General features: G+C 63.1%; 54 protein-coding genes, 1 pseudogene and 1 riboswitch (1 of these 56 cut by a window edge). Of the genes and pseudogenes, 23 read left to right on the forward strand and 32 right to left on the reverse strand.

All coding sequences use genetic code 11. The features are described 5' to 3' along the window. Positions 1-224 precede the first annotated feature (224 nt). Positions 225-3,089: an aminomethyl-transferring glycine dehydrogenase gene (gene gcvP, locus ACVOMB_RS12960; RefSeq protein WP_481531553.1), complete on the reverse strand. Its 2,865-nt coding sequence runs from the start codon at positions 3,087-3,089 to the stop codon at positions 225-227. A 112-nt stretch (positions 3,090-3,201) separates the two neighbouring features. Further along, positions 3,202-3,310, reverse strand: a riboswitch (glycine riboswitch). A gap of 337 nt (positions 3,311-3,647) precedes the next feature. Between gcvP and ACVOMB_RS12965 the strand changes: the two genes are divergently transcribed. Further along, a complete protein-coding gene (locus ACVOMB_RS12965; RefSeq protein WP_481531554.1) occupies positions 3,648-4,868 on the forward strand; it encodes a multidrug effflux MFS transporter in 1,221 nt (406 codons plus the stop codon). 74 nt (positions 4,869-4,942) lie between these two features. Next, positions 4,943-5,359 (forward strand): hypothetical protein, encoded by a 417-nt coding sequence (locus ACVOMB_RS12970; RefSeq protein WP_481531555.1) that lies wholly within the window; start codon positions 4,943-4,945, stop codon positions 5,357-5,359. Positions 5,360-5,639: 280 nt separating this feature from the next. Here ACVOMB_RS12970 and ACVOMB_RS12975 read toward each other — a convergent pair whose 3' ends face one another. Continuing rightward, complete coding sequence (locus tag ACVOMB_RS12975; RefSeq protein WP_481531556.1) at positions 5,640-5,843, reverse strand: hypothetical protein; 204 nt, start codon at positions 5,841-5,843, stop codon at positions 5,640-5,642. A gap of 182 nt (positions 5,844-6,025) precedes the next feature. Between ACVOMB_RS12975 and ACVOMB_RS12980 the strand changes: the two are divergent. Further along, positions 6,026-7,167 (forward strand): annotated as a pseudogene (locus ACVOMB_RS12980) (IS3 family transposase). 244 nt (positions 7,168-7,411) lie between these two features. Here the strand turns inward: ACVOMB_RS12980 and ACVOMB_RS12985 are convergent. The 6 genes from ACVOMB_RS12985 to ACVOMB_RS13010 all read right to left on the reverse strand — a co-directional run bounded on the left by ACVOMB_RS12985 (position 7,412) and on the right by ACVOMB_RS13010 (position 15,471). After that, positions 7,412-7,858 (reverse strand): hypothetical protein, encoded by a 447-nt coding sequence (locus ACVOMB_RS12985; protein ID WP_481531557.1) that lies wholly within the window; start codon positions 7,856-7,858, stop codon positions 7,412-7,414. Between the two features lie 329 nt (positions 7,859-8,187). Beyond that, positions 8,188-10,194, reverse strand: coding sequence for a M2 family metallopeptidase (locus ACVOMB_RS12990; protein WP_481531558.1), 2,007 nt, complete (start codon positions 10,192-10,194; stop codon positions 8,188-8,190). 70 nt (positions 10,195-10,264) lie between these two features. Next, on the reverse strand, positions 10,265-10,699 hold the full coding sequence (locus ACVOMB_RS12995) for an EamA family transporter (RefSeq protein WP_481511088.1): 435 nt from the start codon (positions 10,697-10,699) through the stop codon (positions 10,265-10,267). Between the two features lie 403 nt (positions 10,700-11,102). Then, entirely contained in the window at positions 11,103-12,761 is a 1,659-nt protein-coding gene (locus ACVOMB_RS13000) for a phosphoethanolamine transferase (protein WP_481531559.1), read from the reverse strand. Next, the gene (locus ACVOMB_RS13005; protein ID WP_481531560.1) at positions 12,758-13,534 is read right to left on the reverse strand and encodes a phosphatase PAP2 family protein; all 777 of its coding nucleotides are present in this window, start codon (positions 13,532-13,534) and stop codon (positions 12,758-12,760) included. Before ACVOMB_RS13005 ends, ACVOMB_RS13000 begins: the two co-directional genes overlap by 4 nt. A 206-nt stretch (positions 13,535-13,740) precedes the next feature. Beyond that, complete coding sequence (locus ACVOMB_RS13010; protein WP_481531561.1) at positions 13,741-15,471, reverse strand: ArnT family glycosyltransferase; 1,731 nt, start codon at positions 15,469-15,471, stop codon at positions 13,741-13,743. Positions 15,472-15,651: 180 nt separating this feature from the next. On the opposite strand from ACVOMB_RS13010, the gene ACVOMB_RS13015 reads away from it, so the two are divergent. Together ACVOMB_RS13015 and ACVOMB_RS13020 are read left to right on the forward strand one after the other, a co-directional pair. Continuing rightward, positions 15,652-16,344, forward strand: a complete 693-nt coding sequence (locus ACVOMB_RS13015; RefSeq protein ID WP_481531562.1) for a response regulator transcription factor — start codon at positions 15,652-15,654, stop codon at positions 16,342-16,344. Next, positions 16,341-17,621 carry a sensor histidine kinase gene (locus ACVOMB_RS13020; RefSeq protein ID WP_481531563.1) on the forward strand — a complete coding sequence of 427 codons (1,281 nt, stop codon included), beginning with the start codon at positions 16,341-16,343 and terminating at the stop codon, positions 17,619-17,621. The genes ACVOMB_RS13015 and ACVOMB_RS13020 overlap by 4 nt, the downstream gene beginning before the upstream one ends. Before the next feature lie 121 nt (positions 17,622-17,742). Here the strand turns inward: ACVOMB_RS13020 and ACVOMB_RS13025 are convergent, their stop codons facing one another. Genes ACVOMB_RS13025 through ACVOMB_RS13045 form a run of 5 tightly spaced genes read right to left on the reverse strand, consistent with a single transcriptional unit; the run spans position 17,743 to position 20,739 of the window. Further along, positions 17,743-18,234 carry a hypothetical protein gene (locus tag ACVOMB_RS13025; RefSeq protein ID WP_481531564.1) on the reverse strand — a complete coding sequence of 164 codons (492 nt, stop codon included), beginning with the start codon at positions 18,232-18,234 and terminating at the stop codon, positions 17,743-17,745. Positions 18,235-18,274: 40 nt separating this feature from the next. After that, positions 18,275-18,526 carry a cell division topological specificity factor MinE gene (gene minE, locus ACVOMB_RS13030; protein WP_057630107.1) on the reverse strand — a complete coding sequence of 84 codons (252 nt, stop codon included), beginning with the start codon at positions 18,524-18,526 and terminating at the stop codon, positions 18,275-18,277. Positions 18,527-18,528: 2 nt separating this feature from the next. After that, the gene (minD, locus tag ACVOMB_RS13035; protein WP_481517372.1) at positions 18,529-19,338 is read right to left on the reverse strand and encodes a septum site-determining protein MinD; all 810 of its coding nucleotides are present in this window, start codon (positions 19,336-19,338) and stop codon (positions 18,529-18,531) included. A gap of 32 nt (positions 19,339-19,370) precedes the next feature. After that, positions 19,371-20,147, reverse strand: coding sequence for a septum site-determining protein MinC (gene minC, locus ACVOMB_RS13040; RefSeq protein WP_481531565.1), 777 nt, complete (start codon positions 20,145-20,147; stop codon positions 19,371-19,373). Between the two features lies 1 nt (position 20,148). Further along, the gene (locus tag ACVOMB_RS13045) at positions 20,149-20,739 is read right to left on the reverse strand and encodes a GNAT family N-acetyltransferase (RefSeq protein WP_057630113.1); all 591 of its coding nucleotides are present in this window, start codon (positions 20,737-20,739) and stop codon (positions 20,149-20,151) included. A 149-nt stretch (positions 20,740-20,888) separates the two neighbouring features. Here ACVOMB_RS13045 and ACVOMB_RS13050 point away from each other — a divergent pair, with 149 nt between their 5' ends. The 5 genes from ACVOMB_RS13050 to ACVOMB_RS13070 all read left to right on the forward strand — a co-directional run bounded on the left by ACVOMB_RS13050 (position 20,889) and on the right by ACVOMB_RS13070 (position 25,353). Next, positions 20,889-22,088: a sensor histidine kinase gene (locus ACVOMB_RS13050; protein ID WP_481531566.1), complete on the forward strand. Its 1,200-nt coding sequence runs from the start codon at positions 20,889-20,891 to the stop codon at positions 22,086-22,088. Further along, a complete protein-coding gene (locus tag ACVOMB_RS13055; protein ID WP_057630117.1) occupies positions 22,088-22,729 on the forward strand; it encodes a response regulator in 642 nt (213 codons plus the stop codon). Before ACVOMB_RS13050 ends, ACVOMB_RS13055 begins: the two co-directional genes overlap by 1 nt. A 336-nt stretch (positions 22,730-23,065) precedes the next feature. Next, positions 23,066-24,205 (forward strand): polyketide cyclase, encoded by a 1,140-nt coding sequence (locus tag ACVOMB_RS13060; protein ID WP_481531567.1) that lies wholly within the window; start codon positions 23,066-23,068, stop codon positions 24,203-24,205. A 98-nt stretch (positions 24,206-24,303) separates the two neighbouring features. Next, positions 24,304-24,675, forward strand: a complete 372-nt coding sequence (locus ACVOMB_RS13065; protein ID WP_481531568.1) for a DUF423 domain-containing protein — start codon at positions 24,304-24,306, stop codon at positions 24,673-24,675. A gap of 3 nt (positions 24,676-24,678) precedes the next feature. Then, entirely contained in the window at positions 24,679-25,353 is a 675-nt protein-coding gene (locus tag ACVOMB_RS13070) for a DNA-3-methyladenine glycosylase family protein (RefSeq protein WP_481531569.1), read from the forward strand. 198 nt (positions 25,354-25,551) lie between these two features. Here ACVOMB_RS13070 and ACVOMB_RS13075 read toward each other — a convergent pair whose 3' ends face one another. Genes ACVOMB_RS13075 through ACVOMB_RS13105 form a run of 7 tightly spaced genes read right to left on the reverse strand, consistent with a single transcriptional unit; the run spans position 25,552 to position 29,778 of the window. Next, on the reverse strand, positions 25,552-26,364 hold the full coding sequence (locus ACVOMB_RS13075) for a M15 family metallopeptidase (protein WP_481531570.1): 813 nt from the start codon (positions 26,362-26,364) through the stop codon (positions 25,552-25,554). A 9-nt stretch (positions 26,365-26,373) separates the two neighbouring features. Continuing rightward, a complete protein-coding gene (locus ACVOMB_RS13080; protein ID WP_481531571.1) occupies positions 26,374-26,943 on the reverse strand; it encodes a PH domain-containing protein in 570 nt (189 codons plus the stop codon). Beyond that, a complete protein-coding gene (locus ACVOMB_RS13085; RefSeq protein WP_481531572.1) occupies positions 26,940-28,235 on the reverse strand; it encodes an alpha/beta hydrolase in 1,296 nt (431 codons plus the stop codon). Before ACVOMB_RS13085 ends, ACVOMB_RS13080 begins: the two co-directional genes overlap by 4 nt. After that, the gene (locus ACVOMB_RS13090; protein ID WP_481508888.1) at positions 28,235-28,417 is read right to left on the reverse strand and encodes a DUF4177 domain-containing protein; all 183 of its coding nucleotides are present in this window, start codon (positions 28,415-28,417) and stop codon (positions 28,235-28,237) included. The genes ACVOMB_RS13085 and ACVOMB_RS13090 overlap by 1 nt, the downstream gene beginning before the upstream one ends. Continuing rightward, positions 28,414-28,593 carry a type II toxin-antitoxin system antitoxin gene (locus ACVOMB_RS13095; RefSeq protein WP_481531573.1) on the reverse strand — a complete coding sequence of 60 codons (180 nt, stop codon included), beginning with the start codon at positions 28,591-28,593 and terminating at the stop codon, positions 28,414-28,416. The genes ACVOMB_RS13090 and ACVOMB_RS13095 overlap by 4 nt, the downstream gene beginning before the upstream one ends. Further along, the gene (locus tag ACVOMB_RS13100; RefSeq protein WP_481511105.1) at positions 28,590-28,874 is read right to left on the reverse strand and encodes a hypothetical protein; all 285 of its coding nucleotides are present in this window, start codon (positions 28,872-28,874) and stop codon (positions 28,590-28,592) included. The genes ACVOMB_RS13095 and ACVOMB_RS13100 overlap by 4 nt, the downstream gene beginning before the upstream one ends. 22 nt (positions 28,875-28,896) lie before the next feature. Then, the gene (locus ACVOMB_RS13105) at positions 28,897-29,778 is read right to left on the reverse strand and encodes an SPFH domain-containing protein (protein ID WP_481531574.1); all 882 of its coding nucleotides are present in this window, start codon (positions 29,776-29,778) and stop codon (positions 28,897-28,899) included. A gap of 261 nt (positions 29,779-30,039) precedes the next feature. Between ACVOMB_RS13105 and purT the strand changes: the two genes are divergently transcribed. Continuing rightward, positions 30,040-31,224, forward strand: coding sequence for a formate-dependent phosphoribosylglycinamide formyltransferase (gene purT, locus ACVOMB_RS13110; protein WP_481531575.1), 1,185 nt, complete (start codon positions 30,040-30,042; stop codon positions 31,222-31,224). A gap of 243 nt (positions 31,225-31,467) precedes the next feature. On the opposite strand, the gene ACVOMB_RS13115 is transcribed toward purT, so the two are convergent. The 3 genes from ACVOMB_RS13115 to ACVOMB_RS13125 form a co-directional block, all read right to left on the reverse strand. Further along, positions 31,468-32,661: an endonuclease/exonuclease/phosphatase family protein gene (locus ACVOMB_RS13115; RefSeq protein ID WP_481531576.1), complete on the reverse strand. Its 1,194-nt coding sequence runs from the start codon at positions 32,659-32,661 to the stop codon at positions 31,468-31,470. An 89-nt stretch (positions 32,662-32,750) separates the two neighbouring features. Continuing rightward, positions 32,751-33,137, reverse strand: a complete 387-nt coding sequence (locus tag ACVOMB_RS13120) for a hypothetical protein (protein ID WP_481531577.1) — start codon at positions 33,135-33,137, stop codon at positions 32,751-32,753. A 120-nt stretch (positions 33,138-33,257) separates the two neighbouring features. Further along, the gene (locus tag ACVOMB_RS13125; protein WP_481531578.1) at positions 33,258-34,019 is read right to left on the reverse strand and encodes an arginyltransferase; all 762 of its coding nucleotides are present in this window, start codon (positions 34,017-34,019) and stop codon (positions 33,258-33,260) included. Between the two features lie 150 nt (positions 34,020-34,169). Between ACVOMB_RS13125 and ACVOMB_RS13130 the strand changes: the two genes are divergently transcribed. Next, on the forward strand, positions 34,170-34,754 hold the full coding sequence (locus ACVOMB_RS13130; RefSeq protein ID WP_481531579.1) for an EF-hand domain-containing protein: 585 nt from the start codon (positions 34,170-34,172) through the stop codon (positions 34,752-34,754). A 68-nt stretch (positions 34,755-34,822) separates the two neighbouring features. Here the strand turns inward: ACVOMB_RS13130 and ACVOMB_RS13135 are convergent, their stop codons facing one another. The 4 genes from ACVOMB_RS13135 to ACVOMB_RS13150 form a co-directional block, all read right to left on the reverse strand. Beyond that, complete coding sequence (locus ACVOMB_RS13135; RefSeq protein WP_481531580.1) at positions 34,823-36,046, reverse strand: RNA polymerase sigma factor; 1,224 nt, start codon at positions 36,044-36,046, stop codon at positions 34,823-34,825. A gap of 61 nt (positions 36,047-36,107) precedes the next feature. Further along, a complete protein-coding gene (locus ACVOMB_RS13140; RefSeq protein ID WP_481531581.1) occupies positions 36,108-36,656 on the reverse strand; it encodes a pathogenicity-like protein in 549 nt (182 codons plus the stop codon). 3 nt (positions 36,657-36,659) lie between these two features. Then, complete coding sequence (gene tesB / locus ACVOMB_RS13145; RefSeq protein WP_481531582.1) at positions 36,660-37,571, reverse strand: acyl-CoA thioesterase II; 912 nt, start codon at positions 37,569-37,571, stop codon at positions 36,660-36,662. A gap of 92 nt (positions 37,572-37,663) precedes the next feature. Further along, entirely contained in the window at positions 37,664-38,446 is a 783-nt protein-coding gene (locus tag ACVOMB_RS13150; RefSeq protein WP_481531583.1) for an enoyl-CoA hydratase/isomerase family protein, read from the reverse strand. A 36-nt stretch (positions 38,447-38,482) separates the two neighbouring features. On the opposite strand from ACVOMB_RS13150, the gene ACVOMB_RS13155 reads away from it, so the two are divergent. Then, the gene (locus ACVOMB_RS13155) at positions 38,483-38,926 is read left to right on the forward strand and encodes a copper chaperone PCu(A)C (protein WP_481531584.1); all 444 of its coding nucleotides are present in this window, start codon (positions 38,483-38,485) and stop codon (positions 38,924-38,926) included. Here the strand turns inward: ACVOMB_RS13155 and ACVOMB_RS13160 are convergent, their stop codons facing one another. Then, complete coding sequence (locus tag ACVOMB_RS13160) at positions 38,927-39,790, reverse strand: AraC family transcriptional regulator (protein WP_481531585.1); 864 nt, start codon at positions 39,788-39,790, stop codon at positions 38,927-38,929. A 116-nt stretch (positions 39,791-39,906) separates the two neighbouring features. Between ACVOMB_RS13160 and ACVOMB_RS13165 the strand changes: the two genes are divergently transcribed. After that, positions 39,907-40,440 (forward strand): carboxymuconolactone decarboxylase family protein, encoded by a 534-nt coding sequence (locus ACVOMB_RS13165; RefSeq protein ID WP_481531586.1) that lies wholly within the window; start codon positions 39,907-39,909, stop codon positions 40,438-40,440. Between the two features lie 284 nt (positions 40,441-40,724). Here ACVOMB_RS13165 and ACVOMB_RS13170 read toward each other — a convergent pair whose 3' ends face one another. Further along, a complete protein-coding gene (locus ACVOMB_RS13170) occupies positions 40,725-41,132 on the reverse strand; it encodes an acyl-CoA thioesterase (RefSeq protein WP_296248213.1) in 408 nt (135 codons plus the stop codon). Continuing rightward, positions 41,129-44,092: an excinuclease ABC subunit UvrA gene (gene uvrA / locus ACVOMB_RS13175; protein WP_481531587.1), complete on the reverse strand. Its 2,964-nt coding sequence runs from the start codon at positions 44,090-44,092 to the stop codon at positions 41,129-41,131. The genes ACVOMB_RS13170 and uvrA overlap by 4 nt, the downstream gene beginning before the upstream one ends. Before the next feature lie 296 nt (positions 44,093-44,388). Between uvrA and rplU the strand changes: the two genes are divergently transcribed. The 3 genes from rplU to obgE all read left to right on the forward strand — a co-directional run bounded on the left by rplU (position 44,389) and on the right by obgE (position 46,204). Continuing rightward, on the forward strand, positions 44,389-44,697 hold the full coding sequence (gene rplU, locus ACVOMB_RS13180) for a 50S ribosomal protein L21 (RefSeq protein WP_481511122.1): 309 nt from the start codon (positions 44,389-44,391) through the stop codon (positions 44,695-44,697). A gap of 19 nt (positions 44,698-44,716) precedes the next feature. Beyond that, entirely contained in the window at positions 44,717-44,977 is a 261-nt protein-coding gene (rpmA, locus tag ACVOMB_RS13185; RefSeq protein WP_282269141.1) for a 50S ribosomal protein L27, read from the forward strand. A gap of 168 nt (positions 44,978-45,145) precedes the next feature. Next, a complete protein-coding gene (gene obgE / locus ACVOMB_RS13190) occupies positions 45,146-46,204 on the forward strand; it encodes a GTPase ObgE (RefSeq protein ID WP_481531588.1) in 1,059 nt (352 codons plus the stop codon). Positions 46,205-46,776: 572 nt separating this feature from the next. Here the strand turns inward: obgE and rpsT are convergent. Further along, on the reverse strand, positions 46,777-47,046 hold the full coding sequence (gene rpsT / locus ACVOMB_RS13195) for a 30S ribosomal protein S20 (protein WP_057629708.1): 270 nt from the start codon (positions 47,044-47,046) through the stop codon (positions 46,777-46,779). Between the two features lie 115 nt (positions 47,047-47,161). Here rpsT and murJ point away from each other — a divergent pair, with 115 nt between their 5' ends. From murJ to ispH, 5 genes are all read left to right on the forward strand, one after another. Next, positions 47,162-48,763 (forward strand): murein biosynthesis integral membrane protein MurJ, encoded by a 1,602-nt coding sequence (murJ, locus tag ACVOMB_RS13200; RefSeq protein WP_481531605.1) that lies wholly within the window; start codon positions 47,162-47,164, stop codon positions 48,761-48,763. A 65-nt stretch (positions 48,764-48,828) separates the two neighbouring features. After that, complete coding sequence (locus ACVOMB_RS13205) at positions 48,829-49,776, forward strand: bifunctional riboflavin kinase/FAD synthetase (RefSeq protein WP_303747036.1); 948 nt, start codon at positions 48,829-48,831, stop codon at positions 49,774-49,776. Continuing rightward, the gene (gene ileS / locus ACVOMB_RS13210) at positions 49,773-52,604 is read left to right on the forward strand and encodes an isoleucine--tRNA ligase (RefSeq protein WP_481531589.1); all 2,832 of its coding nucleotides are present in this window, start codon (positions 49,773-49,775) and stop codon (positions 52,602-52,604) included. Before ACVOMB_RS13205 ends, ileS begins: the two co-directional genes overlap by 4 nt. Before the next feature lie 78 nt (positions 52,605-52,682). Next, on the forward strand, positions 52,683-53,189 hold the full coding sequence (lspA, locus tag ACVOMB_RS13215) for a signal peptidase II (RefSeq protein WP_481531590.1): 507 nt from the start codon (positions 52,683-52,685) through the stop codon (positions 53,187-53,189). A 52-nt stretch (positions 53,190-53,241) separates the two neighbouring features. Further along, entirely contained in the window at positions 53,242-54,192 is a 951-nt protein-coding gene (gene ispH, locus ACVOMB_RS13220) for a 4-hydroxy-3-methylbut-2-enyl diphosphate reductase (protein WP_481531591.1), read from the forward strand. Positions 54,193-54,248: 56 nt separating this feature from the next. Here ispH and ACVOMB_RS13225 read toward each other — a convergent pair whose 3' ends face one another. Beyond that, positions 54,249-55,193 (reverse strand): LysR family transcriptional regulator, encoded by a 945-nt coding sequence (locus ACVOMB_RS13225; protein ID WP_481531592.1) that lies wholly within the window; start codon positions 55,191-55,193, stop codon positions 54,249-54,251. Positions 55,194-55,340: 147 nt separating this feature from the next. Here ACVOMB_RS13225 and ACVOMB_RS13230 point away from each other — a divergent pair, with 147 nt between their 5' ends. Further along, positions 55,341-55,384: the 5' portion of a GMC family oxidoreductase gene (locus ACVOMB_RS13230; RefSeq protein ID WP_481531593.1), read on the forward strand. 1,549 nt of this gene lie beyond the right edge of the window; 44 of the gene's 1,593 nt are visible here — the first part of the coding sequence; its start codon is at positions 55,341-55,343; its stop codon lies off the right edge, out of view.

Genomic DNA, 55,384 nt, shown 5'->3' on the forward strand with positions numbered 1-55,384 from the left:
CCCGATGCTAAGAAAAAGCCCAAGCCCTACGCAATGCCCACTGCGTAGCCATAGCCAACGCCCTAGCCAACGCCGAAGCCGAAGCCAAAGCCAAAGCCAAAGCCAAAGCTCGCCCGTTCTTGACTCCACTCGCGGAAGTTCGGGTAGTCCAATCTTCCGTTCAAAAAAAAACAGCCGGCGAAAGCCGGCTGTTTTCATTCACGCATCAGGCAATCAAGCCCCGATCACGCCTCAACATCTTCCTTGTACGCATCCACCGGAATACAAGCGCACATGATGTTCTTGTCGCCATAGACGTTGTCCACGCGTGCCACCGGCGGCCAGTACTTCTGCAGCTTCAGCGACGGCAGCGGGAAGGCTGCCAGTTCGCGCGGATACGCATGCGTCCACTCGCTGGCCGTCACTGCACCCGCGGTATGCGGGGCGTGCTTGAGCGGGTTGTCCTCGCGGTCGAGCTTGCCATCTTCGATGGCCTGGATTTCTTCGCGGATCTGGATCATCGCGTCGATGAAACGGTCCAGCTCGTGCTGCGATTCGCTCTCGGTCGGCTCGACCATCAGCGTGCCGGCAACCGGGAAGCTCAGGGTCGGGGCATGGAAGCCGAAGTCGATCAGGCGCTTGGCCACGTCCTCGGCGCCGATGCCGGAGGTCTTCTCCAGCGGACGCACGTCGAGGATGCACTCATGCGCCACCAGACCGTTACGGCCGGTGTACAGGGTGGCGTAATGCGGAGCCAGGCGCTTGGCGATGTAGTTGGCGTTGAGCAGTGCAACTTGGGTTGCCTTGCGCAGACCAGCGGTGCCCATCAGGGTGATGTACATCCAGCTGATCGGCAGGATCGAGGCGCTGCCGAAGCTGGCTGCACTGACCATGCCAACCGGGCCGTTGTCGCCTAGCTTGCCCGGCAGGAACGGAGCCAGGTGCGACTTCACCGCACACGGGCCAACGCCCGGGCCGCCGCCGCCGTGCGGGATGCAGAAGGTCTTGTGCAGGTTCAGGTGCGACACGTCCGAGCCCCACTTGCCGGGCTTGGCCACGCCAACCAGGGCGTTCATGTTGGCACCGTCGGTGTACACCTGGCCGCCGTGCTTGTGGATGATCTCGCAGATCTCGACCACCTCTTCCTCGAACACGCCATGCGTGGACGGGTAGGTCATCATGATCGCGGCCAGGCGGTCGCTGTACTTCTCGGCGTTGCGGCGGATGTCTTCGACATCGACGTTGCCGTTGCCGTCGGTCTTGGTCACAACGACGGTCATGCCGCACATCTGTGCCGAGGCCGGGTTGGTGCCGTGCGCCGAGTCCGGAATCAGGCAGATGTCGCGATGGCCTTCATTGCGTGAGCGGTGATAGGCGCGGATCGCCAGCAGGCCGGCGTACTCGCCCTGCGCGCCGGAGTTCGGCTGCAGGCTCACCGCGTCATAGCCGGTGCACTCGACCAGCATCGCTTCCAGGCCGTCGATCAGTTCCTTGTAGCCCTGCGCCTGATCAGCCGGTGCCAGCGGATGGATGTTGGCGAACTCCGGCCAGGTCACCGGGATCATCTCGGCGGTGGCGTTGAGCTTCATGGTGCAGCTGCCCAGCGGGATCATGGTGCGATCCATCGCCAGATCCTTGTCAGCCAGCGAACGCAGGTAGCGCAGCATCTCGTGTTCGCTGTGGTGCGTGTTGAACACCGGGTGGGCGAGGAAGTCGCTGCTGCGTACCAGGGCCTTCGGCAGCGCGTCGGCGGTGCTGGCGTCCAGTGCGTCCACATCGACGCTGGCGCCGAACAGCTCGCCCAGCGCGATCACGTCGGCGCGGGTAGCGGTTTCGTCCAGGCTGATGCCGACCGAGCCGGCATCGATGATGCGCAGGTTGATGCCGGCGGCTTCGGCCTTGGCCTTCAGTGCAGCCGAATCAACGCCGGTGATGTGCAGGGTGTCGAAGAAGTCGTTGCCGACCGCCACGCCCTTGCCACGCAGCGCGGCGGCGAGGATCGCGGCCAGGCGGTGGGTGCGGCGGGCGATGCGCTGCAGGCCTTCCGGGCCGTGGTAGACGGCGTACATCGAGGCCATCACGGCCAGCAGCACCTGTGCGGTACAGATGTTGGAGGTGGCCTTCTCGCGGCGGATGTGCTGCTCGCGGGTCTGCAGGGTCAGGCGGTAAGCTGCCCGGCCTTCGGCATCGACCGAGACGCCGATCAGGCGGCCCGGCATCGAGCGCTTGTAGGCGTCACGGCAGGCCATGAAGGCGGCGTGCGGGCCGCCGAAACCGAACGGCACGCCGAAACGCTGGCTGTTGCCGACCACGATGTCCGCGCCCCATTCGCCGGGAGCGGCGATCAAGGTCAGCGCCAGCAGGTCGGTAGCCACGGCGACCAGGCCCTGGCGGGCATGCACAGCCTCGACCAGCGCCTTGTAGTCGCCGATGTTGCCCAGGCTATCCGGGTACTGCAGCAGCACGCCGAAGGTGTCGGCGGTCAGCGCCTCGGCTGGCTTGCCGATCAGTAGTTCAATGCCCATCGGCTCGGCGCGGGTGCGCAGCAGCTCCAGCGTCTGCGGGTGCACGCTGTCCTGCACGAAGAAGACTTTGGACTTGGACTTGGCCGAACGCTTGGCCAGGGTCATCGCTTCGGCGGCGGCGGTGGCTTCGTCCAGCAGCGAGGCGTTGGCGATTTCCATGCCGGTCAGGTCGGCGACCATGGTCTGGAAGTTGATCAGCGCTTCCATGCGGCCCTGCGAGATTTCCGCCTGGTAAGGCGTGTACGCCGTGTACCACGCCGGGTTCTCGAGGATGTTGCGCAGGATCACGTTCGGCGTGTGGGTGCCGTAATAGCCCTGGCCGATGAAGCTGCGCAGTACCTTGTTCTTGTCAGCGATGGCGCGGATCTTGGCCAGCGCGTCGACTTCGGTCAGCGACTCGGGCAGTGCCAGCGGTGCCGGCGACTTGATCGAACCGGGCACGATGGCGTCGGTAAGCGCTTCGAGCGAATCATGGCCAACGGTGCGCAGCATCTGCGCGATTTCAGCGTCGTTGGGGCCGATGTGGCGGTCAACAAACGCGGAGTGGTGTTCGAGCTCGCGCAGCGAAAGAGTGTTCTGGGTCATGGCTGACGTCCGGAGAAGGCATGCAGGGCAGGGGCGGTGAGCCAGGCTCGCCCTGTTGCCGTCCGGTTGCCGCGCACGCGCGACAGCACAGCCGGCAAGCCAAAGGCTTACCTCGCGCCCCTCTGTCCTTTTGCCTGAGAGTTTGGAAGCGACGCGACGAGGATCGTGCGCTTCGTGCACCTTCGGCGCCGGATTGAACCGGTCTCTCCAGAGTTTTGGTACGGGTGGTATCGGGCCTGAGCGATTACGGGCGTTTGCGCCTTCGGCAGCGGGGTGAACCGCTTCTCCCACCTTGTTCGTGCAGCTTGGCGATTATAGCTCGGTAAAGCCCCGGGGCAGACCCGCGCAACGGCTTGGATTACCATCTACATCCCGGTTTCAACCCCGCGCCTTGCAGGCGTACGACCGGGCGTCCCGGAACCGCTGGCTGAAGCGGATGAATGTCCGGACAAATTGCCGCATCATGGCCGTCCAGCGCCGTCGCGCCCGGCCCTGTTCATCTGGTCTCTCACCCCGCACCGGCGCCCGCGCTGGTGCCGTTGCTGGTTATTGAAAGCCATGGAAGCAAGCAAGCAGGTTTCATTGCGTCGTATCGCCATTCTGGTAGCCGGTTTGTCGATGTTCGGCCCGTTCGCGATCGATGCGGTGTTCCCCGCGTTCCCGCAGATGGGCGCCGATCTGGGCGCAGACAAGCTGGCGATGCAGCAGGTAATCAGCGTCTATCTGCTGGCCTATGCATTGATGAGTCTGGTGCATGGCGCGCTGTCCGATGCGCTGGGCCGCAAGGTGGTCATCATCGGCGGGCTGGTGGTGTTCATCGGCGCATCGGTCGGCTGTGCACTGTCCACCGACATGGGAACCTTGCTGCTGTTCCGCTTCCTGCAGGGTCTTTCGGCTGGCGTCGGCTACATCATCGGCCGTGCGGTGATCCGCGATCTATACGACGGTGACGACGCGCAACGGCTGATGAGCCAGGTCTCGATGATCTTCTCCATCGCTCCGGCCATCGCCCCGATCATCGGCGGCTGGTTGCTGGGCTGGACGCATTGGCAAGGCATTTTCTGGTTCCTGGTCGGGTTCTCGGCGCTGTTGCTGCTGATCACCTGCATCTGGCTGCCGGAAACCCACCCGCCGCATGCGCGGCTGAGCCTGCATCCAAAACGTCTGCTGCAGGACTACGTCAGCATCGGCGTCAATCCGCGCTTCCTGCGTCTGGCCCTGGCTGGTTCGCTGGGCTTCGGCGGGCTGTTCCTGTACATCGCCTCGGCGCCTGCCTTCGTGCTCGATCTACTGCACATGAACGAGCGCCAGTTCGCCTGGCTGTTCATCCCCACCATCGGCGGCATGGCCTTGGGTGCCTATGCTTCAGGCCGTGCGGCAGGACGCATGGATGGCGCGCGGGCGGTACGGATCGGTTACTGCTTCATGGCCGTCGCAGCCATCTACAACATCAGCTACAACGCCTTCGCCACCGAAATGACGGTGCCGTGGGCGGTGCTGCCATTCACCCTGACTTCGTTTGGCGTGGCCCTGATCTTCCCGATCCTGACCCTGGCCATCCTCGATATGTATCCACGCCAGCGTGGTACCGCTTCGTCGATGCAGGCGTTCAGTACGCTGGTGACCAATGCCATCATCGCCGGCGTGCTCTCGCCGATGCTCAGCCGCAGCGGCCTGACCCTGGCCATCGGCGCGGCCCTGTTCGGTTTGGGTAGTTGGGCGATGTGGAAATGGGAACGCATCAGCCAGCGCGCCCAACGTGACGAAACCGCGTCCTGACACGAATTCACCCCCGCATCGGGGACAATAGCCGCGCCGCCATCACCGGCGGCCGTTCAAAGAGTGAACAACTGATGTCGATCCAATCCAAAGGCCGCCGCGAGGCGAAGAAGAAGCTGGCCGAGCGCGAGCGCAACCAGGCCGAAGCCAATCCGCCGGTAAAGCCCAAAGTTGAGCCGCATGCCGAACTGCGCGACCAGAACCGTGCGTTGCTGGCCGGCATCGTCCGCCGTGATGGCGAGTGGGTGCTCGGCATGGATGGCAAGATCGCCGGTGAGACCACCAGCGCCGCGCGTGTGCTGGCGTTGATCATGCAGGCCGCCGAATGGCACGAGAACAACGAAACGCCGGTGCGGCTGATGTATTCCGATGCGCTCAAGGACGCCGCGCATGCTGAAGTGGCCGAGCAGGGCATCGACTTCGATACCTATAAGCGCAATCTGGCCGGTGAGCTGGGTGCGGTGGGCAAGGCGGCTGCTGGCACGCATTGATTTGCGCGCAGCAGGTTTGAATAGACAAGGGCGCCTGTGGCGCCTTTGTTGTTTTCCGCAACAGGGGGCCGAATGGACTGCTAGCGGCACCAATAGTTGATGGCGAGCGTGTTCTGCCTTTCCTTGGCCAGCGCGCAGTTTTCATCGGCAGGCTGGGATTGCGTCTTCGACGCTGCTGCCCGTGGATCGGGGGCGGACGTGCAGGCGGTTAGTGCCAGTAGGCATAGGGCAAAGCCAAGATGAGTGCCAGGTTGCACTCGCCACACCCTGGTAACCGCAGTCAAATTCCTATCAACCAAGGGATGACGCTGACGATGCCGCCAAGTAGCAGCATGACGATGGCGTTGGAGACGAAGTAAGGGCCGATCATCAAGACCAGTCCGCAGACCAGCGGTATGGGGGCTTGCTGTCGCTTCCCGTAGATGAAGTAGCCCAGACCCAGGGAACTGAAGAGAACGCCAAGAAGCAGAAGACTCGTGCTCACGATCGCTCCGGTCTGGCGGGCTGCCAGGATGCACCAAACCAAGGCTTGGCGCTGGCGGGGGAATGCCAGTTTGCCACGGCTGACGGCATGTCTGCGATCGTCATGCCGGAGGAGTCTGATCTTGCCCCAACTTCACGGCTACCTGGATAAGCGATTCAATATTGCAATTCGAGGTGAGACAGATGACTGGGAAGAAGGCAGAGACGAAGCAGGTACGCAAGCAGCACAGTGTCGAGTTCAGGCAGCAGGCTGTGTTGCGTGCAGTGAAGGACGGTGTTCCGGCGGTCGCACGCGATCTGGGTTTGGAGTCGGCACAGCTTTACGCATGGCGGGCCGAGGCCTAGCAGCAGGGCCAGGGAGCGGAGATACAGCAGCTGGCACAGTCCGAGCAGGCGCGGCTGCGGCGAGAGGTGGTGCGACTGGAGGAAGAGGTCGCCTTCCTAAAAAAGGCGGCGGTGTACTTCGCGAAGCAACCGAAGTGAAGTACGCGACGATGCAAGCGCATGAGGCTGAGTCCTCGGTTCGGTTGATGTGCCGGGCGCTGGTGGTGTCGCCGAGCGGGTACTACGGCTGGCGCGGCCGTAAGCCCTCCCGACAAGCGCGGGCGAGTGAACTGCTGGATACGCAGGTGCGTACTGAGTTCGAGGCGCGCAAGGGACGTGCGGGTTCGCCAAGGCTAGCCAAACACCTGGGCAAAGGGCGGCGGCAGGTGGCACAGAGCCTGCGTCGGCAAGGTCTGCGCGCGAAGGCGGCGAAGAAGTTCAAGGCGACGACAAACTCGAACCATTCGTTGCCGGTGGCGGAGAATCTGTTGAAGCAGGACTTTACAGCGCTACAAGCGAACCGGGTGTGGGTGGGCGACATCACCTACATCGGCACGGACGAAGGCTGGTTGTACCTGGCGGTAGTCATGGACTGGTACTCGCGCAAGGTGGTGGGCTGGTCGATGTCCGAGCGCATGACCGCGACTCTGGTATGCGATGCACTGCGGATGGCATTGTTCCGCCGCAAGCGGCCACGTGGCGTGATCATGCACACCGACCGAGGAAGCCAATATTGCTCACGCGAACATCGTGCCCTATTCGACGCCCATGACTTGATCGCCAGCATGAGCGCCAGGGGCAACTGCTACGACAATGCGGCGATGGAAAGCTGGAGCCACAGCCTCAAGGTAGAGGCGATCCACGGTGAACGATTCGCCACGCGCGAGCAGGCCAAGGCGCAAGTATTTGAATACATCGAGGTGGACTACAATCGAACCCGGCTGCACTCAACTCTGGGCTACCTCAGCCCAGAGCAGTACGAGCTGACCCATTTCGCTTAGATAGGTGCCCGTGGGGCGGGGGCAAGATCATGTTTTTTTCGGCGGCTATCTTTGTTCTATATGCCGTACTGAAAAACTAGCCCCTACGTCAGCCCGGTGCGGTTTGAGAAACGCTGGCAAGCAGATCTGTTGAGGGCTAATAATCCTGAACGCAGTTATCGGATGTGCTCTACGATGCTAAGGTCAGGGAGGTAGTCAGCCAATTGCACAGATGCGTTACTGTAAAACAGTCGCGGTGATACCTTCAAACGTCCAGATACTCTTCTGGGCTGTAACGTGCCTGACCCACAAGCACGGCAACTAATTTGAGCTGCTTGATTCCACTTTGGTTGAATTTGTATTGCGATACCGGAATGTCTGTGGAGCTGACGAGAAATTTATGCTGTATGCAAAGGGATTTTAGTTCGATCAACCTGTTGGCCGTGCTCCAATTGAAGCCGGGCGGAGGCTGCGTCGCGGCGCCATCCATTTCTGAGATGGTCTCAAGTTCCAATACAGCGCCCGCCTCAGTCAGGTAGCCCTCAGCCCCTGCACGAGTGGTCGCGGTATAGAAACCAGGCCCTAACTCTGTTTGGCCCCAAGCGCTATCAACAAGCTGTATGCCTCCATTGCATATGGTTGCAGCGTGTTCAAACCGTGTGGCGTGATATAAGGTTGTTCCTCGCGGTAGCTTCATTTCGATACTCTCCATTTATGAAATGCGCTTTGCAACCGTGGCCTGAAGCCTATTGGATCGGCTAACGGTGGTATGACGCGGAGTATGCCCTGTCCTGTTTCATGAAGAAACATAAAACTATTGGATGGCTGAAGTGTCCCGCGTCAATTCAAGCGGGTCAATTACGTGTTGTCCGGAGAATCAGCGGTTCGGTGGGTTACACCCCGCACATTGAGGGTGAAACAGATCACCCGTTGCGCCCTGCCTGACTAAAGTCGAAGTGTCATCGTATCGATGGTGCCCTGGTCCAAAAGCAGGAAGGGCGCCGTGGCGCCCTTCTTTTGAACACTTACGGCAAAGAAAACTCAGCCAGCCTTGGCCGGTGCCGGCTGCGCAGCAGCCGGAGCTGCTGCTTGCCAACCACACATCTGGCCTTCGTTCTGCTGCTTCAGCCAATCCTGCAGCGGTGCGAAGTATTCGAGCATTGGGCCGGCGTCGAGCTTGTCGTTGCCGGTCAGTTCTTTCAGCGTGGCTTGCCACGGCTGGCTGGAGCCCTTGCTCAGCATTGCCCAGAACTTCTGGCCGGCTTCCTTGTTGCCGTAGAAGCTGCACTCGTTGAGCGGACCGGTGTAGCCGGACGCGTCGCACAGGCCCTTGTAGAACTGGTATTGCAGGATGCGCGCCAGGAAGTAACGCAGGTACGGGGTGTTGCCCGGTACGTGGTACTTGGCGCCGGCGTCGAAGAACTCTTCGCCGCGAGCGCTGGCCGGGGCCACGCCCTGGTACTGCGCCTTCAGTTCCCACCACTTCTGGTTGTACTGGTCCGGCTTGATCGAGCCGTCGAACACGCCCCAGCGCCAGCGGTCGATCATCAGCCCGAACGGTAGGAACGACACGCCCGACATCGCCATGCGCATCTGCGCATTGATGGTGGCTTCGCGGCTTTCCTGCTGCGCGCCGACCAGACCAATCGAGTTGAGGTACTTGGGCGTCATCGCCAGCACGATGGTGTCGCCGATGGCTTCGTGGAAGCCGTCGTTGGCACCGCCCTGGAACAACGGCGGCAGCGGGTTGTAGGCCAGGTCGTAATAGATGTGGCCGAGCTCGTGGTAGATGGTGGTGAAGTTCTCTTCGTTCGGGGTGATGCACATCTTGGTGCGCACGTCCGGGCCCACATCCTTGCCGTCGCCGCCCATGTTCATGTCCCAGGCGCTGGCGTGGCAGACCACGTTGCGGTCCAGCGGCTTGATGAACTGGGTATTCTGCCAGTAGCTCTCCGGCAGCTTGGGCATGCCAAGCGAGACGTAGAAGTCCTGCGCACGCTCGGTCATCTGCCGGGCGGTGACCAGTTCGGCCTCACGCTGTGCCTTGAAGCGGCTTGCCGGGTCGGCGCCACCTGCCTTGGCGAGGGCGGCGCTGAGATTGGTCTGGTACTGCTTTTCCAGTGCGGCGGTGATGTCCAGGCTGCCCGCGTTCGGGTACGGCGCGGTCATGTCCCACAGGTTGCTCCAATCCTGCTGCCACATGTTGCCGGTCAGGTGCGCGGCAATCATGCCGCCGCCGACTTCGGCCTTGTCCTTGCCGTATTCCTTGTCCAGCTTGCCGCGGGTATAGCAATGCACCTGCTCGTACAGCGGCTTGACCTGATCCCACAAGCGGTCGGTTTCCGGGCCCACCTGGTCGGCCGGCATGTCGTAGCCGCTGCGCCACATCTGGCCGGCATCGCTATAACCCAGTTCGCGGGCGCCTTCGTTGACCAGTTCGACGAAGCGCTGGTAGTTGGCGCGCGACGGTACGGCGGTGGACTGCCAGCCCTGCCAGGCGTCGAGTTGTTTGTCGTAGTCGCGCGAGCTGGCCAGCACCTTTTCCAGGTCGCCGAGCTGGCGGCAGTTCTTGTTCTCGCCTTCGCCCACGCAGTAGGTGCCGGCGCCGTAGTCGCCTTCCATCTTGGTGGCGATGCCGGCCAGTTCGGCCAGCTTCTGCGGGTCGCGCGGGGCGGGCATCGAGGTCATCAGCTTGAGCAGGCTGATGGCGCGCTTGGTGTCGGCGCTCATCGGCTGGCCTTCGTACTTGTTGGCCTGCTCGATCCAGCCATTGAGTACGGTCAGCCAGCGCTCGTTGGCCTTGGCGGCAACGCGTGCGGAATCGTCATTGATGTAGGTGGACGACAGCCACTGGGCCGAGGTCATTTCCGGGTACATGGCCTTGTATTCGGCATTGACGCGGGCGATGAACTGGTCGGCGCTCTCGGCCGGTGCGGCCTGGGTGGTGGCCGGCTTGGCGGCATCGGTGGCGGCGTCCTTTTTACAGGCAGCCAACGAGAGCACGGCCACGCCAACGGCGGCGGCCAGGACTAAATGACGATTCTTCACAGCAAACCCCGGTTTGTTAAGTACCGGCGAAGGCTAGTGGGGCTGCGGCTGGGCCGCAAGTGGAGAAAGCTCAGCGCTTGAGCGCCATCAACAATACGCCGCCGCCGATCATCGCCACGCCCAGCCATTCGCGCCAGGCAAGGCGCTCGTGCAGGAAGGCTACGGCGAAGATGGCGACCAGCACCACGCTGAGCTTGTCTACCGGGGCTACCTGCGAGGCCGGGCCGCGCTGCAGGGCGCGGAAATAGCACATCCACGAGGCGCCGGTGGCCAAGGCGGACAGCGCCAACCAGCCGACGGTTGTGCCGGGCAGCTGCAGCGGGTTGCTCCATTTTCCGGTGGCGGCGACGAACATCGCCAGCACCACGCTGATGATGACGGTGCGCAGCAGCATCGCCATGTCCGAGTCGATGTTCTGCAGGCCGAGCTTGGCAAAGATCGCGGTCAGTGCCGCAAATACTGCGGAAAGCAGTGCCCAGGGAAGCCATTGCGGGAAGGTGGCCATGAAAGCTCCTTGTTGCAGGCAGCACGCTGTTTGTGGAAGTGGCTTGCTTGTGGGAGCGGCGTAAGCCGCGAAGCTGATGGATCATCACAGCAACGTAAAGCAAGCAACTGCAGCAGCTCCCCCCATCCGCCCTCCGGGCACCTTCCCCCGCAAGCGGGAGAAGGGAAGGTAGAGCCAGAACCAGAACCAGAACCAGAACCAGAACCAGAACCAAGACCGGAGCCAAAAGCAGGAGCCAAAGCCAAAGCCAAAGCCAAAGCCAAAGCCAAAGCACAAGCCAGAGCCAGAGCCAGAGCCAGCGTTCAAAGCATCTCGCGTTCCGGCTTCCGCGACCTACCGCATTTCAAACTCGCAAACCTGCGGCGCAGCCAACCAGAAGCAGTCCATAACCAATCCCATCAAGTCATCCGCCACCGCACCCGGCGAACACATCCCGAGATCGGTCATACACCGAAGTCTGTACCTGCATCAGCCCAAGCACCGAAGGAAACAGGTTGTCGTGGTCGGCGCGCTGCGCAGACCGGCGGCGTACGCAGCTCATGTCCAAGCCACGATCCGCTGTAAATCCCGGTGAGAACCACATCACCATCGGTACCCGGGTCTGCTCTTCGGGGGCGATCGCATACGGCACGCCATGCAGATACAGGCCCTTTTCACCCAGTGATTCACCGTGATCGGACAGGTAGATCATCGCCGTGTCGTAGTCTTCCATTCCACGCAGGGAAGCGATGGTGCGGGTCAGGAAGTGATCGGTATAACGGATCGCATTGTCGTAGCTGTTGACGATGTCCTCGCGGCTGCACTTGCCCAGATCCGCTGTGTCACACGTCGGTGCGAACTGGCGGAACTGCGCCGGATAGCGTTGGAAATAGCTGGGGCCGTGATTGCCCAGCTGGTGCAGGACAACCACGCGGTCGCCTGGCTTGGTGCGCACCTGTGCAGCGAGATTTTCCAGAAGAATCTCATCCATGCAGCGGCCGTCGGCGCACAGGCCCGGCGTGGTTGCATCATCCAGACGCTGGATTTCAAGGCCGTCGCAAACGCCCTTGCAGCCGGACTGGTTGTCGCGCCACAGGGTTGCAATGCCGGCATGTTCAAGCACGTGCAGCAGCGATTGGTGACCTCGGATTTTCTTTTCGTCGTAGTCGTGGCGGCCAAACGGCGAGAACATGCAGGGCAGGGATACTTCGGTGCTGGTGCCGCAGGAATGCATGTCCGGGAAGTTGATCACGCCGGTCTGTGCCAGCTCCGGGGTGGTCTGGCGGGCGTAGCCGTTCAAACCCCAGTTCTGCGCACGCACGGTTTCGCCTACAACCAGTACCAGCAGGCGCGGTTTGCTGCCGGCTGCACGTGGCATGGCTTTGGCATCGGTACCCAATGGCAGCTTGGGCTGCTTCTTCATGGGGCTGGAACTGGCGAAATTCTGCTTCAAGGCGATCAGATAGTTGGCCGGCGTGGCCAAATAACGCACTTCACGATGATTGCGCATCAACGCGGAAACATTCTGGAACGACAGCATGGTGCCGGCGCCTCCCACCACGATCACCCCGGCCAGGAAGGCGATACGCCACAGCAGGGCTCGTCCCCAGCTGCGCTTGCGCAGCCGCACGCGCCACAGCAACAGGGTCGGCAGCAGGCCGTAGCCGATCAGCGGCAGCAACAATGCCGGCGTCATCAGCTCACGTGATTCCTTGTGGTCGGTGGCCAGCACGTTGCGCAGCATGTCCGCGTCCAGATAGACGTTGTAGCTGTTCATGTAATGCGTGGCGAAGGCGGTGGTGATGAACAGCAATGTCAGTACAACCTTGGCATTCCAGCGCCAGATCAGCAGGCTGAAAAGAATTGCATGCACGCTTACCAACAACGCAAACAGCGATACCGCGAACAGGATGCTGCTCGGGTTGGTGGCAATTGCGCTGCGCCAGAACAGGTTGTTGCAGACCAGTGCAAAAAACACGCTGGCCAACAGGATCAGGGTTTCGCTGCTGATTTCCGGGCGCCAGTTGCGCAGGCGCGACCAGGACGACGACAGTCCGACGGGACGTGGGGCAGCGACGCTCATGCTTTTTCTCCGACGTTGCCAATAGCGGCGCGCGACAAGGAGGCGGCCGGTGCAGCAGGGTTGAACATCCACAGGTACAGGGTTGTTGCGACCAGCCAGCTGATCGCCAGCGCCCACAGGTCATGCGATGCAAAGTGGGCGCCGCGTAGCTGCTGGGCCAGGCCGAACACCATGCCGATCAGCAGCGCGATGCTCAGTGCCGGCCAGCGCCACTGTGGTCGCACCTGCAACATGAAGAAAAACAGGGCTACCCATGCAAAGCCCGAGCCAGCGTGGCCGGCCGGGAAGCAGGCGGCGTGGCCCAAACCGACCGGGCGTTGCTCGAACAGGCCGATGAACGGTCGCAGGCCGCCATAGCGATCCAGGTCCCAAGGGCAGTCCATATGGGTCCAGGATTTCAGCAGCGCGACGATGCTGGTGGTCAGCGCTACCGACGACAGCAGGTAGGCCAGTGGCCGCCGCAGTGGACGCCAGCGCATGTCCATGCAGCTGCGGATCAGCGCCAGGATCACCAGTAGCGCGACAAACCAGGTCAGGTTGCGGCCGCCCTTATGGATAAGGTGGCTGGTCCACCAGGCGTCTTTCAACGCCCACTGGTTGCCCTGCCAGCGGAACAGCTGGTCGGCAAGCCATTGATCACCGTTGCCGGCCATCAACAGCAGGCTGCCAAAGACGACAACCAACAGTGGGATCAGCAGGGTGCGCCCGGCGAAGCTCAGACGGCTGCGTTCGGCAACCGGGACCAGGGCGGCGGAAGTGGGTGGCTGCGACATGTAGCTTGGGCGCCATGAAACGGAATGCGGCCATGCTGTGCCGAGACATGTCGGAGACAGGTCGGAACGATGTCGAGATTATGTCGGCGTTTCAGTTTGGCCGCCGGTTTGACGATAGGGGCTGAAACGTAAGAGTGGCTGCGGTGGGTGCTTCGCCACAGCCACTCTTACGCCTGTTTCAACAAGCCCGCATCAACAAGCCCGCGTCAGTCGCCGTCACTCTCCAGCGCGCCTTCGCCGCCGGCCACGACGCCATGGGTCCTGGCAACGCAGTCGGCCTGCAGGGCGGTGCCGGGCAGCAGCTGCCAGTTGTTGCGGTTGGCGCTGCCGATGTCGATGATCTGGCTCTTGTCTGCGCAGGGCGTCATCGCCTTGTCCAGCACGAACAGCCAACGCCGTTGTGGGTCTTCATTTACCCAGCGCGCTGCGTCCTCCCATTGTTCGGCGACCGGGCGTTTGAAGCCGAAGTCGGTAGCCTGTGGATGGGTCTGTAGCAGGTTCTGTTCACGCCAGGCGACCAGGCCCAGTTCGGCATCCGGGCCGATGCGCGCACGCGCCTTGTCCATCACCAGCGAGGCGGAGCTGTAGGGATCCAGCGCCGGCATTGCGCCCAGCCCATACATCGACCACAGCAGTACCGTGGTCAGCACCACCGCCAGCCCGGCGCGGCGCAGTCGCAGTACCAGCACCAACAGTAGCGAGGCGGCGCCAAAGCCGATCAGCCACCAGCCGATCTGCGGCAGCACCCACGGGTCGATCGCGCGCTTGATCGCACTGCGCTGGGCCCAGCCATCACCGTGCACTGCGCCATAGCCGACCACCAGTGTGACGACCGCCAGCAGCAGCACGTACAGCAGCAACAGCCAGCGTACGCCGGTGCGGCGCAGCAGGCCCGGCAGCAACGGTGCCGCGGCTATGGCCAGGGCCGGCAGCATCGGCAGGATGTAGACCTCGCGCTTGCCCGGGCTGGCGCTGAAGAACACCAACACCAGCAACGCCCAGCCCAGCAGCAGGATGTAGCGTGGATCGGCACGGCGGCAACGGCGCCACCAGGCCGGTAGCAGCCAAGGTGCCAGCAGGCTGCCTGGCAGCCACAGCGTGGCCATTACCTGCAGGTAATACCAGAACGGTTGGTGATGGTGCCAGGCGTTGGCGTAGCGGGTGCCGGTCTGCTTGAACAGCAGTTCCTTGGCGTAGGACTGCAGGTGCGGGTCAGGGTTCTGCAGCAGGGCGATGGCCAGTGGGCCCAGCCAGATCGCGGTGCCGGCCAGGAAGGCGGGCAGTAGCAGCCACCAGCCCCAGCTGCGGCCCGGCCCGGCGGCCTGCGGGTGACGCCAGCGCCAGGCCATCCACGGCAGCAACATCAGCAGCGGCAGGAAACCAACGCCCTTGGTGACAGTGCCGGCACCGGCCGCGAAAGCAGCCAGGGCCAGCGCCCACCAGTTCGGGCCAAGCAATAGATGACGTACCAATCCCCATAGCGCCAGCGTGGTCATGCCGACCAGCACCATGTCGATCTGTGCGCGCTTGGCCATCAGCCCGAACTGGATGCAGACGAACAGGCCGACCACCGCATAGCGGGCGATCTGCCGGTTCCACAGCCGCCGGCTCATGTCCCAGGTCAGCCACAGGGTGAGCAGGGCTGCCAGCAGGGAGGGAATCAGGAAGGACAGGTTCCAATCGCCGATGACCTTGTAGGTGGCCGCCTGGATCCACATGAAAGTGGCCGGCTTTTCCGCATACAACTCGCTGCCGCGGTGCGGCAGCAGCCATTGCCCGGTCTCCACCATGTGCCGTGCGGCCAACACGAAGCGTGGCTCGTCAGGTGGGGCCGGGGAGCGCATGCCAAGCCCAGCCAGCAGGCTGGCGATGACCAGCGCGATGAGGATGGCAAACCATAGTTTCGTGCTGGAAGAACGCAGTGGATTTGGGCGCACAGGCGGCTCGGTGTCAAAGGCTGGCAGGATGATGACGCAGATGGCGTTGGAAACGCGTCGAAACCATGCGCCGCGAACGCAGCGTTGCAGGTTTGGAGGCCATTCCGACGACAATTCGACGGCAGCGGCGCTAGGATACGTCGGTAATGCCTCGGCCCGGGGCAGCAAGGTTACGCCCGCATGCGGCTGCTGGTCATTGAAGACAATCGCAATCTGATCGCCAACCTGTTCGATTATTTCGAAGCGCGTGGGCACACCTTGGACGTCGCCCCGGACGGCATCACCGGCCTGCATCTGGCGGGTACCCAGAGTTATGACGCCATCCTGCTGGATTGGATGCTGCCGCGGATGGAAGGGCCGGAAGTGCTGCGCAAGCTGCGCGAGGAGTTCCGCTCCGAAGTGCCGGTGATCATGCTTACCGCCCGCGACGAGCTGCCGGACAAAATCACCGGCTTCCGCGCTGGCGCCGATGATTACCTGACCAAGCCATTCGCGCTGCCGGAACTGGAAGTGCGGCTTGAAGCGGTGCTGGCGCGTACGCATGGGCGCAATCCACGCAAGCGGCTGGAGGTCCATGACCTGAGTCTGGACATGGCTACATTTGAGGCCCGCCGCGGTGGTCAAGTGCTGCATCTCTACCCGGCCTGCCGCAAGCTGCTGGAAGTGTTGATGCGCGCCAGCCCGGCCGCGGTCACCCGCAATCAGCTGGAATACGCGCTATGGGGCGATGAGCCACCGGATGGCGACATGCTTCGCTCACATATCTATGAGCTGCGCCGCGCAGTAGACGGCCCGTTCGAGCAGAAGCTGTTGCAGACCTTGCCGCGCGTGGGCTATCGCCTGTCTGCACCGGTGGTGGAAAGCACGCAATGAAACGCCGCACCCTGCGTCGCAAGTTGTTGGGCTGGTTGGCTGTGTACGTGGCGTTGATAACGCTGGCTGTGTTCAGTGCCGCCAACTATGTGCATGAACATGCCGAGCACGCGGTTTGGCGCTCGCTGTTGAACACCGAGCTGGACAGCATCATCGGCCAGATGCGGGTGGATCCTGCATACCACTGGCAGGACTCGGATACCTTGCATTTCTACACCGGCAGCGAACCAGGCGGGATTCCTGAAGAACTGGCGCAGCTGCACCCCGGCCTGCATGACGGCGCCTTGCTGGGCGGCAAGCAGGCGGCGGTGATGGTGCGCGATACCAGCGATTTCGGGCGGGTGGTATTGGCATTGGATATCACCGATTTCGGTGAGCTTGAGCACTTTGTCACCCGCTGGGCGTTGCTTGCTGGCATCGGTCTGTTGCTGGTGACCTTGTTGATGGCCTGGGTAGGCATGACCCGGTTGGTACGCCCGCTGTCAGTGTTGGCGCAGGATATCGCCGAGTTGCGACCGGAGCGTCGCCGCCAGCAGGTGCGGGTGGATAAGCGCGGCAGCACCGAGCTGGAAGTGATTGCCGGCGCATTGAATGACTACCTGCAGCGCAACGAGCACTTCGTCGAACGCGAACGCGCGTTCATCAGTACCGCCAGTCATGAGTTGCGTACGCCGATTGCAGTTATCAGTGGTGCTGCCGAGCTCGCGTTGGAGCAGCCGGGCTTGCCCGAGCGCGCGCGTCAGCAATTGCAGCGGGTGCGCAGTACCGCCGCGGGCATGGAGCAGTTGATCCAATTGTTGCTGGTGCTTGCGCGTGATCCGGCCAAGCTGGCTGCGATGAGCGAGCTGGTGGCGCTGGATGAGCTGTTGCCGGAGATCACCGAAGACCATCGCTACCTGGCCAAGGGCAAGGAGCTGGAGCTTGTGCTGGTGGAGCTTGCACCATGCCCGATTCTTGCGCCGATGGCGGTGGTACAAGCGGCGGTTGGCAATCTGCTGCGCAATGCCATCGAGAACAGTGATCGCGGCGTGGTGCGGTTGGGAATCTCCGCCAACGCGGTGCTGACCATTGAAGATCCGGGTCATGGCATGAGCCCGGAAGAGGTTGCGCAGGTGTATGCGCGTATGACCAAGGGTGAGCGCAATCCCGGTGCGGGCATTGGTCTGGATCTGATCGCGCGGTTATGCGATCACCTTGGCTGGCAGCTGGAAATTCATTCGCAGCCGGAGCGGGGCACCCGGGTCACCTTGGATATGAGCAGTTCCAAGCCGCGGTAAGGGGCAGGGGTTGTCGTTGTGGGGGGGGCGGCGTAAGCCGCGAAGCAGATAGGCCATCAGATACGAATGTTGCCGGTCGTCTGAGATGGCCAGCCTCGCGGCTTACGCCGCTCCTACAAGACTATTCGGTCGGCAGCAGCTCGCGCTCGATCAGCCAGCTGCGGGCATCCTCGGCATCCTGCTCAAACCAGGCCTGGGTTGAACCCAGCCGGTAGGTGTAGCCCCAACTGTCCATGTCGGCCATCAGCCGCGCGCTGCCTACGCCGGGCAATTGCCCAGCCAACACGATCTGCAGGTAGCAGGTGGCGTCTTCCTCGGGTACCGAGTCGGTGGCATCGGTATGCACCTGCGCGCGGCGCTCGGGCGGCAGCACGATCAGATGGCAGGACTCGTGCAGCATCGAATGCACAGGAGTGTCGTCGCGCACGTAGACATCGCAGGCAATGATGCCGGCCTCGGGCTCGCCCCAATAACTGCCGGGAATCTTCTTGCCAGCGGCAACATGGTTAAGGCGCAGGCCATGGCGCGCGAGCAGGCTCGCAGCGTCGGTCCACTGAATATCGCCAACGCACAGCACGGGCCGGGTTGGTTCGTTGGCAGGGGTTTCGTTCACGGCTGTTTGAGTCCCGGCGGCCGAGGCCGCCGGGCTGATATCACTTGTCGTCGGGCAGGGCTACGGAAATGTCCAGCACGTCGTTGGCGCCGTCCTTGACCAGGTCCACGCGGACCGCGTCGGCGTCGATGTTGACGTACTTCTTGATCACTTCCAGCAGCTCACGCTGCAGCAGCGGCAGGTAGTCCGGGCCGCCTCGGGTGCTGCGTTCCTGCGCGATGATGATCTGCAGGCGGTTCTTCGCCGTTTCGGCGGTGGTCTTCTTCTGTCTCAGGAAGTCGAGCAGTCCCATGCTTATCCTCCAAACAACTTGCTGAAGAAGCCCTTCTTCTCCACGGTGATGAAGCGCATCGGGCGCTCTTCGCCCAGGATGCGGCTCACGGCGTCATCGTAGGCCTGTCCGGCCGGCGATTCGGTGTCCAGGATGACCGGCTCGCCCTTGTTCGAGGCGTTGAGCACGTCGCCCGATTCGGGGATGACGCCAATGGCCTTGAGCCCCAGCACTTCTTCCACGTCGGTGATGCTCAGCATCTCGCCGCTTTCGACGCGGACCGGGCTGTAGCGGGTCAGCAGCAGGTAGGCCGGCACGGCCTTGCCGGCTTCGGCATTGGCGGTCTTGGAGTCGAGCAGGCCGATGATGCGGTCCGAGTCGCGTACCGAAGACACTTCCGGGTTGACCACGACAACGGCGCGATCAGCGAAGTACATCGCCAGGAACGCGCCCTTCTCGATGCCGGCCGGGGAGTCGCAGATGATGTAGTCGAAGCCGTCGGCGGCCAGGTCCTTGAGGACCTTCTCCACGCCTTCCTTGTTCAGGGCGTCCTTGTCGCGGGTCTGCGAGGCAGCCAGCACGAACAGGTTGTCAAAGCGCTTGTCCTTGATCAGGGCCTGCTTCAGCGTGGCCTCACCGTGGACGACGTTGACGAAGTCGTACACCACCCGGCGCTCGCAGCCCATGATCAGGTCAAGGTTGCGCAGGCCGACGTCGAAGTCGATGACGGCAACTTTCTTGCCGCGCCGCGCGATGCCGCAGGCGATGCTTGCGCTGGAGGTGGTCTTGCCAACGCCACCCTTGCCGGAAGTGACTACGATTATTTCAGCCAAAGGATCTCTCCTGAATGTGGTTGTGAGCTGCGTCAATCCAGCGCAGCAATCATGATCTGGTCCTGTTCCAGCCACACCTGCACGGCCTTGCCGCGCAGGTTGTCCGGAATATCGTCCAGTACCTTATACCGTCCTGCAATCGCGACCAGTTCAGCGTGGAAGTCGCGACAGAAAATGCGTGCGCTGGTGTTGCCCTGGGCACCGGCCAATGCGCGGCCACGCAGCGTACCGTAGATGTGGATGCTGCCGTCGGCGATGACCTCGGCGCCCGCACCTACCGTTGAGAGTACGGTCAGGTCGCAGTTCTCTGCGTAAAGCTGTTGGCCCGAACGCACCGTGCCCAGCTGCATCTTGCCTGGCTGCACTGCGGCACCGTCAGCGGCGGCCGGCGTGGCCGGGGCAGCTACTGCGACTGCGGCGCGTTTGCTCTGCTTGGCAGCTGGCGCTGGCGCCGGTTCTGCTTCGACGGGTTCGTACTGGGCGCGGAACTTGGCCAGTACCGGCAGCCCCAACTGTTGCGACAAAGTCTCTGTCTCGCTGGTGCCATAGGCCAGTGCTACCGGCAGCACGCCGGCGTCGCGCAGGCCGTTGACCAGGCTTTGTGCGGTGGCCAGGTTTGGGAGTTGACTCAAACCGCCAAAATCCAGGATCACCGCCGCGCGACCAAACAGCTTGGGCGCGCGCGCCACGCGTTCGCGCATTTCCTGGGCCAGGCGCTCCACATCGAGGGTGCGGATGCGCAGGTTGGCAATGCCGACCTGCCCGATTTTCAGTTCACCAGCCTGTTCGTAATCCAAATTCACTGCCATCTCAGGTTCCGGTCGGCCGCTGTTGCAGCAGCCGGCGTGTGTTGCCTACCCAGGGAACGTCGGGCAGGTTGTCGCCATAGGTCTCTTTTACCCACTCGTAACTGCACAGATCCTTGAGCAGCATGCTGGCCCGTACATCGACCGAGGGCATGGTGTTCTGGCCGACCTCGCGGAAACCGAAGCTGCCATGGAACAGCAGGGCGGCATCGGCGCCGTGGTCGAGGAAAACCTCGCAGGCCATCTGCGGGTAGCGCAGCTCAGCGTAACTCTGGGCATCGGCGTAGAACGCGCGGCCGACACCACCACCACGGCGGCGGCTGGCCACCACGATGCGGTCGATATAGAAGAAGCTGGGGTAGCGCTGCTGGAACCAGGCGAAGTTGCAGCTGTCATGGGCACTGTTGCTGCCGTAGCCGACCAGAAAACCGGCCATGTTGCCGTCGCGTTCGGCAACCCGGAAGTATTCGGCGGTTTCATAGAAACGGCGGAGCTTGGCTGCATCCAGCGGAAGAATCGCAAGACCAGCGTTGTTGTTCAGTGCCAGGACGGAATCGAGCTCGTGCTCGCGCACGTCGCGGATAACAATCGACATTGTGACTCCGTGGGGTATCGCGGTCGGCCCAAAGGGCTGTGGCGCGATTATCGCATGGGTGGCGTGAGCCGGGCGAGCCACCACCGAAAGTCGCCATGCATGACTTCCGAGGGAGGGCGCTGGGGCGGCCGGGTCCTTACCATGCACGCATGTTGGGATACCTCAGCCATACCCGAGTCCTCCGCCTGGCCGGCCTGTTTACCTGGGCCCTGGTCAGCTTGCCCCTGATCTACACCCAGTACGCGCCGGAGGAAGGCGTGTTGCAGCCTGCCGCCGGGGAGGCGATCTGGCTGTTCGTGGCTTACCTGACCTTTGGAGGCTGCTACTTCTGGCTGACCCGTGGGCTCAATGCCGCCGGCCATACCAGCTGGTACGACCGGCTGGCGCTGCTGTTGCTGACGGTTTCAGCGCTGGTGGTCAGTTATCTGTCCGCCACCGGCCTGGGCAGCATCCTGATGATGGTCGCGGCCGGGGTGATCCCGTGGCTGCTGAGCCGCTGGGTGGGTGTCATCTGGCTGGTATTGAGCCAGCTGGCGGTGTTGCCTGTCTATAACCTGATCCTGGGCCTGCCGCTGTTCGAGGCGCTGCTGCAGTCGCTGCTGTACGGCGGTTTCTCGATGTTCATCTTTGTCACCAGCTTGGTGGCGCGGCAGCAGACCCAGGCGCGCGAGGAGCAGCGACGTTTGAACGCCGAGCTACGCGCCACCCGGCTGCTGCTGGCAGAAAGTGCCCGGGTCAACGAGCGCACCCGTATTTCCCGCGAACTGCACGACCTGCTCGGCCACCACCTGACCGCGCTGAGCCTGAACCTGGAAGTGGCCGGTCATATCACCGAGGGTCAGGCGCAGGAGCACGTACGGCAGGCGCATACCCTGGCCAAGCTGCTGTTGACCGACGTGCGCGAGGCGGTCAGCCAGCTACGCGAGAGTGGGGCAATCGACCTGGCGGCGGCGCTGCGGCCGTTGACCGAGCGGGTGCCGTCGCTGGCCATCCACCTGCAGATCGATGATCCGTTCAGCGTTGAAGATCCCGAGCGCGCCCATGTGCTGCTGCGCTGTACGCAGGAAATCATCACCAATGCGGTGCGCCACGCCGGCGCCCGCAATCTGTGGATCAGTGTTGAGCGGGACGCCGCCCAGGTGGTTATCAGCGCGCATGATGACGGCATCGGTGGCGATTTCGAGGAAATAATGCCCGGCAACGGCTTGCGCGGCATGCGCGAACGGCTGGCGCAGTATGGGGGTGTGCTGGACGTATCGGCACGAAGCGGTGAGGGTTTCCGTCTTCGCGCCAGCCTGCCACTGGTTACCAATATGATGTTGGCTTCAGGGCCACAAGGAGTGAATTGATGATCCGTGTCTGTCTGGTCGACGACCAAACCCTGGTCCGGCAGGGCATCCGTTCGCTGCTGGCGCTGGATGACAGCATCGAGGTGGTAGCCGAAGCCATCGACGGCCGCCAGGCGGTGGAAGTGATTCCGCAGGTGCAGCCCGATGTGGTGCTGATGGATATGCGCATGCCGGTGATGTCCGGGCTGGAAGCACTGCAGACGCTGAGCCGTGCCGGCACGCTGCCGCCTTCGATCATCCTGACCACTTTCGACGATGACCAGCTGGTGCTGGCCGGGCTCAAGGCTGGCGCCAAGGGCTATCTGCTCAAGGATGTGACCCTGGAGCAGCTGGTGGGTGCCATCCGTACCGTGGCAAACGGCGGCTCGCTGGTGCAGCCGGCGGTGACCCAGCGCCTGCTGTCGGGGCTGGAACACATGCGCAACGAGTTCGTCAGCCTGGACCGGCCAGATCCGCTGACCGACCGTGAGACCGAGATCCTGCGGCTGATGGCCAGTGGCTTCTCCAACAAGGAGATCGCCAACTCCCTGGGTGTGGCCGAGGGCACCATCAAGAACCACGTCTCCAACATTCTTTCCAAGTTGGGGGTACGTGACCGCACCCGCGCCGTGCTCAAGGCCTTTGAGCTGCAGTTGGTCTGAGCTGGGTAAGGCTGATATGGCCTGGATGAATGCGGCGCCCGGCGCCGGTGAGGATGCGGCGGGCGATTTGCGGAAAGATGCTTCCGGTACTGGTGCTGGGCACCATTCACAGTGGAAAATAGCGCCGCTACGGACGAAGTACAGTCCAAGCTATCGGCTGAAGGCGCGTAGGGTTGGTGGTTGATACGCTACCCTGCGGCCTATCGATTGAGATAGCGCATTCTGGTAATGGAAACCGGTGCGCCAAATGTGCTGAACAACCTGCGGAAAGCCTGCTAGGATGGGGGCTTCCCTTCAAATCAACCCGGCCGTGGGATCGGCCCCGGAGACTCCTGAATGACCCGTATTATCGAGTTCCTGATCGCTTTGGGGATCGTGGCTGGCCTGTTTGTCCTCATTGGCGTGTGTCTGCCGGGCGAGCGCCACATTACTGAAAGCATCGAAACCAATCGCAAGATGACGATCGTGTATGACACGGTCAACAGCCTGCGCCGCTTCAAGGATTGGAATCCGCTTGTGCTGCGCGACAAAGCCGTGGAGCTGAAGTTCAGCGGCCCGGACGCCGGCAAGGGCGCCCGTATGGACTATGCCTCCAAGGACCTGGGCCAGGGCAGCTGGGAAATCACCGATAGCGAAAAGAACAAGCGCGTCGTGATTGCCATCGAAGATCCGACCCGCGGTAGCGACAAGGTGACCTCGTTCACGCTCGAGCCGACCGGCAAGAACGATCGCAACGTCAAGATCACCCAGGACTACAGCGTCAAGTACGGTTTCGACCTGTTTGGTCGTTACGCCGGCCTGTACGTCAGCCGTCACATCGGTGACGACCTGAAGCTGGGTCTGTCGCGCATGGCCAACATGCTGGCCTCGGTGCCGAACGTTGACTACGCCGCTGCCGAAGCACCGCTGACTGACCTGAAGGTTGTCCAGGTGCCGGCTGAGAACCTGCTGGTGGTCAACGCCGGTAACATCGATCGCAACAACGATGCCATCCAGAAGTCGATTGACGACAACATGGAATGGATCAAGCGCACGATGGATGCCAATGGTCTGGTTGCTGCTGGTCCGGTGCGTATCGTCACCACCGATTTCGGTGCTGAGAAGTACGCCTTCGACGTGGCTTTGCCGGTTCGCAAGGGCAGCGCTGCTGCTCCGGCTGCCGACAAGAAGGACGGCGAAGCTGCCGCTCCGGCCGTTGCTGCCGCACCGGTTGCTGCTGGTGATGCGCCTGAGCTGAGCGTCAAGATCCCCGCGGGCAACCCGGTGACCTACGTGCATGCCGCGCCGCACCGTGCCGCATCTGCTTCCTACACCGGCCACATGGCTGGCCTGGACCTGGCCCGTAACGGCCTGCGTGCATGGGCTACCACCACCGGTAACGAAGTTGTCGATCGTCCGTATGAGTCGTGGAAGGGTGGTGTGGCCAAGGCCTTCACCGTCGATGGTTCCTACGACCTGTACTGGGCGGTCAAGTAATCATCGGTTGTTGTCGATGATCTGATCGAGAAAACGCGCCGCTTCCAGCGGCGCGTTTTTTTTATGGACAGCGTTTACGGGATTGATTGGAGAGCGAGATGTTGGGAGTGGAACGGCGTACGCGTAAACCCTCGTTTCTGGCCTTCTGCGGCGGCCTGTTGGCGGCGGCGGCAATCGGCTTGTCGGCCTATGCCTCACATGGGGTGAGCGAGGCGCTGGCGCAGTCGCATCTGAACACCGCGGCCTTGTACGCGTTTGGCCACGGCGTGGTGCTGGTGGGATTGGGTGCGTCCTCGGTGAACCAGTTGGGTCGAGGTGCGCTGTATGTATTGCTGGTTGGTACCTTGTTGTTCTCCGGCAGCCTGGTCGGCAATGTGCTGATGCAGTGGCCGACGACGCTGGCACCGGCCGGTGGCATCACCTTGATGGGCGGTTGGGTGCTGCTGGCACTCAGTGCCTTGCGCCGCTGAGTCATGCCCCGCTACCGGCGCGGCTTCGATGTCGATGATGCGCAGGCGCACCTGCAGCGGGTGGACAAGCGTCTGGCCGGCTGGATGCGCCGGGTTGGACCGTTGCCAGCGCCGCAAGGCTGGGCGCGTTCGTTCGATCCGGTAGATGCGTTGGCGCGGGCTATCCTGTTCCAGCAGCTCAGTGGCAAGGCCGCCTCGACGATAGTCGGGCGGGTGGAAACAGCAATTGGCGGCAAGCGTCTGCATGCCGCAAGTCTTGATCTGATTGATGACTCTGGTCTGCGCGCTTGTGGTGTATCCGGCAACAAGGCCTTGGCGCTACGCGACCTGGCCCGGCGCGAGAGCGCGGGTGAACTGCCGAGCCTACGGCAGATGTCGGTGATGGATCATCAGGCCATCACCGACGCCTTGGTGGCGGTGCGCGGCATTGGCCGCTGGACCGTGGAGATGATGTTGATGTTCCGCCTCGGCCGCCCCGACATCCTGCCTGTCGATGACCTGGGTATCCGCAAAGGCGCTCAGCGCGTGGATGGCAGCGAGACGATGCTGACGCCCAAGGCCCTGGCCGAGCGCGGCGAGCGCTGGGGCCCTTACCGCACCTGGGCCAGCCTGTATCTATGGCGCATCGCCGATTTCAGCACCGAGCCCAAGCAGAAGACCAATCGCTCGCAGGACTGAGTGGCAACGTTATGGAGGCCGCTCTTTTTGTAGGAGCGGCGTAAGCCACGAAGCCGGTAGATCTTCAGAACAGAAAATCCGTGCCTGCACGAGAGCGCTGGTTTTTGGCTTCGTGCTGGACGCCGGCCCAGAGTGCGGTGTCACGCGGCGGCCCAGTTGCCGCCTGCTTCGCGGCTGACCCCGCTCCTACCGCCGCACCTACAGCGACGCAGCGCTGCGATAACACCAGTGCCAGGGCTCGTAGACGATGCCGTGTGGGTTGTTGCGCGGGTAGCTCATGTGGAAGCCGAAACCTGCTGCGCGTTGCTGCAGCCAGGTGAACCCGGCAGTCTGCTCGAAGGATTCCTCGGCCGGCGGCTCGCCCGGTGTGCTGATGTCCAGTGCGTCACCGCCGTGGTGCTCGCTGTAGCCGGGGGCGGCGTTGACGGTGAGGATCTCGTCCACGCTCAGGCCGCGCGCCAGCTTGCGTTCAAAAATACCGAGCTGATAGTCATGGCTGCGATAGCCGGAGATCGCATCCAGCGCGACGCCATCAATGGCGGCTGCCTGCTGCATGCGCTGCCAGCCGCGCGCTGCACCGCCGGTCAACCAGAGCGGACGACGGTAGCGATCAAAACCGGCCAGGCGCAGATGCGCCGGTTCAGCGACCAGCGGCAATCCGGTTTGTGCGGCATAGGCGTCGGCATCCAGATCCAGTTGCTGCAGATGCAGATGCAGCTGATGTAGCGGCAGGCTGCCGCTCGGCGGTGGAATACGCGATGGCTGCGTGCGCAGGGCTTCCAGCGCGGTCAACGCAAAGTCGATGCCGGGCTCGTCCGCCAGCCGGGTCACCAGGGGCATCAGTCCACCATGCAGCTGCGCAGCCAGATAACGGCCATCGCGCTTGCGGCGTAGTACGTGCGTTGCTCGTGCCAGTACGCGGGCATCGTCACTGCTGCGTGCACGCAGCAGGCCGCCTGGCCAGATTTCGATGTCGGGTGTGTTGAGCAGGATGTGGGGAGCGTTGCGCATGCGGCCAGCTTAGGCCCGTGCACCGCTGTCGGCCAGTCGCCTGAGTTCATCCAGCAGGGCGCGCGGCTGCTCGGGGCTGACCAGCACGCTGTTGCCGTCGCGCAGTGGGATCACCAGCACGCGGCTGTCGTCGGTGATCAGGCAGAACGCCTTGCCGCCACCCTTCATGTGGAAGTGGCCGGCGCGGAATCCGGGAAACTGGAAGCCATTGGATTTCATGCCCGGCTTGAAGTCTGGGTTTTCGGCGAAATTGACCACGCGCGCACGGTCGAGCCACATCGAGCTCAGTGGCACCCGCCGCGTGTACAGCGTGGCAGCGATGGTCAGTTGCTGCGGTTCTACGCGCAGCTCGCGGCGCCGGTAAGCCAGGGTCAATGCGACACCGACCAGCGGCAGTACCAGCCAGCCGCCCCAGGAGTTGAACGAGCCGTTCAACGGCGGCTTGCCCGCGAACAGTTGGATCAGGGGATCAATGCTGAGTACCAGCAGCATCGGCGACCACAACCAGAACAACAGCGAGCTGGTCGGTGCAGCGACCTTGAACGGTGCTGATGCAGTGGTGGTGTTGCGACCGCTCATGGCCGTGCCTTGATCCATTGTGCGATGTCGTTGATCAGCGCTGCATCGACGTGGCCCGGGCGTGCGTACTCTTCCAATGAGCCCTTGCCTTCCCCTGCGATGCCGAGGTGATTGAGCGCCGGGTAGTGCTGCAAGCGGTAGCGTTCGCCTTGCAACCCCTTGTTCCACAGCTGCCAATCGGCATCGATCACCTGGAAGTCACGACCGCCTTGCAACAACAGCACCGGCAGCTTGCTGGCGCGCGCATCGGCGATGGGGTCAACGGCTTCCAACTGCTGCCAGAACCGTCCGGGGACTTCCATCAAGCGGGCGTCCGGATTGCTGCGCACTGCAGCGATGGCTGCATCCAGCGCAGTGAGTTGGGCTTGGTCCTCGGCGCTGATCGTACCGTCCAGGCCGAGCATGTAGCGGTTCTGTTCGGCCAGCAGGTCGAGGATGGGGCGCGCAGGTGCGGCGAGCAGCACCAGCCCAGCCAGCTTGCCATTGGCGGCCTTGGCGATGCGTCCGGCCAGCAATCCACCTTGGCTGTGACCCAGCAGGTAGATGTGGCGAGGATCGATGTTGGCGCCGGTTGCCAGCGCGCTTACCGCAGCGACTGCATCGTCGATAGTTTCGTCATCGATGCTGAAGCTGCCTTTGAAATCCTGTGGACGCGCGTGGCTGCGTTTTTCGTAGCGCAGCACGGCAATGCCCTGCGCTGCCAGACCGCGCGCTATGTCCAGGAACGGACGATTGGGGCCGATGGTTTCATCGCGGTCCTGCGGGCCGGAGCCGTGCACCAGCACGATGGCAGGGAAGGGGCCTTTGCCCTTGGGCAGGGTCAGGGTGCCCGGCAGTGGCGCGCTGCCGCTGCCAGTAGCTGGCACGTTGAAGTCCTGTTCGATGAAACTGGCATCAGCGGCAGGCGGTGGTGCCGGTGCGGCGGTTGCTGGCTGCACCAGGAAGCCGGCAACCTTGTCGTCCTTGTCCAGCACGATACGTGCCTGCAGGGCGCCATTGGCGTAACGCAGTGGAATGACGACGATGCGGAAGCCGTCGGCTTCGCTGGTTGCAGCTTCGCCACGTGGACCAGCTGCGCCCATCTGCGCGGGCAGCGACTCCCATACCGCCTTGAGCTTGTCTGCCGGTACTGCTGCTTTCATCTGTGCCGAAAAGTCAGCTTCGGCAGCCGTGTACTGGCCAGCATCAAGCCGGTCCAGTAGCTGGTTGGCCAAGCTGGCCGGGTCGGCAGCATGTGCGCTGCCGGCGAGGGAAAGAATCGCTGCTGTGATCAATCCGCTCAAGGCTTTCATCACAGTGCCTTCTTGAAAACCAGGGTGGGGGTGGAGATGGTTGGTGTGGCGTGGACCACGTTGACCAGCTCCCAGCCAAGCCGGCCTTGCTTGTCCAGTTCTTCCTGCAATGCCTCTGCCTTGAAGCTGCCCATCAGGGTGGTTTTCAGTTCGACGACGAGGTATTTCCACTGCGTGCTCATTGCTCTTCCTTGGGTTCTTGCTCAGGTTTGGGGAGGCGCCCGGCCTTGCGCAGGGCGTCGCGGATCACATACTCGATCTGCGCGTTGAGGCTGCGCAGCTCGTCATCGGCCCAGCGCTGGGTCGCGGCCAGAACATCAGCGTTGATGCGCAGCGGATAGGCCTTCTTCTCGCTCACCGGCGGGGTGCTCCGTTGTTGCCGCGACGTAGATGCAGCACCAGCGAAATGCCCAGCGCATTGACCGCCACCACCAGCGCGATGATCACGCCGTAGGCGATGTTGCGGTTGTCACCGGCCAGGTAGACGCCGGTGGCAGCCACGAACATGCACAGCGCGATCAAGGCCCAGCGCAGGCCCAGCCCGCGTGCGTGTGCGGTGCCGGGGCGCCCGCTCCACACCGCGAAGCAAAGAGCGGGGATGCCGGTGGCGGCGATGATCAGGGGGGCGAAAACATTCACTACGATTACCTCATTACATTGTTCAGTACAGCGAACCGGCGTTGACGATCGGCTGGGTGCCACGGTCCGAGCACAGCACGGTCAACAGGTTGCTGACCATGTGCGCCTTGCGCTCTTCGTCGAGGGTGACGACGGCGTTCTTCTGCAGTTCCAGCAGTGCCATCTCAACCATGCCGACGGCGCCGGCGACGATCTGCGTGCGTGCGGCGATCACTGCGCTGGCCTGCTGGCGTTGCAGCATGGCCTGGGCGATTTCCGGTGCGTAGGCGAGGTGGCTGATGCGGGCATCAAGTACCTGCACGCCGGCATCGGCCAGGCGCTCGGCCAGTTCGTCCTTCAGGTGCTGGGAGATCTCGGCGGCGTGGCTGCGCAGCGCAAGCTGGCCTTCGGTGTGCTGGTCGTAGGGATAGCTGGTTGCCATCGCGCGCAGCGCCGACTCGGACTGGATGTGCACGAAGCTCTCGTAGTCGTCGACGTTGTAGACCGCTTCGGAAGCATCGACCACCTGCCAGACGATGACCGCGGCGATTTCAATCGGCGAGCCGTCCAGTTCATTGACCTTGAGCTTGCCACTTTCAAAGTTGCGCACGCGCTGGCTGACGGCGCGTTTGCTGAAGAACGGGTTGTTCCAGCGCAGGCCGTTTTCCTTGACCGTACCGACGTATTTGCCGAACAGGCTGATCACGGCCACCTGGTTGGGCTGGACCATGTACAGGCCGCAGCTGAGGAAGATGCCGACGATCACCAGCACGATGCCGCCGAGCACCATCGGCCCGCCGCCACCGGTGCCATTCTTGGTGACGACGATCGCTGCGATGATTGCGATGGCGCCCGCAAGCATCATCAGGAGGGTGCCAAGCAGGGTGGGAATGCCGGTCATGGAACCGATGGACTTCTCTTTCATGGCACATCTTCCGTGGTAGTTGATGTGAAAGATATCAAATTGATATCAACATGCAAGTGGTTCTGTCATTGGGACGTAGCCCGAGCAGGACCCGGGTAAGCGCCGTCGCTCCAGCGGCTAGTGCGGGCCACCTCATCGCCGCTGCGCCATTCCGCCCATTCCCCGGGTCCGCTGCTGCTTATCCCGGCTACGGGACCGCCCCTCCGTGGCCCGGCTTGCCTAGAATATGCATCCTCTTTAGCGCCCTCCCGGACCTGCCTGATGATCACCCTCGGTACCCCGCTGTCCCCATCCGCCACCCGCGTACTGCTGCTTGGTTCGGGCGAACTGGGCAAGGAAGTGGCCATCGAGCTGCAGCGCTTCGGGGTGGAAGTGATCGCCGCCGACCGTTACGCCAATGCCCCGGCCATGCAGGTCGCGCATCGCAGCCACGTGTTGGACATGCTCGACCCGGCCGCGCTGAAGGCGCTGATCGCGCAGGAGCAGCCGCATCTGGTGGTGCCGGAGATCGAGGCCATCCACACCGAGACACTGGTGCAGCTGGAAGCCGAGCAGGGCCTGCGGGTGATCCCGACTGCGCGTGCCGCGCGCCTGACCATGGACCGTGAAGGCATCCGCCGCCTGGCCGCGGAAACCCTGGGCCTGCCGACTTCGCCCTATCGCTTTGTCGATACCGAAGCCGAGTACCGCGAAGCCGTCGCCACCATCGGCCTGCCGTGCGTGGTCAAGCCGGTAATGTCGTCCTCCGGCAAGGGCCAGAGCACACTGCGCAGCGAAGCCGACATCGGCCCAGCCTGGGAGTACGCGCAGACCGGCGGCCGCGCCGGTGCCGGCCGTTGCATCGTCGAAGGCTTCATCGACTTTGACTACGAGATCACTCTACTGACCGTGCGCCACGCCGGCGGCACTGCATTCTGCGATCCGGTTGGTCACCTGCAGAAGGACGGCGACTACCGCGAAAGCTGGCAGCCGCAGGCGATGTCGGCCAAGGCGCTGGACGGCGCGCAGCAGATTGCCCGCGCCATCACCGAGGACCTGGGGGGGTGGGGCCTGTTCGGTGTCGAGTTGTTCGTGAAGGGCGATGCGGTGTGGTTCAGCGAAGTCTCGCCGCGTCCGCACGATACCGGTCTGGTGACCTTGGTATCGCAGGAGCTGAGCGAGTTCGCACTGCATGCACGCGCCATTCTTGGCCTGCCGATCCCGGGCATCCGTCACAACGGTGCATCGGCATCGTGCGCGATGTTGGCGCAGGGCAATGGCGTGCCGTTCTTCAGCAACGTCGCCGAAGCACTGATCCATCCGGACTCGGCGCTACGCCTGTTTGGCAAGCCGATGGTGCAGGGCCAGCGTCGCGTCGGTGTGACCTTGGCACGGGCTGCCGATGTGGATCAGGCGCGTGCGATCGCGCGTGATGCGGCAGCGGCGATTGGAATTGAATTGCGCTGAGCGCTCTGCTCCCTCCCTTTGCCGTAGGCAAGGGGAGGGTTGGGGAGGGGGAGTGCTTCGCCGCTCTGATGCATTTCCCACGCCAGCAGTTAGTCGCGAGCTTGTGGGAGCGGCGTAAGCCGCGAAGCTGGCAATGTTGCAGTAGCGGGATGCATCGTCATCTGATGATCTATCAGCTTCGCGGCTAATGCCGCTCCCACAAAGTCGAATACAAAAAAAACGCCGGCTTAGCCGGCGTTTTTTTTACTTCACATCCACCCAGACAAGATGGTGGTCGCTGCCATCGGCTATCTTCGCCTCCGGGCTTTCATTGGCCGGCCAGAACACCCCGCTGCCGATGTAGCTCAGGCCGGTGGAGGGCAGCACGTAGTCCAGGCGCATCGTGCCCGAGCGTGGGCCAAAATCGCCGGTGGCATGCTGCGGCGCGCCGCGACGGACGATGCCTTTCTCTGCATAGGCCAGGCTGGTCTGCTCAGCACCAACGCTGCTTGGGGTCGGGTAGCGCAGTACGCGCGGATGTTCCAGCAGTTCGAGGATGGCATCGTGGCGGCCGTCGCCGTCGGCTGGATCATTGTTCAGATCGCCAACGATGACGAAGCGCGCATCGGCAGCCAGGCCACCGCATGTGCCCTTGTCATCGCACAGCCACGGCTTGTCGCCGCCATCCAGATACTCCTTCCACAGCCGCAGTTCGTCGTGATTGCGGGCGGCGTTGCGCTTTTCCTTGCCATCGAACACCGGCGGGGTGGGGTGCGATGCCAGCACATGCACGGTGCCCAGCGGGGTGCGCACCGGCACGTCCCAATGCGACTTGGACGACAGCCGCAGCTGCGACCACACCGCATCCGGCCAGAATGATTTGCCGGTAGTTGGCTCGATCGGACGCAGCGCACCGGGCATGGTGCTCCACTTCAATAGCTGGAAGGTGCGTACGGCGGCTTCATCAATCGGGTACTTGGACAGCACCAGCATGCCGTACTGGCCCGGGTGCAGGCCGTAGCCCCAAGCGTCGTTGCCGCGCTCGCGGCCCTTGCCGCCGACGGTGCCGTTGTTGTCCAGGTCCAGGCCGCTGGGCACGCCGGTGTTGACCGGGGCCAGGTAGCGGTAAGGGTACTTCAGCGCTTCGCCGCCGCCGGGCTGGGCGACTTCCAGATAGCGTTGCTGGAACAGGTCGGCGGCGCGGTGCGCGTCGTCGAAATCGAATTCGTTGAGCAGGACCAGATCCGGCCGCGTCTGCTGCAGCACAGCAGCGATCTTGCGCGCGTGCGCGCTGTCGCCCTGCAGTTCACGGATCAGGCCGCCTTCCTCCTCGGAGTACAGGGAGGTGTTGTAGGTTGCCAGCCGCAGCTGGGCAGGCGGGCTGGCGCTGCCGCTGGGCGAGGTGGAGCAGGCTGCCAGCAGCAGGGTCATCGGGGCGAGTAGGGTTGAGATGCGCATCCGCTTATTTTCTCACGTCACCATGACGATAAGGCGAAAACAAGAACGCCCCGCAAGCGGGGCGTCCTCAGACAGTGCGGCAACGTTGCTTAGAACGTGCAGCCCATCGCGCCGAAGCTGGTCTTGGCCTGTTCCAGCGCGGTCTTGCACTGGTTGGCCAGCCCGGTCTTGTCGGTCACGCCTGCCCAGGCGCTACGCGACTGCTCGATACCCTGCTTCATCATGTCGCGCTGGGCTTCGGGAACCTTGTCGCTGATGCATGCGTAGACCTTTTCCAGGTACTGGTCGCACTCTGCAACGCCGGTGCCGGCCTTGACGGTGTCGGTGGCCGGAGCCGGGGTGACTTCAGCTGCAGCTGTTGCCGGGGCAGCGGCCGGGGTGGCTGCCGGTGCGTCGGTGGCCGGAGTTTCGGCCTTCTTGCAGCCGGCGAGGGCCAGGGTGCCAATTGCAGCCAGAATCAAAAATTGGGTCTTCACGCATTACTCCTGTTGAATGGATACTTCCTTGCGCCATCACGGTGCGCGATGACATTCCTATTTTGCATAAATCCCGGTTAAATATGTATAAAAGCGCGTCACAATTGAGCAGCTTCTCAATCACGGCAGGCCGTTGCGGTTGCCCTGGCCGTCCTGCACCCAGCGCTTGCCGTCGAAATACTCCAGCGGATGGAAGCGGCGTTTGTAATCCATCTTACGGTGGCCGTTGATCCAATAGCCCAGATACAAATGCGGTAAGCCGTTGCGCTGCGCCCAGGCAATCTGTTGCAGGATGCCGAAGGTGCCGAGGCTGCGTTTTTCCTGGTCAGGATCAAAGAATGTATAGACCGCCGACAGGCCGAGGTCAGTGACGTCGGTGACGGCGACGGCCAGTAGTTGCCCGCGTTTGCCGGCCGCACCGGGCGTGCGTATTTCCATGAAGCGACCGTGTGACCAGCTGCCGATCAGGAATTGGTCGAACTCATGCGGGCCGTGTTCGTCCATGCCGCCCTTGGCATGGCGGTGGGACAGGTAGCGTTGATACAGCGCGAACTGCTCGTCGGTACGCTCGGCCGGCAGAATCCGGCATTGCAGGTCGGCGTTATGCGCCAGGCAGCGGCGCTGGCTGCGGTCCGGGTTGAAGCGCTCCACAGGTATGCGCACCGGCACGCAGGCGCGGCAGCCTTCGCAGTGCGGGCGGTAGACCAGGTCGCCGGAGCGGCGGAAGCCCCAGGTCAACGCCATCGGGTAAAGCGCACCCAGGCGCTCGTCCTGGGGGTCCAGCACAAGGTCGCGCGCCTGCCGTTCCGGCCAATAGCCACAGGGGTGCTCGCCGGTCTGGAACAGGCGCAGTTCTTCGTTGTTTTCGCCGTGGGCTGCCATGTGCACAGCATAGCGGTGGCGCGTCGCAAAACCTGCGCCTGTCTGCGTGATGAATATCGCCGTTGTACAGGTCAACCGAGTCGCTGGCTGGTGCGTTGACCGTAGCGAGGACGCAATGCCGCGTCCGCTGTCTCACCACGGAGCCACACCATGACCCAGACCCACCGCAAACCTCTCCTCCTGCTGGCGATGCTGCTGGCCACCTCGGCGACCGGCTTGGCAATAGCGGCTTCACCAACCAGCCCGAGCCCGGCGCCGCAGCGTCTGGATACCAACAACGATGGCGTGGTTGATCGTCAGGAAGCGGCGGCGAATCCGCGTCTGGCACAGCGTTTTGACGAGCTGGACAAGAACAAGGACGGCAAGCTGTCACGCGAGGAAATGGCGCAGGCGCGTCATGGCGGGCGTCACGGCGGTGATCGCCATGGCGGACATCGCGGTCAGCGCGATGGCGGCTTCATGCGCGCCATGGATACCAACCACGATGGCCGCGTCAGTGCCGCCGAGTACCAGGCGTACTTCACCCGCATGGACGTCAACAAGGACGGCTACATCGACCAGGCTGATCGTCAGGCCCGTGCTGAGCAGCGCCGTGCCGAGTGGTTCGCCAAGGCTGATACCAACAAGGATGGCAAGTTGAGCCCGGCCGAACTGGAGGCCGCGCGCAAGGACGGTCACCGCGATCATCGTGGCCCGCGCGGCCCGATGCCGCCGCAGACTCCGGCTGCGAAGTAAGTTCCCGGAAAGGCACCGATCGACGACACCCCCGCTGGTAACAGCGGGGGTGTTTTGTTTGTGGGTACTCAGCGCTGCAGCAGTGCGTACAAGGTTGCCGCCACTGCCAGCAGCGATGTGCCGACTACGGCGCTGCGCCCGAACATGCTCTGATAAACCCAGGACGGACCGCTGCGACCATGGCGTGCCGCATCGCGGGCCAGCATCGGCGCCATCACCCGTGGCAGAGTTACCAGGTATTGGTAGTTCAATGCGGCCATGCCTACCGCCAAGGTCAGCAGCCCGCCAACCAGGCCCATGCGCAGGACCACGCCAGCCATGGCGCAGATGCAGAACACGAAGGCGCTGATGGTATGCAGGCGCATGAAGCGGCGAACGCGCTGGGTTTCCTCGGGCGTCTCTGCATAGCGCAGCAGGTAAAGATTGGACAGATAGGCGGCCAAGGTGCCGAACACGATCGCGCCGAGCACCATCCACAGGTCGAACAGTGTGGGAAACAGGGAATTTGCCGCCGCACCGATCGTGCCTGCGGCAGCGCCGCTGCTTGCGGTGCTGGCGCCCAGGCCGCCCAGGCCGCCCAGGCCGAGTTTGCCTGCACCAGTGCCGGCAACGCCTGCGCCGCTGGCGATGATCACCGCGCTGGCGGTGCCGGGGGCGGCCAGCATCAGCGCCGAACTGATCAATGCAGTGAACGCCGTACCCGGTGCGGTGCTGCGCGCGAACTCGCCAAAGCGCTTGAGCATTTCCTCGCGCACGCTGGCGCGGGCACGCGACAGGCGCTTGCGCACGGCTGCATCGCTCAAGCCCAGCAGCATTGCCACCTGTTGTGAGCTCTGTCCTTCGCGGTAGTACAGCAGCAGCGCTTCACGACTGTCTTCGGGCAGGGCGGAGATGATTTCCTCGGCGACCAGTTCTTCCTCCAGCCGTGCCATCGCATCGACGCCATTGGGCGATGGATCGGCAGCCATGCTGATGGCGATTTCCGCGGCCTCGCCGCTGAGCGGCCGGTTGCGGTTGGCACGCAGCCAGTCGCGGGCGAGGTTACGGGTGATCTGCCGAAGCCACGGCAGGAAGCTGGAAGCGTTGTTGAGCTGGGTCAGCTGCTGCCAGGCCTTGATGAAGGCTTCCTGGGCGATGTCCTCGCTGGCCTGCACGTCGCGGGTGATGGCCAGGGCAATCGCGGTCACGGTGTTCTGGCAGCCCTGCACGATGCGCCCATAGGAGTGCGTGCAGCCTTTGCGGGCGGCAGGCAGTTCGTTCTGCAGCATGATTTCCAGCGTTTCGGTGCTCATCGGACAGGCCTTTTCGACGGTACTGCCAAACAGGACGGGCACCGAAGCCCGATGTGACCGATTATTTTTCCGGTGGCGGTGGCGGTGGCGGTGGCGGTGGCGGTGCCGGTGCCGGTGCGTCGGGCTGGGGCTGGATGCGGACGCGGAAATCGTCTTCGCTGGGTTTCTGCTGGGAAGGTTGTGCCTGCGCGGCAGGGGCGGCCGGAGCAGCGGTCGGCGCAGTGCGGTGGCGCATCATGATCACCAATGCCACGCCAGCGATCACCACCAGCAGGGCGATGCGGATCCGCCAGGCCCAGCCACGGCCGTTGCCGGCTTCGGCCGGGGTTTCGCGGAAGGCGTACTCGGCGGTGGGATGGTCGCGACGGGTGGTATCGAGCAGGCGTTTGTCGCGCAGGATCTCGCGAGCACGCGGCTGGTCATTGGCGTGTACCACCCAGACCGCGGGCTGGGTGTCGTTGTTGACCTTGTCGGTATAGCTGAACTGACCGCGGCGTTTGCTGTGGTACGAACGGCCGTTGGTGATGCGTACCTCGATACCGGCATCACGCAGGATCTGCGCCACACCTTCGGCGTTCTCGACGCGCTGGCTGCTGAAAATCTTGCGCATGGTTCAGCCTTTGCTCGCTTCGTTGTCGTCGGGGGTCACGCGGATCAGGCCTTCCTGTGCGGTGCTGGCGACCAGTACGCCATCGCGGGTATAGAACTGGCCACGCGCCAGACCGCGCGAATCCTGTGCGCTCGGGCTGTCCAGTGAGTACAGCAGCCAGTCATCGGCGCGGAACGGGCGGTGGAACCAGATGGCGTGGTCCAGCGAAGCCATCTGCACATGCGGCTGGTAGTAACTGATGCCGTGCGGGAAGGTCGCCGTGCCGAGCAGATGGAAGTCGGAGGCGTAGGCCAACAGCGCCTGATGCAGCTCCGGCGCGTCACCGATCTTCTCGTTCAAACGCAGCCAGACCTGGTGATAGGGCGGGCGCTTGGGCGGGTTCAGTTCGTCGCGCGGATAGACATGGCGGAACTCGAACGGGCCGCCGCGCGATAGCCAGCGCTGCACCTTCACCGGCAGCCGCTCCAGCACGTCGGCCGGGACGGGGCGGTTGGGTTCGATGTCCTCGGGCTGCGGCACGTCCGGCATCTTGTGCTGGTGCTCGGCGCCGCGCTCGGCCTGCTGGAACGAGGCGGCGCAGAAGAAGATCACCTTGCCGTGCTGGATCGCGGTGACCCGGCGCACCGAGAAGCTGCCACCGTCACGGGTGCGGTCCACGTCATAGACGATGGGGTGGTCGATATTGCCGGCGCGCAGGAAGTAGGCATGCAGCGAATGCACGTGGCGGCCGTTCTCGACGGTTGCCTGTGCGGCCGCCAGCGCCTGGCCCAGCACCTGCCCGCCGAACACGTACTTGGTGCCGATATCGCGGCTCTGGCCACGGAACAGGTTGTCCTCCAGCCGCTCCAGCGACAGCAGGTCAATCAGCTCGGATACCACGGGTTCGGGCGTGTTGGACAAGGCGGCGGCCTTCATTTCGACAGGCCGCGATTATAGGCGAGCAGGGGAGGGTGAACGCGGGCAGGCGCTGCTGCCGGTACCGATCCCCAGCCCGGACCGGGTGTTGCTCAGTTCTTGCCCAGGCGAGCAGCCAAGGCCTGCAAAGCACCCTGTGCATCTGGCGAGAACCAGGCTTCGACAAAGCGCTCCAGCTGGATGTGCTCGGCCTGCATGGCCTCGTGCAGGTCGGCGCGGGCGATGGCGCGGGTCTGCAGCATCGGCTGCGCCGGCAGCTTGAGTTGGGCCTGCAGCCAGCCGATGGCGCGCTCGACCACCTGCGGCGCGCTGTCAGCCAGTTCATCAACCAGGCCGATCTCCAGGGCGCGCTCGGCGCTGACCAGCTGGCCGCCGGTCAGCAAGACGCTGGCACGGTGGTGGCCGACCACGCGGCGCATCAGGCGTTGGATGCCTTCCGGCGCGACCAGGCCCACCTGTACCTCGTTCAGGCCGATCACATAGGGCTTTGACGGGTCGGCGCTGCGCGCCATTACCCGGTAATCGCAGCACAGCGCCAGCACGCAGCCGCCAGCCGGTGAATGGCCGGTCAGCGCGGCCACGACCGGCACACGGCTCTCGGCCAGTACCCGCGCAGCACCGAAGAAGGCCTGCCAGCTGTCCATCAGTTTGCGCTTGTCATCGCCATGCGAGAGCAGGTGCGGTACATCCATGCCGCCGGTGAAGATGCGCTCGCTGCCGGACAGTACGATGCCGTGCACGTCATCGGTCATGGCCACGGTGACGGCGGCAATAAGGGCGCGGCACAGTTCGGTATCCAGCGCGTTGACCGGTGGCCGCGCCAGGCGCAGTTCGCGGATGGGGCCATGGTTGATCACTTCGATGAGCGTGGTCATGCTGCGGTTTCTCGTACGGCAAGGAGTCGTGGCCTGATGATAACCAAACCATTCGTGTGCGTACTGTTGGCCTTGTGTGCGTTCGAGGCGAGCGCTGCGGCGCCGGTCTGTGTGACCGTAGAGCAGGGCTGGGTACGGTTGACCCCGGCGGCGATGCGGATGGCAGCGGGCTTTGCGCGCATTCGCAACGGCTGCACCAGCGAAGTCGTGGTGATTGGCGCGGGCAGCAAGGCCTTCGGTGATGTGTCGTTGCACGAAACCACGGTGGTGCAGGGCGTCAGCCGGATGCGCGAAATCGAGCGTTTGCCGATCGCGCCGGGCGCATCAGCCGAGCTGAAGCCGGGTGGTCTGCATTTGATGTTGATGCAGCCGGAAGTGCCGCTGGCGGAAGGTGCGCAGTTGCCGTTGCGGCTGAGTCTGGAAGACGGAACAAAGGTCGACGGCGTGCTGCAGGTACGGCGCGAGGCGCCTGCGCGTTGATCAGGCCTCGGCCTGCTTCAGCCATTCACGTGGAGACATACCTATTTTGGCGGCGAATACCCGCGACAGCGCCGAGGCGTTGGCATAGCCCAGCTCGTCGGCCAGTGTCTTGATCGACCGGCCTTGCCGCAACCGGCGCTGGGCCAGCGCGAGGCGCCAATCGGTGAGGTAGTCCAGCGGCGTCTGCCCGACGACATCGCGGAAGCTGTTGGCAAACGCGGTGCGTGACATGCCGGCCTGTTCGGCGAGGTTGTTGAGCGTCCAGCTTTCGCCGGGTTGGTCGTGCATCGCTGCCAGCGCACGCGACAAGCGTGGATCCGACAGGCCGGTGATGAAACCAGCGGGAATCCCTGCCTCCTGCGGATGATCCAGCAGCCAGCGCAGCAACTGGATCACCACCACTTCAAACAACCGATCAGTCAGCAGGCGCTGACCGCAGCGGACGTTGTCGGTTTCGTTGAACAGCAGTTCCAGCGTCATCGCCAGCCCGGGGATGCGCGCCAGCGGTAGTGCGATCAGCGAGGGCAGGCCGCGCACCAGTGGATGCGCGATGCCACCGTCGAAGTCCAGCCGGGCGCAGGTGAAGTCGGCGCCGTCGCGCGGCGGGTTGTGGAAGCGATGGCTGAGCGGGCGCGGATAGAACAGCAGTGTTGGCTCCTCGAAGTGCATCGAGGCCGGGATGTCGCGGCTGCCGGGATGACTGACGTCGAGCTGGCCGCGCCGCAGTACGTGCAGATAGGCATGGCCTTCACCCGCATCAAAGCTGGTCAGTCCGCATAGCGGGCCGGAGTGAAACAACTGCGCCTGGAAACGGAAGTTCTCCAGGACGCCTGCCAGGCGATCCACCGGTGGGAGCGTGCTCATCTGTATCAATTGGCTTGTTTGATGAACTAATCGTATCAAATGGTTCTGATGCGGGCGGGATACTTCTTTCACGGGCTGACGGCCCGGTCGCCATCCCAATCGATCAGGAGATCACCATGTCACGCATCAATCTACAGACCCAGACCGCACCTGCTGCCAGCCAGCCGCTGCTGGCGCAGATCCATCAGGCCTTCGGTGCGACGCCGAACATGTTCAAGGCCGTCGCCAATTCTCCTGCAGCGCTGCAGAGCATGTGGGGAGCATTTGGCGCCCTGGGCAATGGCAGCCTTGGCAGCAAGCTCGGCGAACAGCTCGCCGCGGCCGTCGCCAACCGCAACCGCTGTGAGTACTGCTTGGCTGCGCATACCGTACTGGGCCAGCAAGCCGGTGCTACCGCTACCGAGATGGCGGCAGCACAGGTTGGTCAATCCGACGATGCGCGTACCGCGGCAGCGTTGCGTTTTGCACTGAAGGTGGTGGAGCAGCGTGCGCAGCTGGACGATGCTGATGTAGCGGAGCTGCGTAGCGTCGGTTTTGGTGACGAGCAGATCGTTGAGATTCTCGCGCATGTGGCGTTGAACCTGTACACCAACTACATCAACGTGGCGCTGGATGTGCCGGTGGATTTTCCGAAGGTTGCGTTGAAGTAACGCTGCGCGAAGGCAGGCAGCTCCCCGCCAAGCCCGCAACTGCAGCTCAAGCCCCTCTCCCGCCTGCGGGGTAAGGGGGGCAGCTTGCGAACCATTGGTTCGCTGCCCGTCGAACGCCCTTGCGCCAGCGCAAGGGCCGGGGCGCGGAGCGGGGGTTGGGGTGAGGGCGCTTCAAGCTCCAAAAGCTCCAAAAGCTCCCCTCATCCGCCCTTCGGGCACCTTCTCCCGCATGCGGGAGAAGGGAGGTTTCAGGCATTTTTACAATTTTCCCGCTTCGCTTTCGCTCAGCTCGAAGCACCCCGAACAGCCTCAGGCAACGGTGCACTTTTCCCCGTCTGCGTATCCATCCAAACCACCACCACATTACCGTCCGAATACAGTTTGCTGTCGTCGTTCTGGTCAACGATGCGGTGACCAATGGTCACGCTGCTATTGCCCAGACGCTCGACAAACAGTTCGACCACGATGTCGTTCGGCCAAACGATCGGCAGGCGATAGTTGATGTTGGTGTTGGCCACCACCGGCGCGATGCGGTCAGTCATCGACACGCCTTCCACGCCCAGCATCCAGCGCACGCGCGCCTCTTCCAGGTAGGAGACGTACTTGGCGTTGTTGACGTGGCCCATCGAGTCCATGTCGCGCCAGCGCACGCTGATCGGTACGCGGGCCAGTTGCTTGTGCTCGTTACTCATTTCGCAGCCTTCTTCTTGGCGGGGGCAGCAGCCTTTTTGGCCGCCGTTTTCTTGGCCGGCTTTTCCTTGCGCGGCGGGCGCGCATCAGGCTTGTTGGCTACTGCTGCCGGTTGCTCCGGGCGCGCGCTGGTGCTCGGCAGCATCTTGGCCAGGAACTGACCGGTATACGAATCAGGATGCGCCGCCACGTCTTCCGGCGTACCTGTGACCAGTACGGTGCCGCCACGATGGCCGCCTTCCGGACCCAGATCGACGATCCAGTCAGCAGTCTTGATCACGTCAAGGTTGTGCTCGATCACCACGACTGTATTGCCTTCGTCGCGCAGCTTGTGCAGCACGCCTAGCAGTGCTTCGATGTCGTGGAAGTGCAGGCCGGTGGTCGGCTCGTCGAGGATGTACAGGGTGCGGCCGGTATCGCGGCGGGACAGTTCCTTGGACAGCTTCACGCGCTGTGCTTCACCGCCGGACAGCGTGGTCGCGCTCTGGCCCAGCTTGATGTAACTCAAGCCTACGTCCATCAGCGTTTCCAGCTTGCGTGCGATCGTCGGCACCGGCTCGAACAGGCGCAGGGCATCTTCGACCGTCATCTGCAGCACGTCGTTGATGTTGTAGCCCTTGTAGAGGATCTCCAACGTCTCGCGGTTGTAGCGCTTGCCGTGGCAGACATCGCAAGGCACATACACGTCCGGCAGGAAGTGCATTTCCACCTTGATCAGGCCATCGCCCTGGCAGGCCTCGCAGCGGCCGCCACGCACGTTGAAGCTGAAACGGCCCGGTGAATAACCGCGCGCACGCGCTTCCGGCACCTGCGCGTACAGCTCACGCAGCGGCGTGAACAGGCCGGTGTAGGTCGCCGGATTGGAGCGCGGAGTGCGGCCAATCGGTGACTGGTCGATGTCCACCACTTTGTCGAACAGATCCAGGCCTTCGACGCTCTTGTACTTGGCAATCGGATGCGAGGAACCGTTGATCTCGTTGGCGGCCAGCGAGAACAAGGTGTCGTTGATAAGCGTCGACTTGCCCGAGCCGGACACGCCGGTCACGCAGGTCAACAGGCCGGATGGAACATCCAGATCAACGTTCTTCAGGTTGTTGCCGCTGGCGCCACGCAGGCGCAGCGTCATCTTCGGATTGGGCTTGTGCCGGCGTGCCGGGATCTCGATGCGACGCTTGCCTGACAGGTACTGGCCGGTCAAAGAGCGCGGTGCATCCAGCAGGTCCTGCAACTGACCCTGGCCGACGATTTCGCCGCCATGCACGCCTGCACCGGGGCCGATATCGACCACGTAATCGGCAAGCCGGATTGCATCTTCGTCGTGCTCGACCACGATCACCGTATTGCCCAGATCACGCAGGCGGGTGAGGGTGCCGAGCAGGCGCTCGTTGTCGCGCTGGTGCAGGCCGATGGACGGCTCGTCGAGCACATACATCACGCCGACCAGACCGGCACCGATCTGCGAAGCCAGACGGATGCGCTGCGCTTCACCGCCGGACAAGGTGTCGGCCTTGCGCTCCAGCGTGAGGTAATCCAAGCCAACGTCGACCAGGAAACCGAGCCGCTCGCCGATCTCCTTGACGATCTTGGTGGCGATCTCGCCGCGCCAACCGGGCAGGCTCAGTTCGCTGAAGAAGCGCTTGGCTTCGTCGATCGGCAGTACTGCGATTTCCGGCAGCGGGCGGTCGGCGACAAACACATTGCGCGCTGCCTTGTTCAAGCGCGCGCCCTTGCACTCCGGGCATGGCCGCGAGCTGATGTACTTGGCAAGCTCCTCGCGCACCGCCGGCGATTCGGTCTCGCGGTAGCGCCGTTCGAGGTTGGGGATGATGCCTTCGAAGCGGTGCTTGCGCTGGTTGCGGCCGCCGGCTTCGGTGAAGTAAGTGAAGGTGATCTGATCTTCGCCACTGCCGTACAGCACGGCCTGTTTCACGTTGTCCGGCAGCGACTGCCAGGTGGCATCCACATCGAACTTGTAGTGCTTGGCCAGCGAGGCGATCAGCTGGAAGTAATAGGCGTTGCGGCGGTCCCAGCCGCGCACCGCACCGGCAGCCAGGGACAGCTCCGGGTGCACCACGACGCGGTTCGGGTCGAAGAACTCGGCCACGCCCAGGCCATCGCAGCCCGGGCATGCGCCGACCGGCGAGTTGAACGAGAACAGGCGCGGTTCCAGTTCCGGCAGCGCGTAATCACAGACCGGGCAGCTGTACTTGGAGGAGAACAGCTGCGGCGTGCTGTCGGCGGCATCCAGGGTCATCACCGTGGCCATGCCATCGCCCAGCTTGAGCGCGGTTTCAAAGCTTTCAGCCAGGCGCTGCTTGATGTCTTCGCGCGGACGGAAACGATCAACTACGGCCTCGATGGTGTGCTTCTGGCGCAGGGTCAGCGCCGGCACTTCATCGATTTCGTATAGCTCGCCGTCAACGCGTACACGCACGAAGCCCTGTGCACGCAGCTGGTCGAAGACCTGCGCATGCTCGCCCTTGCGGTCACGGATGACCGGTGCCAGCAGCATGTAGCGCTGCTCTGGATCCAGGGTCAGCACCTGGTCGACCATCTGGCTGACGGTCTGCGCTTCCAGCGGGTAGCCGTGGTCCGGGCAGCGCGGGCTGCCGACGCGGGCGTACAGCAGGCGCAGGTAGTCGTAGATCTCAGTGATAGTGCCTACGGTGGAGCGCGGATTGTGCGAGGTTGACTTCTGCTCGATGGAGATCGCCGGCGACAGACCCTCGATGTGGTCCAGGTCGGGCTTCTCCATCACGCTCAGGAACTGCCGTGCATACGCCGACAGCGACTCGACATAGCGGCGCTGGCCTTCGGCGTAGATGGTGTCGAACGCCAACGAGGACTTGCCCGAGCCGGACAGGCCGGTGATCACGATCAATTTGTCGCGGGGCAGGTCGAGATCGATGTTCTTGAGATTGTGCGTCCGCGCACCGCGGATGCGGATGAAATCCATCGCCATGGGAAATCCGATTTGGACCGCTGCCGGCTGGGCCGGAAGCAGGATGTGTGGGGGCGTCGCTGACGGCAGTCAATCAGCCTAGCGACCTTGTCATTTGGGGGCAATTGCCAGTTTTGCCAGTGCTGTTTCCCGCCAGTGGGCCAGATGACGGGGCGGGGCCTGAACCAGTGTTCAGCCCCGGTGCGTCAGAGCTGGGGGCGGGTTGACCCGGGCCCGGTATGGCCGGTAAAATCCCGCTTCTGTCCGCCCTCGATGGCGGGCAAGGCGACCACAATAACTACAGAGGAAGTCTGGTCATGTATGCAGTTCTGGTAACTGGCGGTAAGCAGTACCGCGTCGTTCAGGGTGAAACCCTGCGCGTGGAAAAACTCGAAGTCGAAGCTGGCAACGAGATCAAGTTTGACAACATCCTGATGCTCGGCGATGCCGACGGCATCAAGCTGGGTGACGCGCTGAAGGGCGCTTCGGTGACCGCCAAGGTTGTGGCCCATGGCCGCGCCGACAAGATCCGGATCATCAAGTTCCGTCGTCGTAAGCACCACATGAAGCGTCAGGGTCACCGTCAGTACTACACCGAAATCGAAATCACCGGCATCGCCGGCTAATTGCTAAGGAGCATCCGTCATGGCACATAAAAAGGGCGTAGGTTCCTCGCGCAACGGTCGCGATTCCAACCCGAAATACCTCGGCGTCAAGATCTTCGGTGGCCAGGCCATCGAAGCGGGCAACATCATCGTGCGTCAGCGCGGCACCCAGTTCCACCCGGGTGCAGGCGTCGGCCTGGGCCGTGACCACACGCTGTTCGCGCTGGTCGATGGCAAGGTTGAGTTCACGGTGAAGGGTGCCAACAAGCGCCGTACCGTCAGCGTCGTCACGGAAGCTTAATTCCGTACGCGCAAGCCGCCCATACTCTGGTGTGGGCTGCTGACGAGAGCCCCGCTTCGGCGGGGTTTTTCGTTGGAACCCCGACATTCCGGGGTGCAGGGCCGATAATGGGCAGTACCTGCTTTTGCTATTCCCCAATCCCCATTTCCTAATCCCGGCGTTAAATTCATGAAACTTGTAGACGAAGCGGAGATCGAAGTCATCGCTGGCAAAGGCGGCAATGGCTGTATCGGCTTTCGCCGCGAGAAGTTCATTCCGCTCGGTGGTCCGGATGGTGGCGATGGCGGCAATGGCGGCAGCGTCTGGATCCGTGCCGACGCAAACCTGAACACCCTGGTCGACTTCCGCCATGACCGCATCTTCAAGGCGCAGCGTGGCGAGAACGGCATGGGTCGGCAGGCCTATGGCAAGGGCGGCGAAGATCTGGTCATCACCGTGCCGGTCGGCACCGTGGTGATGAACGTCGACACTGACGAAGTCATTGGCGACATGACCACGCATGGCGATCGCCTGTTGGTGGCCAAGGGCGGCAAGGGCGGCCTGGGCAACATGCACTTCAAGAGCTCCACCAATCGCGCGCCGCGTCAGGCGCTGCCGGGTGAAGAGGGTGAAGAGCGCCTGCTCAAGCTGGAGCTGAAGCTGCTGGCCGATGTTGGCCTGCTGGGCTTCCCCAATGCCGGCAAGAGCACCTTGATCCGTGCGGTTTCGGCGGCAACGCCGAAGGTCGCTGACTACCCGTTCACCACTTTGTATCCGAACCTGGGTGTGGTGAAGGTCGAGAATTACCGCAGCTTCGTGATCGCCGATATTCCGGGCCTGATCGAGGGTGCGGCTGACGGTGCCGGCCTGGGTGCGCAGTTCCTGCGCCATCTGCAGCGCACCCGTCTGTTGTTGCACCTCGTTGACATCTCGCCGATGGAGGGTGGTGTTGAAGGTATTTCGCCTGTTGAGCAGGTGCGTGCTATCGAGCGTGAGCTCGGCAAGCATGATCCGGAGCTGCTGAAGAAGCCGCGCTGGCTGGTGCTGAACAAGGCTGACCTGATGTTCGAGGACGAGGCCAAGGAAGCGGCTGAGCAGATCATCAAGGAGCTGGGTTGGACTGGCCCGTGGTACCTGGTGTCGGCACTGGGTCGCGAAGGCACCTGGCCGATCATGAAGGACATCATGGCGTCCTTCGATCAGCAGAAAATTCTGGAAGCCGAAGAGCGTCACGCGCTGGGTGAGTAAGGTTTTTTGTTGATAGCTGATGCATGAAAAAACCCGGCGAAAGCCGGGTTTTCTGCTTTTGGCGTTGCTGTGGTTTTGGCTCTGGTTTTGGCTTTGGCTTTGGCTGTGGCTGTGGCTGTGGCTGTGGCATTGGCTTGCGCTTGAAGCCCCTCTCCCGCCTGCGGGAGAGGGGTTGGGGTGAGGGCAAGCTTTTGCTTGAGAAGCCAAAGCCAAAGCCAAAGCCAAAGCCAAGGCCCCCTCATCCGCCCTTCGGGCACCTTCTCCCGCAAGCGGGAGAAGGGAGTATTTCGATTTTCCTTGCGTCGGCTCGAAGCCAAGGCCGAAGCCAGAGCCGAAGCCAGAGCCGAAGCTGCCTCGTTTGACCTTTTTGTGCGCCTCAGCTCCCTGCTCTGGCTTCTCGCGTATGGCGTGGATCGTGCGCAGTTATGGGCTTATGGCTCGCGAGCGGCCCGCTCCTGATCGGCTGAGTGAGGGTAGGGCTGGCTCGCTTCTAGAAATCGCTCAACAAAAAACCCGACACTAGGCCGGGTTTTTCATGCCGGGAGTCTTGCGACTCCAGGTTGTTGCGCGGATCAGGCGGCCTTGATGGCTTTGATGCGTGCAGTCAAACGGCTCTTATGACGCGCAGCCTTGTTCTTGTGAATCAGGCCACGGGCGCTGAAACGGTCGAGGATAGGCTGGGCGACGGCAAAGGCTGCCTCGGCGCCAGCGGCGTCGTTGGCATCCAGAGCCTTGATCACCTTCTTGACGGCGGTGCGCAGCATCGAACGCTGAGCCGTGTTGCGCGCGTTGCGCACAACGGTCTGCTTGGCGCGCTTCTTGGCGGACTTGATATTGGCCACAGTGGTGGTTTCCTGAAAATCGATGTGGTGGGAACAGCAAGCATGCAAGTATGATGGCTGTCCGATTGAACGTCAAGTCAAGTTGTCAAGGGGGCCGTGGGTGAGTTCACCGCGCATGTTGCGGGGGCTGCTGTCGTTCAGCAGCATGACGATGATTTCCCGGGTTCTTGGCCTGGTTCGCGATCAGGTTATCACTACCACCTTCGGTAGTAACGCGGTCACCGATGCCTTCTGGGTAGCGTTCCGTGTGCCCAATTTCCTGCGTCGCCTGTTTGCCGAGGGTTCGTTCGCCACGGCCTTCGTGCCGGTCTTCACCGAGGTCAAGGAAACCCGTCCGCACGCCGATCTGCGCGAGCTGATGGCGCGGGTGTCCGGTACCTTGGGTGGCGCGCTGCTGGTGGTCACCGCGTTGGCGCTGATTTTCACGCCACAGTTGGCGTTCCTGTTCAGCAGCGGTGCGACCGACCCTGCCAAACAGGGCCTGCTGATCGATCTGTTCAGGCTGACTTTCCCGTTCCTGCTGTTCGTCTCACTGACGGCTTTGGCCGGCGGTGCGCTCAATAGTTTCCAGCGGTTCGCGATGCCGGCGCTGACGCCGGTGATACTCAATCTGTGCATGATCGCGGGTGCGCTATGGTTGGCACCACGGCTGGGCGGCACGCCCGAGAAACAGATTCTGGCGCTGGGCTGGGCGGTGCTGGCAGCCGGTGTGCTGCAGCTGCTGTTCCAGCTGCCCGGGCTGAAGGGCATCAATCTGCTGACCCTGCCGCGTTGGGGCTGGAATCACCCGGATGTGCGCAAGGTGCTGACGCTCATGGTGCCGACCCTGTTCGGTTCCTCGGTGGCGCAGATCAACCTGCTGCTGGATACGGTGATCGCTGCGCACCTGACCGACGGCTCGCAGTCCTGGCTGTCGCTGGCTGATCGCTTCCTGGAGCTGCCGCTGGGGGTGTTTGGCGTCGCTCTGGGTACGGTGATCCTGCCGGCGCTGGCCCGTCATCACGTCAAGACCGACGGCGAGGGCTTCTCCAATGCGCTGGACTGGGGCCTGCGCATGACCTTGCTGATCGCGGTACCGGCGATGTTGGCCCTGCTGTTGCTGGCCGAGCCGCTGATCGCCACGCTGTTCCAATACAAGAAGTTCACCGAATTCGACACCCAGATGACTGCACTGGCGGTCTATGGCTTGAGTTTCGGTCTGCCAGCCTTCGCCTTGCTGAAGGTGGTGCTGCCTGCGTTCTACTCACGCCAGGACACCAAAACCCCGGTGCGTGCTGGTCTGGTCGCGCTGGTCGCCAACATGGTCTTCAACTTCATCCTGCTGGCGGTGGTTTACCACTACATGGTGCCGCCGGAGCTGAAGGCGCAGGGCGTGATGGCGGCGTTGGGCAAGCAGCCCGGCCTGCATCTGGCGCTGGGTATTGCCAGTGCACTGTCCAGTTACCTGAACCTGATCCTGCTTTGGCATTGGCTGGGTAAGACTGGCGTCTACCAGCGCCGGCCGGGCTGGGGTGGCTATCTGCTGCGTCTGGCGGTGGCCTGCGCGGTGATGGTGGCGGTGCTGTTGGGCCTGCTGCATTGGCTGCCGGAGTTCACGCCGATGGATAAATGGCAGCGTGCCAGCGCTCTGGCGCTGCTGGTCGGCGCAGGCGGTGCGAGTTATCTGCTGGCGATGATTGCGATGGGCTTCCGCCCGCGCGACCTGCGCGGCCACTGAGCTGCCCGTTATACTTCAGGGCTACACACGACAGAACCGGCCCGTATGGGCCGGATCCGGATGGAATGAGCAGGCTTTTTAGAGACGTCGAAGGCGGGGTGTTGTTCCCGCAGGGAAGCGTGGTCTGCATTGGTGCCTTCGATGGCCTGCACCTGGGCCATCGGGCGCTGGTGCGCCACGCAGTTGCCCGTGCCCGCGCCTTGGGTGTGCCGGCCGTAGCCTTGGGCTTCGAGCCGCTGCCACGCGAGTTCTTCGCCAAGGACAACCCGCCGCCGCGGCTGATGCTGGCCCGTGACAAGGTCGCCACCCTGCGCGAGCTGGGGGTCGACAGCGTCGGCCTGCTGCGCTTTGACGCCAAAATGGCGGCGATCACCGCCGAGGACTTCGTCCGCGACATGCTGGTGCGCCGGCTGGGTGCACGCGAAGTCTGGATCGGCCCCAAGTTCCATTTCGGCAACCGCCGTGGCGGAGATATCGCGTTGCTGCAGGCGATGGGCGCCGAGCTGGGCTTTGTCGCCGGCGAGATCGAGCCGGTTCACCTGAACGGCGAGCGTATTTCCAGCACCCGCATCCGCGAGCTTATCGTGGCCGGTGAGTTCGCCCATGCCGGCGAATTGCTGGGTCGTCCGTATGCGATCGGCGGCCGGGTCGTGCGCGGGCGCCAGCTCGGGCGCACCCTGGGCTTCCCTACCGCCAACTTGCGTTTCCCGAAAACACCCGCACTTTCTGGTATCTACGCTACGTGGGTGCACGGCGTGTTCGAGCAGCCATGGCCGTCGGTGTCGAGCTTCGGCACGCGCCCAACGGTTGAAGGTGTGGAGCCGCTGCTTGAGGCACATCTGTTCGACTTCAATGGTGACCTGTACGGCCGTCATATCGAAGTGGAATTTGTCGCCAAGCTGCGGGATGAAGAAAAGTTCAACGATCTGCCGGCGTTGACCGAGCAGATGCACCGCGACGCAGAACAGGCGCGTCGCATCCTCAACGAACACAGATTGCGAGCTACCGCGTGAGCCAGGATTACAAAGCCACCCTCCATCTGCCAGCAACGGAATTCCCGATGCGCGGCGACCTGCCCAAGCGCGAGCCGGGCATCCTGGCACGTTGGGAAGAGCAGGGCATTTACGCGCAGCTTCGTGAGAATGCGAAGGGCCGCCCGTTGTTCGTGCTGCATGATGGCCCGCCGTATGCCAATGGCCAGATCCACCTGGGCCATGCGGTCAACAAGATCCTCAAGGACATCATCGTCAAGTCGCGCTACATCGACGGCTTCGATGCGCCCTACGTGCCGGGCTGGGATTGCCACGGCCTGCCGATCGAAATCGCGGTCGAGAAGAAGTGGGGCAAGGTCGGCGTCAAGCTTGATGCCGAGCAGTTCCGGCAGAAGTGCCGTGAGTACGCCGAAGAGCAGATCAACCTGCAGCGCGCTGATTTCAAGCGCCTGGGTGTGATCGGCGATTGGGAGAACCCGTACAAGACGCTGAGCTTCGACTTCGAGGCCAATGAAATCCGTGCGTTGGCCAAGATCGTCGCCAACGGCCACCTGGTGCGCGGCGCCAAGCCGGTGCATTGGTGCTTTGACTGCGGCTCGGCGCTGGCCGAGGCCGAAATCGAATACCAGGACAAGACCTCGCCGGCCATCGACGTGGCTTACGCCGCGCGCGACTCCAAGACGCTGGCTGCCAGCTTCGGCGTCGAGCTGCCGGCCGGTGTGGAAGTGGCGGTGCCGATCTGGACCACCACGCCGTGGACGCTGCCTGCATCGTTGGCGGTGTCGCTGGGTGCGGACATCGAATACGCGCTGGTCGAAGGCCCCGCCCACAACGGCCAGCCGCGCTGGCTGGTGCTGGCCTCGGCGCTGGCTGAGCGCTCGCTGGGCCGCTACGGCGTGGCCGACGTGGTCGTGCATGGTCACGCCAAGGGTTCGGTGCTGGAAAACCAGCTGCTGGCACACCCGTTCTATGCCAACCGCGACATCCCGCTGCTCAACGGTGAGCACGTGTCCGATGCCGACGGTACCGGTGCGGTGCATACCGCGCCTGGCCACGGTCAGGAAGATTTCGCGGTCAGTCAGCAGTACGGGCTGATGGACAAGTACAACGCCGGCCAGATCAATCCTATCGACGGCGGCGGTGTGTACTTGTCGTCGACGCCGCCGGCCGGTACGGTCGAGCTGGCCGGCCAGCACCTGTGGAAAGCACAGCCGCTGATCGTCGAAGTGCTGCGCGAAAGCGGCGCACTGCTGGCCTTCTTCGAAATCCAGCACAGCTATCCGCATTGCTGGCGGCACCGCAAGCCGGTGGTGTTCCGCGCCACCCCGCAGTGGTTCATCTCGATGGACAAGGCCAATCTGCGCGACGACGCGATGGCTGCCATCGACAACGTGGGCTGGTTCCCGAGCTGGGGCAAGGCGCGCATCAGCAGCATGGTCGACGGTCGCCCGGACTGGTGCATCAGCCGCCAGCGCACCTGGGGCGTGCCGATCGCATTGTTCACCCACCGCGAAACCGGCGAGCCGCATCCGCGCAGCGTCGAGTTGATGCGGCAGGTGGCCGACCGCGTGGAGCAGGCCGGCATCGACGTCTGGTATTCGCTGGACGCCAGCGAACTGCTTGGCGATGAAGCCGCACAGTACGAAAAGGTCACCGACATCCTCGATGTCTGGTTCGACTCCGGCGTCACCCACGAAGGTGTGCTGCTGGCACGTGGCTACGGCAAGCCGGCCGACCTGTACCTGGAAGGTTCCGATCAGCACCGCGGCTGGTTCCAGTCCTCGCTGCTGACCGGTGTGGCCATCGACAAGCACGCGCCGTACAAGCAGTGCCTGACCCACGGTTTCACCGTGGACGAGCACGGCCGCAAGATGTCCAAGTCGCTGGGCAACGGCATCGAGCCGCAGGAAATCATGCGCACCTTGGGCGCGGACATCCTGCGCCTGTGGATCGCGTCCGCCGATTACAGCAACGAGATGTCGCTGTCGCAGGAAATCCTCAAACGCAATGCCGACGCCTACCGCCGCCTGCGTAACACCGCGCGCTTCCTGCTCGGCAACCTGGACGGTTTCGACCCGGCCCAGCATCTGCTGCCGCTGCAGGACATGGTCGCGCTGGATCGCTGGATCGTGCATCGCGCGTTTGAGCTGCAGGAGAAGATCAAGGCCGCTTACGCCAACTACAACATGGCTGAGATCGTGCAGCTGTTGCTGAACTTCTGCAGCGTCGATCTGGGCTCGTTGTACCTGGACGTGACCAAGGACCGCCTGTACACCATGCAGGAAGATTCGCGCGGCCGCCGTTCGGCGCAGAGTGCGATGTTCCATATCGCCGAAGCGTTCGTGCGCTGGGTAGCACCGATCCTGACCTTCACCGCTGAAGAGCTGTGGGGTTACCTGCCGGGCAAGCGCGTCGACAACGTGCTGTTCTCCACCTGGTATGACGGTCTGGCGCCGTTGCCGGCCGATGCACAGCTGACCGCTGCTGATTTCGATCAGCTGCTGGCACTGCGCGAGCAGGTCTCCAAGGTGTTGGAACCGATGCGTGCCAATGGCGCTATCGGTGCAGCGCTGGAAGCGGAGATCACCGTCGCCGCCAACGAAGAGCAGGCTGCACGTTGGCAGCCGCTGGCCGAGGAGCTGCGCTTCCTGTTCATCAGTGGCGATGTCAGTGTGCGCCCGGCAACCACCGACGAGGTGTTTGTCAGCGCGCAGCCGACCGACAAGTCCAAGTGCGTGCGCTGCTGGCATTACCGCGCCGACGTTGGCACGGTGGAGGCGCATCCGGAGCTGTGTGGCCGTTGCGTCAACAACATCGACGGCGCTGGCGAAGACCGTCGCTGGTTCTAAGCAAGCCGTCACGCGAAGCGGGTGGGGTAGCGATCAGCGCTCCATCCGTTTCACCGCAGTCCACTACAGGCGTATTACATGCAAGCAAAGGCTGTTAAACCCAATGCGTTGATCTACCTGCTGGTATCCGCGGCCGTGATCGGCTTGGACCAGTGGAGCAAGGCCTGGGTGCTGTCCAGCCTGCCTGAGTTCACCCCGGTGCCGGTGATTGATGGTTTCTGGAACTGGTACCGCACCTACAACACTGGCGCGGCATTCAGCTTTCTCAGTGATGCCGGTGGCTGGCAGCTGTGGTTCTTCACCTTCCTGGCCATCGCAATCAGCGGCCTGATGGCGTTCTGGCTGTCGCGCACGCCGCGCGCCAACTGGCGCAGTGCGCTGCCTTACGCACTGGTGATCGGCGGTGCCATTGGCAACGTCATCGACCGCCAGATTCACGGTCACGTCATTGATTTCATTCAATGGTATGTAGGCAAGCACTACTGGCCCTCGTTCAACATCGCCGATGCGGCGATCGTGGGCGGCGCCATCGGTATCGCCTTGATGGGCTTGCTTGACGGCAAGGCCGAAAAAAAGGCCGGATGATTCCGGCACCTGTTCCCGCATTTGCGACCGTCAGCGGTCGGAGTCGTTGAAGATGGACGTATTGCTCGCCAATCCCCGTGGTTTCTGTGCCGGTGTAGACCGTGCGATCGAGATCGTCAAACGCGCCATCGAAACCCTTGGCGCGCCGATCTATGTGCGTCATGAAGTGGTGCACAACCGTTTCGTGGTCGACGACCTGAAGGCACGTGGCGCCATCTTCGTTGAAGAACTCGACGAAGTGCCGGATGGCAATACCGTCATTTTCAGCGCGCATGGCGTGTCGCAGGCGGTGCGTATCGAGGCGGACCGCCGTGGCCTGAAGGTGTTTGATGCCACCTGCCCGCTGGTAACCAAGGTGCATCTGGAAGTGGCACGCCACTGCCGTGCTGGCCGCGACGTGGTGCTGATTGGCCACGAGGGCCACCCGGAAGTGGAGGGCACCATGGGCCAGTGGAACCGCGAGAACGGCAAGGGGCATATCTACCTGGTCGAGAGCGTGGAAGACGTGGAAGCGCTGCAGGTATCGCAGCCGGAGAACTTCGCCTTCACTACCCAGACCACCTTGTCGGTGGATGACACCCGTGCCGTGATTGAAGCGCTGCGCAAACATTTTCCGATGGTGCAGGGGCCGAAGAACGACGATATCTGCTACGCCACGCAGAACCGCCAGGATGCGGTGCGCGACCTGGCCACGCAGTGTGATCTGGTGCTGGTGGTGGGTTCGCCGAACAGCTCCAACTCCAACCGCCTCAGTGAGCTTGCACGTCGCGAAGGCGTGGAGTCCTACCTGATTGACGGCGCAGACGAGATTGATCCGCAATGGGTGGCTGGCAAGAAACACATCGGCCTGACCGCTGGTGCTTCGGCACCGCAGGTGTTGGTGGATGGGGTGATCGCGCGGTTGCGCGAGCTCGGCGCCGGCAATGTCCGTGAAACTGGCGGCGAGCCGGAGACCATGGTGTTCGCATTGCCCAAGGAACTGCGTCTGCGTCTTGTGGACTGAGCGGCAGCAGCGCATCGCACACGATGAAGCCGATCCTCTGGGTCGGCTTCGTTCGTTCAAGGCGGTGCCGAAGTAGCGATGCTGAACGAGTTGAGCCGGTCGCTCGTACGCTTGGCGATGAAATCGATGAAGACGCGTACCCGAGGTGCCTGCGCGGACATTGGTGGCCACACCAGGAAAATGCCGGTGGGTGCGAAGGCATGGTTGCCCAGTATTTCCTGTAGTTGGCCGCTTGCTATTCCCTCGCGCACCACATAGTCCGGCAGCTGCACGATGCCGAGCCCGGCCAAGGCCGCGCTCGCCAGCGTGCCGACATCGTTGAGGGCGCAGTCGGGGGCGATGGGCTTGGCGATCACCTTGCCTTGGAAACGCCAGGGTTCCATTCGCTCAGTGTCGCGGTGGCGATAGTAGAGGCAGCGATGGCAACCCAGGTCGTCGGGAGTGGCAGGTGTGCCGTGATCGGCGAGATAGCTTGGCGAGGCGCAGGTGATGAGTGCATATGAACCAAGTCGACGCGCCTGCAGGCTGGAGTCCTCCAGCTCGCCAGCCCACAGAGCCAGGTCATAGCCTTCTTCGATGATGTCGAGCCGGTTTGCATCAAGACTGAGGGCGACGTTGACCTCCGGATAGCGCGCGTGGAAGTCGTGCAGTGCCGGCAACAGGAACTTGCGCGCAAGGATGGGGTTGACGGTGATCTTCAGTCGCCCGCGTGGTGTGTTCTGGCGCATGTTCAATTCGCGCTCGGCTTCCTGCAGGTCGTTCAGCACCTTGTCGGCGTAGTGATACAGCACTTCACCTTCGCCAGTGAGTGCCAGTGAGCGGGTGGTGCGGTTGAGCAGACGCGCGCCCAGGCGCAACTCCAATCGTTCGACTGCTTTGCCTACGGCGGATGCGGACAGGCCCAGCTGTCTGCCAGCGGCCGAAAAGCTGCCGGCCTGCACGGCCGAGGCGAACGCGATCAGGCCGTTCAATGATTCCAGGGATGAGAGGACTGGCGACATTTTTTCCTGAGTGTGATGACGGTTGCATGGATTCCGCCTGCATCGGGATCGGCTGAGGATGAGCGCCATGATCCCGTTGCCGACAGCACGTGCGGTGAGCTGTTTGATGGTGGCGGGCGATGGATAGGAATGACGGAGGTGCTTGCCATGGCTACTCGGCAAAAATACTCGGGTACAGGTGCACAGGTGCG

It is taken from the genome of Stenotrophomonas sp. STEN018, from assembly GCF_056760235.1.

Coding starts and splice junctions, on each gene's coding strand:
- minC (WP_481531565.1), bottom strand. CDS start 20,147: ATGGCAGTGAATTTGGATTACGAACAGGCTGGTGAACTGAAAATCGGG.
- ACVOMB_RS13135 (WP_481531580.1), bottom strand. CDS start 36,046: ATGAGCACCGAAACGCTGGAAATCATGCTGCAGAACGAACTGCCTGCC.
- purT (WP_481531575.1), top strand. CDS start 30,040: ATGATCACCCTCGGTACCCCGCTGTCCCCATCCGCCACCCGCGTACTG.
- ACVOMB_RS13150 (WP_481531583.1), bottom strand. CDS start 38,446: ATGACCACGCTCATCGAAGTGATCAACCATGGCCCCATCCGCGAACTG.
- minE (WP_057630107.1), bottom strand. CDS start 18,526: ATGGGACTGCTCGACTTCCTGAGACAGAAGAAGACCACCGCCGAAACG.
- ACVOMB_RS13125 (WP_481531578.1), bottom strand. CDS start 34,019: ATGGCAGCCCACGGCGAAAACAACGAAGAACTGCGCCTGTTCCAGACC.
- ACVOMB_RS13130 (WP_481531579.1), top strand. CDS start 34,170: ATGACCCAGACCCACCGCAAACCTCTCCTCCTGCTGGCGATGCTGCTG.
- ACVOMB_RS13075 (WP_481531570.1), bottom strand. CDS start 26,364: ATGCGCAACGCTCCCCACATCCTGCTCAACACACCCGACATCGAAATC.
- ACVOMB_RS13020 (WP_481531563.1), top strand. CDS start 16,341: ATGAAACGCCGCACCCTGCGTCGCAAGTTGTTGGGCTGGTTGGCTGTG.
- rpmA (WP_282269141.1), top strand. CDS start 44,717: ATGGCACATAAAAAGGGCGTAGGTTCCTCGCGCAACGGTCGCGATTCC.
- obgE (WP_481531588.1), top strand. CDS start 45,146: ATGAAACTTGTAGACGAAGCGGAGATCGAAGTCATCGCTGGCAAAGGC.
- rplU (WP_481511122.1), top strand. CDS start 44,389: ATGTATGCAGTTCTGGTAACTGGCGGTAAGCAGTACCGCGTCGTTCAG.
- ACVOMB_RS12965 (WP_481531554.1), top strand. CDS start 3,648: ATGGAAGCAAGCAAGCAGGTTTCATTGCGTCGTATCGCCATTCTGGTA.
- tesB (WP_481531582.1), bottom strand. CDS start 37,571: ATGAAGGCCGCCGCCTTGTCCAACACGCCCGAACCCGTGGTATCCGAG.
- uvrA (WP_481531587.1), bottom strand. CDS start 44,092: ATGGCGATGGATTTCATCCGCATCCGCGGTGCGCGGACGCACAATCTC.
- ACVOMB_RS13155 (WP_481531584.1), top strand. CDS start 38,483: ATGATAACCAAACCATTCGTGTGCGTACTGTTGGCCTTGTGTGCGTTC.
- ACVOMB_RS12985 (WP_481531557.1), bottom strand. CDS start 7,858: ATGGAGAGTATCGAAATGAAGCTACCGCGAGGAACAACCTTATATCAC.
- ACVOMB_RS13165 (WP_481531586.1), top strand. CDS start 39,907: ATGTCACGCATCAATCTACAGACCCAGACCGCACCTGCTGCCAGCCAG.
- gcvP (WP_481531553.1), bottom strand. CDS start 3,089: ATGACCCAGAACACTCTTTCGCTGCGCGAGCTCGAACACCACTCCGCG.
- ACVOMB_RS13080 (WP_481531571.1), bottom strand. CDS start 26,943: ATGAGCGGTCGCAACACCACCACTGCATCAGCACCGTTCAAGGTCGCT.
- ACVOMB_RS13055 (WP_057630117.1), top strand. CDS start 22,088: ATGATCCGTGTCTGTCTGGTCGACGACCAAACCCTGGTCCGGCAGGGC.
- ACVOMB_RS13050 (WP_481531566.1), top strand. CDS start 20,889: ATGTTGGGATACCTCAGCCATACCCGAGTCCTCCGCCTGGCCGGCCTG.
- ACVOMB_RS13060 (WP_481531567.1), top strand. CDS start 23,066: ATGACCCGTATTATCGAGTTCCTGATCGCTTTGGGGATCGTGGCTGGC.
- ACVOMB_RS13090 (WP_481508888.1), bottom strand. CDS start 28,417: ATGAGCACGCAGTGGAAATACCTCGTCGTCGAACTGAAAACCACCCTG.
- ispH (WP_481531591.1), top strand. CDS start 53,242: ATGGACGTATTGCTCGCCAATCCCCGTGGTTTCTGTGCCGGTGTAGAC.
- ACVOMB_RS13000 (WP_481531559.1), bottom strand. CDS start 12,761: ATGAGCGTCGCTGCCCCACGTCCCGTCGGACTGTCGTCGTCCTGGTCG.
- ACVOMB_RS13170 (WP_296248213.1), bottom strand. CDS start 41,132: ATGAGTAACGAGCACAAGCAACTGGCCCGCGTACCGATCAGCGTGCGC.
- ACVOMB_RS13045 (WP_057630113.1), bottom strand. CDS start 20,739: ATGTCGATTGTTATCCGCGACGTGCGCGAGCACGAGCTCGATTCCGTC.
- ACVOMB_RS13205 (WP_303747036.1), top strand. CDS start 48,829: ATGAGCAGGCTTTTTAGAGACGTCGAAGGCGGGGTGTTGTTCCCGCAG.
- ACVOMB_RS13225 (WP_481531592.1), bottom strand. CDS start 55,193: ATGTCGCCAGTCCTCTCATCCCTGGAATCATTGAACGGCCTGATCGCG.
- ACVOMB_RS13105 (WP_481531574.1), bottom strand. CDS start 29,778: ATGAAAGAGAAGTCCATCGGTTCCATGACCGGCATTCCCACCCTGCTT.
- ACVOMB_RS12970 (WP_481531555.1), top strand. CDS start 4,943: ATGTCGATCCAATCCAAAGGCCGCCGCGAGGCGAAGAAGAAGCTGGCC.
- ACVOMB_RS13065 (WP_481531568.1), top strand. CDS start 24,304: ATGTTGGGAGTGGAACGGCGTACGCGTAAACCCTCGTTTCTGGCCTTC.
- lspA (WP_481531590.1), top strand. CDS start 52,683: ATGCAAGCAAAGGCTGTTAAACCCAATGCGTTGATCTACCTGCTGGTA.
- ACVOMB_RS13140 (WP_481531581.1), bottom strand. CDS start 36,656: ATGCGCAAGATTTTCAGCAGCCAGCGCGTCGAGAACGCCGAAGGTGTG.
- ACVOMB_RS13070 (WP_481531569.1), top strand. CDS start 24,679: ATGCCCCGCTACCGGCGCGGCTTCGATGTCGATGATGCGCAGGCGCAC.
- ACVOMB_RS13005 (WP_481531560.1), bottom strand. CDS start 13,534: ATGTCGCAGCCACCCACTTCCGCCGCCCTGGTCCCGGTTGCCGAACGC.
- ACVOMB_RS13015 (WP_481531562.1), top strand. CDS start 15,652: ATGCGGCTGCTGGTCATTGAAGACAATCGCAATCTGATCGCCAACCTG.
- ACVOMB_RS12995 (WP_481511088.1), bottom strand. CDS start 10,699: ATGGCCACCTTCCCGCAATGGCTTCCCTGGGCACTGCTTTCCGCAGTA.
- ACVOMB_RS13085 (WP_481531572.1), bottom strand. CDS start 28,235: ATGAAAGCCTTGAGCGGATTGATCACAGCAGCGATTCTTTCCCTCGCC.
- murJ (WP_481531605.1), top strand. CDS start 47,162: ATGTTGCGGGGGCTGCTGTCGTTCAGCAGCATGACGATGATTTCCCGG.
- ACVOMB_RS13160 (WP_481531585.1), bottom strand. CDS start 39,790: ATGAGCACGCTCCCACCGGTGGATCGCCTGGCAGGCGTCCTGGAGAAC.
- ACVOMB_RS13115 (WP_481531576.1), bottom strand. CDS start 32,661: ATGCGCATCTCAACCCTACTCGCCCCGATGACCCTGCTGCTGGCAGCC.